The following is a 56,647-nucleotide window of genomic DNA, read 5'->3' as shown; positions in this document are numbered from 1 at the left end:
ATGTCAAGCGTTTTTGCGATATCCGTGGGTCTTTTCCCTTCTATGTACTCGCTGACAACAAAAAGATCATGCTTTCCCGTACAGAGTTTCCTGACATCCGGCACAGAAGCATAGGCGTTCAGGCGTTCCTCTTTTAAGAAGTTAGAGGTGCGAAACAGTACGGGCTCCGGCAGCTCTTCCTCATTTTCCTCAATTACGCCCAGAAGCTTTGAAAGAAGGGCGTATTCCTTCTCCAGATTTTTCAATTTCCAGTCATTCACACGGGTGCTTTCCTCTGTATGTGAATATTTCTTTTGCAGTTCCGGTATTTCCTGAAACCGTTCCCGGCATTTTTCTATAATCGTCATGGTTGTCATAAGTGTTCTCCTTTTTACAGTGCGTTTGGCCCAGCCTGATATCAGTATTATGGAAACGGATGGCGCTTATCAATATATTACAATAAAATTTGTGGGAAAGAAAGCGTAGAAATTTTTAGAATATTGACGGACGATAAAAACTGCATTATAATTCAGGTAAAGAACAAATGTTCGCATTAAAAAGGAGAACACATGGCGATCTGGAATCCATGGCATGGCTGCCGCAAAATAAGTCCCGGCTGCTTAAACTGCTATGTGTATCGGCGTGATGCTGAGTTTGGTAAGGACAGCAGTATTGTGTCAAAGACAGCGGCTTTTGATTTGCCACTCAGGCGAAACCGCCAAAAAGAGTATAAGCTGAAACCGGATAACGAACCGGTCTATACCTGCATGACATCTGATTTTTTCATTGAAGAAGCTGATGTGTGGAGACCGGATATATGGAATATGATAAAAATGAGGCCGGATCTGGACTTTGTTATTATCACGAAGCGGATTCACCGATTCTTGGACTGTATTCCCAATGATTGGGGAGAAGGTTATGATAATGTGACAATAATCTGCACCTGCGAGGATCAGGCCAGAGCGGACAGCCGCCTTCCAATATTCCTGTCTCTTCCGATACAGCATAGACAGGTGATCCACGAGCCTATGCTGGAACCGGTTGATATCCGCAACTATCTGAAAACCGGGCAGATTGAGCAAGTGACCTGTGGCGGCGAATCCGGAGAGAATGCCAGAATCTGTGATTTTGCATGGGTACTGGATTCCTGGAGACAGTGCGTGGAAGCAAATGTTTCATTTCATTTTAAACAGACCGGAGCCAATTTCCGCAAAGGTAACAGAATATACCGTATTGACCGAAAAGACCAGATGGTTCAGGCATCCAAAGCCGGAATTGAATATATAGCCAGCAGAAAATGAATATGTGTGAAGGAGACAGAAGAAAAGATGGATATAAACGTTCGGATTCAGGAAATCATGAAAAAAATGGGAAAACTGTCACAGAAGCATCCTAAATTTTCATGTGGCGAGTTTCCTCCAAAGTGGGGCGAGCCTCTGACGGAGCAAGCTGCTGCTGAATATGAAAAGAGGAATGGAATCTCCCTTCCAGAAGATTACCGGCGGTTTGTTACGTCGATAGCAGCCAGCGGAACGCAGCCTTTTTATGGTCTGTATAGTATTGTAGGAGGGCATAAAAACAGAGAAATCAAAGTGGAAGTGGATAAGAAATTTCCCTTTACTGTCAGGAAACCGCTGAATATCATGAAGCTTTCCGACGAAGAATATGACGCCATCTACGAGACAGGGGAAATGAATGTGGATGCGGGCTATATCCTTCTGTGCCATGAGGGCTGCGGTATGTACAGCATATTGATTGTAAATACGGAGGATAAGGAAACCTATGGAACTGTCTGGTATTATGATCTTGCTAATGATGCGGGAATCTATCCTCTGATCAATCCGGCAGATCATCGCACGATGAGTTTCCTGGACTGGCTTGAATATTATGTAGACAAAACACTTGAACTGGATGATTCTGATTATTTCAGTTATGGGGAACTGGCCGGGATCGTGGAGTAAACACAGCGTTTTATACGGCGTAACACCTTATGTTAGAGGCGATACGCCGTTTTTCTGTATCAGTATGATTATAATGAGCCGTTATATAAAAGGCTGAATCGGTGTCGAACTTTGTCGAATTATTTCGATTGCGAATGGATGCCGACAGCTTTATAATAAAAATAATCCTTATTTTTTTACCAAAATACGAAAGTATTATTTAGTATATGCTCAAGTAATATGGTTCTAATCAAACCTCTTCTGCCGGGGTAAAATGAACATGGAAGAATAAGAGGAGAGGAGCATATTACTTGCGTGCAGATGAGTATATCCCATACCATATGAAGGAATTATGCCAAAAGCATCATATGACGAAATACAGACTGTCCCAACTGACAGGAATGTCACAGACGGCGCTTGCCAATATTATGACAGGAGCCAGTGTGCCGACGGTGCTTACACTGGAAAAGATATGCGATGCTTTGGGGATATCCCTGGCACAGTTCTTTACTGCGGAAGGCGGTTTTCCAGATCTGACGGAAGAACAGAGGGAACTGTTGAAGGAATGGGATAAGCTGGAATTAAAAGAACGGGAAATGCTAATGACTTTTGTAAGAAGTCTTGAGAAATGAGGATGGCTGATTGTGGTCATCCTTTTTTCATACCATTTACGAAGGAGCAGAGCATGAAAGATAAGTCATTTGCAGAGGAACTGCAGGAGATCAGAGATGCAGGTGAAAGGTTTCTGATGCGGAGGGAGGATGAAATCCTTCATTTTCTGGTGAAAACAGATGTCACTGCCGAAGAAGCACTGCGGCAGGAAATCCTGTCAGAACTGCTGGATAAGATCCAGAGAGTAGATCGGTTGATACAGTATCTTGAAAAAGATAGGATACAGATAGGAAGATTGAAGAGGAACCCCAGTGGAAAAATCCTATTCAATGCTGATATTATGCCGCCTATGCAGGAATTTGAGGTATATGTTTATGACAAGGAAATTGGGAGAGCAGTGTGGACCAGAACTTTTGTGAGCATTACTGCAGACAAGGAAATCCCTTATTTAGTGGGATTAGGCCGGCATCTGGAAATTGATGGACTCATAGCAAGGATTCGGAGTTAAAAAGGAACCTGCCGGGAAAGCAGATTCTCTGTTTAGAAAAGATTGTCATCGTCAAAATGTTCCATGATATCTTCCACGCGGCAATGAAGAATATTGCACAGTTTATCAATGGTATTTGTTTCTACATTTTGATTGTGGCGGAGCCGGTTAAGCTGTGAACGGTTGACATTATGTTTTGTGTACAGGTCATATTGTGTGATGCCTTTTTGACGCATGGTTTCCCAAAGTTTGTCGTATTTTATCATGAGTTACCTCGTTTCGAGTGAAATTGCTTTTATCAATTATCACTTGATTTTTTTAACAAGAATAGTGTTCGCATAAGAACACTAAGACGTAAGGAGAGAAAGTAATGGAAAGAAACAGCCAGAAATTCAAACAATTGGTTTATGATCTGATGAACGGTTCTTTAAACCTGAGGGATTATCCTGTGGAAGAGAGCAGATATGTGGAGAACGAGTATGGGGAAGGAAAATTCTGCGAAGAGACATACAGTAAAATTTTTGATTTAAACAGAAAACTGTGTGAACGGCTGGGGATTGGCGATGGAGAAGACGAGGATGTGGAGGACATGATAAATTATCTTTTTGACATTCAGAGACATATGTGCATGAAAATGTATGAGTACGGATGGTTATTTGCAAAAATAGAAGAAGATAAGAAAAATGCAAGCAAATGAAACGGTGAAATTTATACCACAAGTAGAATGACAAAACTAGAATCCTGTGATATCATAATCACAGGACGAAGGAAATAAGGGCAGAGGCCCGGAAAGGAGAACCGTCATGATGAACAGAGTCATTGCATCCGTATATCTGTATAGCCATAGCAGCCTGTCACTCGAACATGAATACGAGGGACTTCGTGTTGTGCGCTCATACAGAGACAGTTACCTGGATTGCAATGGTTTCATGACGTGATACTTCCGCTTTCACATCAAACCGAATTTTTGCATGCCGCTTGTCCTGTTGGGCAGGCGGTTTTTTATGTGCAAAAAGGAGGACAAATACAATGCCGACAATCAATGTGGCAGCAACAGGAGCGAATATCACAAAAATGAGAAAGGATGCCGGTCTGACCGTCAAGGACTTACAGAATATCTTCGGATTCGGAACACCGCAGGCTATTTACAAATGGCAGAATGGAACCACACTCCCAACCGTAGATAATCTGGTCGTACTGGCGGCTGTATTCGGCTGTAAGATAGATGATATTCTGGTAGTTGATAAAGATGTGGTGAGGAAAACAGCGTAAATAATCTGCAGGAGTACAATACTCCTGTATACGGCCCCCTGGTCTAGTCGGACAGGACACCGCCCTTTCAAGGCGGCAGCGCAGGGTTCAAGTCCCGCGGGGGTCACTGTGGCCATAGTTCAGAGGCAGAACGGCGGATTGTGGATCCGCTCACGAGGGTTCGATTCCCTCTGGTCACATATAGGTGGATGTGCCGAGCTGGCCGAAGGCGGCGGACTGTAAATCCGTTACGTAAGAAACAACGCAGGTTCAAATCCTGCTCCACCTACTTTGCTGACATGGCGGAATGGCAGACGCTCTAGGCTCAGAACCTGGTGGAGAGATCCGTGCCGGTTCAAGTCCGGCTGTCAGTACGATGGAGATTTGGCAGAGATGGATGAATGCACCAGTCCTGAAAACCGGAGGCCGGAACCGGTCCGGGGGTTCGAATCCCTCAGTCTCCGTTTATGCTTGTGTGTGCGAACGGTAAGCAGCTACACCGCTAATGTAGTGCCCGGAGAGGTTCCGGGTTAAGGGTTCGAGTCCCTTCGCAAGCGTTTATGCCCCTGTAGCAGAATTGGCATATGCACTGGATTAAGGTTCCAGACGCCCAAAAGCGTGTGTGAGTTCGAATCTCACCAGGGGTATGAAAATATGGCAGTGTGGCGCAATGGTAACGCATCCGGCTGGAATTCGGAAGATCAGAATGGCTGATTTGCAGGTTCGAACCCTGCCGCTGTCGTTTATTGTAAGGCTGGGAAAAGCTAATCCCGGCTTTTTTGCTGTAAAACCTATAACGGCCTCAGCATCTCCATAATTATTTTGAAAAATAAAATAAAGGAGATGCGGAACATGGAAAAAAGCGGATTATCAGATATAAAAAAGGAATACATGAATAATACGAAGGTAAGCCAGGTTATCAGCAGAAATGAAGGGTTGATTGATATAGGGAATTTCGATGTAATCGTTAACCCGCAAAACAGATTAACCACAATCGTCAATTTATTGCATGAAGATCAACATGTAAGGTATACAGGTGACGTCACGCTATATGATATGGCAATTATGGATGCCATCTATACCTTGCACAAATATGGGCATGACAATTTTACGCTGCAGATGGTGATGCGTGTCATGTCCGGGAATGATGAACAGGGTATGCTGGAAGAGCAAAAGGAAAGACTTGCCTACGAAATTGAAAAACTGCGGCATATTGATATATTGATCAACTGCACAGACGAACTCCGGGCGAGGAAAAAAATTGGAAAGAACGCTACAGTCACTTATGAAAGCTACCTGCTTCCGTTGTCAAAGGTGGATGTAAGGCTGGGAAATCAGATTACGGTAGAAGGGTATAAGCTTTTGGAGACACCGGCTTTATATACATACGCTGAATTGCTTGAGCAGATTGTCGATGTTCCGGTGCAGGTATTTAAGACACATAAAAAACTGCCGGATACGAATGAAGCCATTGTCATGAAAAGATACTTAACAAAACGGATCGCCTTAATGAAGAACAAGAAAAACAAGATGGTAAGCAGAAAAATCAGTTACCAGTGGTATGACCAGAAGACCCAGACAGAAAAAGGGTTATACGCTGTATTGGGATATAAGAGTGAAGATTATGCATCAAAATCCAGTTGGTCGAATAAAAAGAAAAAGATTCATGATGCGGTTTGCAAGATATTGGATACTTTGGTAGAAGAAAAATATATTGCCGGATACCATGAAGTGAAGGAGAATCGGTCCATCGTAGGTGTTGAGATTGTATTGTGAGACGCCTAAAAAGTGATGAACAGATGCCTAAAAAGTGATGAACACACGCCTAAAAAGTGATGAACATACGCCTAAAAAGTGATGAACTAACCGGGTCAGAAAAGTGCCTGCAAAGCCAGTAAAATCAAGGGCTTGCGGGCATTTCCGTTTTGGGGTGTAGGTTACTGTAAGTAGTTGTAAGTAACCGTATAGCTGGGCTGCTTGCCAGTGGCCTGGCAGTCGCAGCCGTAGCTCCTAAAAAAGGCTAAGGCAGATGTCGTAATAACATCAATGGCGAGAGCGATTATCGAAAAACACTTAATCCTGCGGTTCCATTGACCGTGGAAACACACACCGGTTCTTGGGTCGATGAAGGCCAAGCCTAGTGGGACGACATAGAATCAGAGGATGGTGTAAACAAGGTGTAATGGGAGGGTGTTGTAAAGTGCAGAAACGAATCTTGATGACGTACTCTCCACGAAAATGGCACAGGGGTCTGTCTGGAACGTCGTCTCCTTATTTGTGATCCGCTAATATCCGCCGGAGAAAGTATCGTGGTCAGCCAGGGGCTTTATCGAAACATCATGCTTCCAGGTAGAAGTCGATTACACTGGAAGGTAAATATCGCTGATACACGGTTCCATTGATCGCGGAGGGCATGCACCAGTTTCGGGATCGATGAAGGCCAAGTCCAACGGAACCGCATAGAACCAGAGGACGCATAAACCAGGTTTAACGGTATGGAGTTGTAAACTGCAGAGGCGAATCACGATGATCCGGTTCCATTGCTCGTGGAGAACTTACACGGATCGGATTTGTTGATATGCCTATTTCCCCAGACCGAATTCGCTGATACGCCCGCTTACACGGGCTAACCATAGCGCCCTAACGGGCGAATCGTCCGCCGTGCTCAGCACGGCTCCCGTCCATTACGAGAACCCTTGTCTCTGTGGGAGGTTATTCTCAGAGAGGATAGTCTTTCTCTGCCATCCGCTCCGGCTCGGGCTGCATTCCCTCGCTATCGGAGCTAGTGTTCTGGCACTTACAGTTTGCAGTTTTGATAAAAAGTAACAGACAGTGCTTTTACTCGCAGTCTTATTGATTTGCAGGATTTTTCGTAAAAACAAATTGGGCTAAAGTACGCCAGAACCTTGCTGTTTCCTGTTTTCAGAGGAAGACACTGTTTCCGAAGGAAGGTACTGGTGCAGTCATACTTACAGTGCCATTAAGTCGTAAAACCTATAATCCCCAAAATCCGATGATAATTATCGTGACAATCATTGGCCTGTCAAGATCTGGCAGTGCCAGACAGAAACGGAGGCGGTATCATTGGACGATAAGGATAAACAGGAGTTTATCGCATGCAACATGGAAAAACGGTTCTCCAGCTTTATCGGGATGTACGGGATCCGGAACAATCCGGCAGTTTACAAAACGCATTACCCTACAGGATTTGCGAAATTGGACGAAACATTGGGCGGAGGATTAACCTCCGGCCTGCACTGTCTCGGAGCAATCTCCAGCCTTGGCAAATCAACCCTGGCACTGCAGATGGCTGAAAACATGGTTTCCGAGAACATCCACTGCATTATATTTTCGCTGGAAATGAAGGCCATGGATCTGGCAGCAAAGGCAGTCAGCCGGCAGACCTATATCGGCACTCAGGGAGATCTGAATCTTGCGAAAACATCGGATACTCTTCGGAACGAAATGGCGGCTGCCCTTTTCTCGGACGAAGAATGGGAAACCATAGAACGTGCGTCAGCCGCAGTGGAACAGAAGAGCCAGTATATCAGCGTTGTAGAGTGTGGATCGGATCCATATAACGTGGACAGGATCGGCAAATATGTGCAGGATTATATCCAGGCGTTTGGGGTGAAACCTGTCGTGGTAGTGGACTATCTGCAGATCCTGGATCCGCCGAGGACACTAAAATCGGCTCCCGATAAGCAGATCGCAGACTATAACCTGAAACGTCTGAAAGTCCTGTCGGATTATTTCAGCCTGCCGGTTATCCTGATCAGCAGCTTCAACCGGGAAAATTATGACGCGGAAGTGACGTTCAAATCGTTTAAGGATTCCGGAAACATTGAGTATTCCTGCGACACGGTCATGGGGCTGCAGCTTACAGGCGTAGGAAAAGAGGGCTTCGACGCAGAAACGGCGAAAGCAAGGTATCCGCGGGAGGTGGAACTGAAGATACTGAAACAGCGTTATGGACCGGTAAATGCGAAAATACCATTCAGGTTCTACACGAAGTTCAATTACTTTGAAGAGGTCAGCCGGAAGTCAGCATCAGTTCCCCCAAATAGCACTCAGCCAGCCGGAAAGCGGAGGGTGTATTAAACTGCAGGAGCTGACTTTGGGCAGGCGTTTATAGGACTTTACATTGTACATTGGAACCACTGGCTTACAGCCGTTACATTTTAACCAGCGGTTCAATGACATTCCAAGCTCCATATGGTATGATAATGGACACGAACCAGTGGTGCTGTCAATCAACTTCCGGTTGAATGACAAGGCATGGGATGGAGCGTATAATAAGCGCATGAGGAAAACGAAGGGAGGAGACGCTCATGAAATACACATCATCGGAGGCTAATAAACTGCTCCGGCGGCTGAATGAAGAGAGGGATGCAGTTCTGGCGAAAGAGCAGAAATGCAGCACGTTCCTTGCGGCAATGGGAGAAGACCCGGAATCGTTAAGACCGCAGTATGACTATGCGGCTGTGCAGAATACGCTTGAAATGCTGAACCGGAAAATCCGCACCGTAAAGCACGCAATCAGCCAATTCAATCTGACGCAGACCGTGCCGGGATTTGATATGACCGTTGACCAGATGCTGGTCTATATTCCCCAGCTGACGGCAAGGAAGAAGAAACTGGCGGTTATGAAGGGCAGGCTGCCGAAGCAGCGCAAGATCGAAGACCGGTTCGGACATACCGGCGTTATTGATTATGTATACACGAATTACGACATCAAAGCCGTGGAAGCGGATTACCATACAGTGGCTGATGAACTGGCGAAGGCACAGGCGGCGCTGGACACCCTGAATAATACAGTGCTTATGGAAATTGATGCATAACAGACTTACCGGGGACTTTGGAAGATGCGATAATAGTGAACCTCCTGTTGAGATAAAACCAGTTTATCGTTACCATTACGGTTTCTCGTTATTTGCAGTTATTGACATGGTTTATGGTTTCACTTTCTGGACTGGGTACCGCAAGTGCCATAGCATTGGAAAAAGTGCCGAAAACTTACCTGTGGAAACACAGGGCGGCGGAAGTACGGTTCCATGCCGCATTTTTGAGGAGATAGATGGAAGCAGCAAATTATATGAAACTGAGGCGGTGGTCTCTTTGGCAGTGCTGTTATGTGATCGTTGACGTGCCGGAATATCTGGCGGATAGTCTGTTTATACAGGAGCAGGTCAGAGTCAGCTTTGGAAAAGAATACAGCAGGAAGGGTTCTCCGTATGTGCTGATCTTCTGCCGGGTCAGGAAAAAGGATGAGGACCGGTTCCTCCGGGCGCTTGACAGACTGGAACAGAAGATGCTTCTGATGGGATATACGGATTATAGTGAATTCTGCAGCCGATTATTTGCGGAATTTGGAGAGATAAAGGCCGGAGAGAGGCAGCCGGCAGCAGCGAAAGCGGAATCGTAAGGAAAAAGTCATAGCATTTACGGAGCGGAAGGGTTATACTGTCTGCAGAGTGTTACGGGATGGAGGATGAATATCAGGAGGAGAACCAATGGAGCCAGTATATTTGTCAATCCAGCAGGAAGCAACCGGAAAAAGGATGCGGCAGCTGATCCGGGAGAAGGGATATTCCGTGCGGGATATCCAGGAGGCAATGGGATTTGAAAGCCCGCAGGCGGTCTACAAATGGCTGTCCGGGAAATGCCTTCCGAACCTGGACAATTTCCTGATCCTCAGCAGAATCTTACATACCAGCATGGAAGATATCCTCGTCGTTGACGGGGATATTGCTGTTTTCAGGAATGAGGTGAGGCAAATGAAATCTGTGTGGAACCGGGAGGATTTTTATTGGGCGAGGATCGATGGAAAGCTGCCCGGGATGATCCGGATGCTGTGCAAAGACTTGAAATACTGCAGACAACGGATCACCAGGGGCTACTCAGACCGGGATGTACGGAATATTCAAAAATGGTTTATGGATGTGGTGCCGGATATGTTGCAGCAGTTTAGGGATACGAGCCGCAGCAGTCCCGGCATACTTGGAGAAAATTATACAAATGAACAGGGAATTCTAGCAAACGACACCTGCCATGAAGAGTGGAACCGGATCCTGACCGAGATGCTCCGGCTATTTCGGGAGGCAGACGAACATACCTGCCAGAAGAAGAATCCCTATGGGGAAGAACATTCTGCCATGTGGAGTGAATTTTCTGAGCGGTTCGGCTTGATCGGAGAAAAACTCCGGACGGAGGAAGAAAAGAAGGATCCCCGCTGGATAAGGGCCCATTTTCCAAGTGAAATTCCGGAATATCAGGAACTTGACCGACTGTATTGGGAAGAAGAGAAAAAACTGGAAACATACCGGGATGAATGTAAAGATAAGGCGTTTGAGATGTTCTCCAAGTGGTTTTGGCATCTGTGGGATTAAATTTCAGCGTTTGTAAATGGCTGTTATAACATGCGAAGGAGAAAATGAAGATCATGGACAGATATGCAGAGAAAAGAAAACAAAGGACAGCAGTATTTGAGGACACAATGGCGTGGATACGGACAGACCGGAAACTGGCAGAAGCAGTAGCGGACAGCCAGGCCGGCACAATCCTTTACCGGGCGGATGAAATGCTGCCGTTATCGGTGTCGAAAACCCGTGCTATGAAAGTGACGGTAACTACAGAGAGATCCTTCGAGGCGGCCATGCGGCTAAAGAGAGAACATCCGCAGAGAAAAATGACCGTGCTGAATTTTGCGTCTGCAACAAATCCCGGCGGCGGAGTGGCAAGGGGAAGCAACGCACAGGAAGAGTCCCTGTGCCGCTGCTCTACGCTGTATCCATGCCTGGATACGCCGTTTCTGTGGAGTGAATACTATGGTTTCCACCGCGGCAGGCATGATGCAAGGTATACGGACGCCTGTATCTATACGCCGGGCATTCTGATTGTAAAAACAGATACGGATATGCCGGAACGAATGCCGGATACGGACTGGTGCAGGGTGGATATCATCTCCTGTGCGGCGCCAAACCTGCGGGAAAACCCGTATAATGCCATGAATCCGGGTGCTGGGGAAGCGGTAAAGGTTTCACCACATGAATTAAAGACGCTGCATCAAAAACGGGCGCGGAAGATTCTGAGCGTGGCTGCGGCGAATGGCACGGATTCCCTGGTTCTGGGCGCTTTCGGCTGCGGAGCTTTCCAGAATCCGCCGGAAACAGTAGCAAAAGCCTATCAAGAAGTCCTGACGGAATATGAGGGATGCTTTGATGAAGTGGTGTTTGCGGTTTACTGCACGCCGGGACATATGGAGAATTACAGGATTTTCCATGATGTAATCGGAAAGCGGTAGACATCGAAAAAACAGCCTCCCAACCAGAAAAGGAAGGGAGGTTGTCCGGGTTCCGGTTGCCGTTTACTGGAACAGGTCATCGTACATGGCAAGCGCAATGCCGATTTTTGTCCGGCGGAGGCTGTATTCCTCGATCCGGTTGAAGAACGGCTTCCCAGTTCTTTTCTCATAAACCATCTTGGACTTCCAGCAGATGTCCGTAAAACGGTCCGTCAGATCAACAAGATCCAGAAGGATCAGGGCGGTATCCGCTGCCGGAATGTCAGGACCGGAGATAAGGGCCTGCCAGCTGTCATGTATGCGGAACGACATATGCTCCAGCTGATAATGCAGAAACGGATCGATGGCCTTTAAGAGTTCCAGATTCCTGGGGTCGTAATAGTTCTGTTTCATACGTATCCTCCTCACAACGTAAAAAACACAGGCTTGAACCGGAATAGCTCCATGCCTGTGTTATGTTTTTGCTACGCTGTAATTATGGGGATGGATACCGTCTGTAAAAGACGGGAGATCATTATGCTGGTCTACAGAAAAAAGAGCAGACATACGGCAAGGATGCTGTCATGCTTGCTGAAATTGACGATGGGTTATTGACAAGGCGGAACCGTATTGATATACTGAAAACTGTAACAGAAAACCATGTTTTGAAAGGAGGACAACCATGACATATTTTTATTTCGCAGCAATGAACAGAATAGCAGCAGGTAACAGTGAGAGGATTGTCCTCACGGAAATTTACAGATAAATCCGGCAGTATTAATGGAATTCGTCTGCCATAAATTCTGATCCGTTTGTTGATTTGGACAGTCCTGCATCTCTGAAAAGAGGTGTTTTTTTGCGCCCATTTTTGCAGAAAGCACCACAGAGGAAGGGATTTAATGTATGAAAATAGTAAACGGAATCTATACATCTGCAAAAATTTTCACAGATAACATAGAGGAATATGCACTGGCACAGTTACAGATGCTGTGCGATCAGGAAGCATTTCAGAACAGTAAAATCAGGATCATGCCGGATGTGCATCCGGGAAAGGTCGGCACGATTGGGTTTACGGCAACCGTTGGAAAGCGGATACTTCCCAATGTGGTAGGGATTGATATCGGATGCGGGATAACCCTTGCCCGGATCCGGCAGAAAAAGACAGAGTTCCAGCAGTTGGATAAAGTGATCCGGGATTTTGTTCCATCGGGGTATTCCATCAGACAGAAACCGCATCGGTTCGCGGGAAGATTTGACTTTACGGAGCTGACCTGCGAATATGCCGTCAACCATCAAAAAGCGGCCTGCAGCATCGGGACTCTGGGCGGCGGGAATCATTTTATTGAAGCGGACGAAGATGAGGACGGAAATTTATATGTGGCAATCCACTCCGGCAGCCGGCATCTGGGGAAGGAAGTCACAGAGTATTATCTTCGTGAAGGGCAGGAGTATTTAAAGGCAAAGGGAATCCAGATACCCTATGAAATGGTGTATCTGGAGAAGGAGCTGATGGAGGCATATCTTTATGATATTTCTCTTGTTCAGGAATTTGCCGCTTTGAACCGGGAAGCGATTTTAGACGAACTGGCAAACGGGATGAAATGGAAAGTAGAGGATATAATCTCCTCAAGCCATAACTACATTGACCAGTCCGGCCCGGAGAGAATTTTACGGAAGGGAGCCGTATCGGCGCAGGCCGGAGAGCCTGTTGTGATCCCAGTTAACATGCGGGATGGAATCCTTCTTTGCGAAGGAAAGGGAAATGAAGATTGGAACTGCTCCGCGCCCCATGGAGCGGGACGTGTATTAAAAAGGCAGGATGTGAAGGAAAATTATACGGTGTCCAGATTCAAACAGGAGATGAAAGGGATTTACTGCTCCTGCATCGGAACTGCCACACTGGATGAAGCACCGTTTGCTTACCGCGGACTGGAAGAAATCCAGGCGGCAATCGGGGACACGGTGACGATTAAAAAGAGGCTAAAGCCCGTTTACTGTTATAAGGATGGCGGCAGTAAGACTGGAAAACCGGCTGTCAAACGGGAAGGGGGAAGGAGAAGATGATTTTACAGATCAGCTCCGGACAGGGACCGGCGGAATGCGAGCTGGCGGTTATGCAACTGTATGATGCCCTGAAACGGGAGTATCCGGATATTACGATGCTTTCCAGGCATCAGTCAAGACAGGGCAGCGGCTGTACTTCTGTTTTATTCTCCGCAGAAAGTGATTTATCCGGCTTTGAGGGGAGTATCCTATGGATATGCAGGAGCCCGTTCCGGCCGAACCATAAGCGCAAGAACTGGTTTGTTGATGTGAGCGTCATTCCTGAGACGAAGAGCATCAGCAGAGAACAGGATATCCGCTTTGAACGATTCCACTGCGGAGGAAATGGGGGTCAGAATGTAAACAAGGTAGAGACCGGAGTGAGGCTGATTCATATCCCGACCGGAATCACCGTGACATCGACCTCAGAAAGAAGCCAGTCCGCAAACCGGCGGGATGCGATGAACAAGCTAAATGCGATTTTGAATCAGAAAGAGATGGAGGAAAAGCAGAAACAGGAAAAGGCAGCATGGTAGGAGCATACCCGCATTGTGCGTGGAAATCCAGTACGGGTATATGAAGGCATGGAGTTTAGAAGGAAAGCTTAAGGAACTATTATATTACGGAAATTCAAGGGAAAATTAGATTGACAGTCCAAGTAAAATCCCGTATACTGGAAGTACAAATAAATACTTTATAGGAAAACACCACTAGGGTGCAGTTTCTGCTTAAGGCTTATATGCCAGCAGAGGCTGTGCCCTTTTGTGCGTTTATGGAGCCTGAAAGGAGGATTCAAAGATGCTGAGACTGGCAGGATTTAAGTCGGATGCAGTGCAGGAAGTGATCACAGAACAGATGATATGGGGATTCAGGGAGATGTTCGGGATTAACAGCGGAGGGAAACCAGAGGAAGAAAAAGTGAAGGATTTTCTTCGTGGAGCGCTGCATATCAATACAGACGATGGCATATCAGAACTTAGTTTGCAGGGAATCACCGGGCGGCTGGAGAACATGTATAAGAACCTGACAGACAGAGAGCAGGAATACACGTTTGACGAGTTTGGAGAGTTTCTGATGGATGAGTGTCTTCTGTATTTCGGAGAGCGGATCAACGAGTCAGACTGGAAAGAATGCGGCACACCGGAACAACGCCAGGATATCTATGAAATGTGTCTGGCCTATGCGGATGACGCGGATCCGGAAGAAGACGATGGATATGATGCTGCGAAGGAAGCGGAAGATTTATGTCGGGCGATTTTTTACCTTCCAGAGCTGGCATATGGTAAAGGCCACGAAGACGTGCTGTTTTGGGATGGTGACTTTTTGTGGTATTGTGGCTGGAACGCTATGACCGGGGCACTCCGTATGCATGGATATGTACGATGCGCACAGTTGACGGAGAGTATGTAAATGAGCAGACGGATATCGAAGAAAAAGACAGGAATAAGGATACGCTCTCTGCTGGTGGAAAATGGTCTCAGTGTGGCTGAAATTCAGAATAAAATGGAGTTAGATTCTCCGCAGGCGGTCTACAAATGGCTGAACGGCACGAACCTGCCAACGGTTGATAACCTCCATAAATTAAGCCATATCCTGGGAGTCCCCATCGAGGAAATTCTGATAGCAGAAGACCAGGAAAATAACAGGGATGGATCAAAAGTGGAAAGGAAGAAACTAAAATGACGGAAGATAAAAAGCTGGAAGGCACTTTGTTCCAACTGGCGACTGCGATGAGGGAAAAACGGGCAAGAATCTATCCGTTCGGCAGGGATATTTACAAAAGCAAGATGGAGATCGCATGTGAAGCGGATCATGAATACATGAAAATGGACCTGACTGCAGAACAGAGGACTCTCATCGATGATATGTTGGAAAAACGCATGGATGCGGCCGGGTGCGAGCTTACGCTTACTTATATGTCCGGACTATTGGATGGAATCGTGTTTTTGCGTGATTCCGGATTCCTGGATATGTATATGATGGATGATACCTTGGACGGCAGTGACGTTGGTGAACGTGATAATGCGCGTTATCTGGTCGCTCTGCTTCCGAAAATGGACGGCTGCATTGCTGTCCGGGTGCAGAGCGTGGGTACGTTATCTGAGCAGCTACGGAACCTGCAGCATTACGGGGCGGAACTGAATGTGATTAGTCGGCCGGAGGATTATGGAGGGTATGGACCATACCGTTTTGCAGCATCTATGGAAGATTTTCAGAAACAGATAGAACATTACATGAATCGGGGTGAGACAGATGAAGAAGACAGCAGTGTTGAAGGAAAAATGGGAGAAGTACCAGAAGTTGCGCAGATACAGAAAGAGATTTAAAAAGACGGCTCCACCAACGGATTTGAGCGCCGTACTTGAGAGTGATGAGACAGAGAAAGAAGAGGCCAGACGGATGGCAGGGGTGAATTTTGATTTCTCCGAAAAGGAGTGGAAACGGATTGTGCATTGGCAGCGAACCCATAAATGCGGGTACCGATTAAAGAACGGCTGCCAGTACTTTGGCTGCGCAGGCGGCGGTTATACATACAGTTTTACGCCGACGGGACTTGGCACGATCTATGAAATACGGTGCGCCTGTGGTAAGAAAATGGAGTTTGCTGATTTTTAAAGAATTTGAAGAAATCCCATAAGCTTTAGCCTGTGAGTGGGATCTGTTATGCGAATTGAAACAACAATGCGGAAGGAGAATAACATATGGGAATACACGTGAATCTGGACATTGTCCCCCAAAGAATTTCACAAGAGCAGTGGCATGAGGTATATCAGGAGTCTCTAAAGCTGGTTGACGCTTTTCCATTTCTGGATGTCATTACGCGGTCAAGGAATGGTTATGAATATCGGTGCGGAACCCGGAGCAAAAGCAGGAGAGGTGTTTTCGGATACGAGTGCTATGCATGGTACAGCATTGGGGATATGGAGACCGGCAGCAATACGGAAGATTTCGAAATGTATGATGACCTCCAGGTGTATAAGGAGAGATTGGAAGAGGATAATGGGATTGATGTCCTGCTGGAGCGGGCAGACATGGAGGAAGGACGGTATCCGTCATGCGTGCGGAATGTCTTTGGCGGGAAAACGCAGGGAGAACGCAGCCATATCCCATTACTGGCGATTGCCTGTCTTTTAGAATCCAGGCTGCCGGAAGGAACTGCGGCGGTATCGGGAACCATTAATCTGGCCCAGTGCCGCCAGGCGGTGGATTGGGCGAACCAGTTTCTGGATGAACCGGTTACGCTCCCGGTGATATGCCGAAAGGAAGCATTGTATGAACGTCTTGCTGCAGCAGGACTTACTGGAGAAGAACTGGTGCAACAGATGCTGTGCTTAACCTTGGATGCCAAGGGGAGGCAGCTTGGGAGCTTCTTTCAGGAAAAACAGCCGGATGGCTGGTATGCGTATTTCCGCACAAGATTGAAGGCATACGGTTATGAGACAAGGGGATTTGAAACTATATTGAAAGAATACCTGGAAATGGGCGGAGATTTCTCAGATTTATGCCGGATGCTTGTGACAGACCCGGACGGCAAGCAGATTTCCGCCGAGGAATTCTTAAGGGCTATCATCCGGATAAAACTCCATGTGAAGGAGAAGCAGACCTATGATTTTACCCGCACGGATCAGCAGCATGCAGAAAAGGCGGAGGTTGATAGCATTGGGATGATGATGCAGCGAGTGTTTGGGGAGTTGTTCGGGCTGGGGAATCATAATGTAGATGCTTATATCCCACTGGAGCAGATACGAGCCGTTTGTAAGAAAGTGTTTGGTGAAAACTGCAACGTGGATGAAGTGATCAGCCGGGTGCTGGACGAGCAGGCAAAAGAGGATCAGAAGGAAAGCGTACAGTCTGTGCTTTACGACGGCAAATTGGAAGAGATGGCTCAGGCGCGGGAACGGGAGAAGAAAGAACAGGCAGAACAATATGATGTAGTGGATAAAGAGAATCTGGACAAGTGGAGCGCAGGCTACCGTGTAGAACCGCAGCTGGAAAAATGGCTGCTCTCTATCTGCGGACAGTTGCATGAGTTCTCGAAAAAGCATTTCGAGGATTTCAGAAGGCTGGACCGCCAGGAACGGGAGAACTTTTTTATCAGGAGACATGAACATTATATTTTACTGATGGATACCGTATGGGATCAGATCTGGGATGGAATCATGGATGATGAATACATAGAACGGATCCATGCGCTGTGGTGGGTAGACACGGGTACACAAAACGGGAATGACGTCTGCAACATGATGTACCGGTATCCGGAAATGTATCAATACTATTGGGAAGCCACACGCGGCTGATCTTAAGTGTATTAAGAATGAGCTCTGCGCAGGAAGAATGGGGCGGGCCGGAACAACTCCGGCCCTGTATGCCCAAAATATCAGACAGAAATGGAGGAAAACAGAATGCGGAATGAACTCTACCAGACGGCCGGGGAGGTGAATATCCCGGAAAAGAAAAAAGCGGAATTCAATGAGAATATTTTAAAATTGCTTTACATGGGCGGAATCCGGAAAATGGAGGAAATGGAGCTTGATGGGAAAAAGGTTACGGTCGTAAGCAAGCCCGTACCGGATGAAAACGGAATTGTCCGGTTTGATTATTCCATTTTTGAGAATTATAAACGGGAAATCAACACTTATGACATGAACACCTGTAAGCTGGATGCGCCGGACAGAGGATACCAGGAATTTGGAATCATCATGAATGCCGTGATGGTCATGCAGGAGGCATTCTCGGAGGGCAGCTGCTATTATATGGATGAAGGAAAACCGGGTGGAGTGGGTGTCTATGCCAGTTTTATCCATTCTTTAACCGGACTGAAATTGAGATTCCCCGGTAGAAGCAGAATATGGGATATGCGCCTGTTTCTCCATAATTCTGAAGAATACAAAGATGTAACAGGCAAGGATATCTTGGATGTTTACTCATGGGATTACTGTGACTTTTCATCGGAACAATTTATGGCGTTCCTCCATCTTGGACGGAACCTTTCAGCGCCTGATGAGCCTTTTGAAGGCGGGAAAGCAGACTTTGCAGAAGCGTCAAAACATGCGGTTGCCTATCAGATTCAGGAGAAAATTACGCAGCTTGTGGAGAAGGGAGAAAGCGAAACCCTCAAGCGATATTTAAAGAGACTGCTGGATTTGGAACGGAAAGACAGAGCGGCACTTGCAGCGGAAGATACTGTATACGGGGAGATTGCGGAGGCATCCCTGTATCTGCTCCCGCCCATGATTGTAAATGCATTTGCCATGGCGACAGGGCAGAAATTCTGGGAAACATGGGATTCCATGGAAATAAAAGGGTATTCCGATATCATGACCGAAGAAAAGCATAAAACCGATCCGGGAGAAGAAAAGGATTCCATACCCTTTTACGAAATCATCCAGAGAGAGGCTGAGGACGAATTTATTGAGTATTGGGGCGGCCAGGAATTGAAACTTTCCGATGAGATGAAGGAACGCTTCAAGGATTGGGCAGAACGCTTTCCGAAGATTATTCCCGATAAAAACTTTGATATGGAGCAATTGCTGGCAGAGATTTTTGCCGAACTGGAAGAATACGGGAACTGCCGTCTGGCGGACAAGCAGTTTGTTCTGGACTGTATGGTGCATAAAGAAGACGAAAATTACCAGAAGGCGTTGTTGTTACTCAAAGAAATCGTAGAGGAAGATATGGAATATTTCCCGGAGCTTACGCGCAGGCAGGCGATCCGGTGGATCATGAGAGAATGCAGGGACGAATTCGATTATACCGAAATAGCAGCATTCCAATCACTGATCATGAACCATAAACACAGATTAGAGATTCTTGGATTCTAAGGAGGGACACCATGGGAACATTTGGAAGCTACAGAGGCAGCATGAAGATTGCGGAAGAGAAAAAGGAAATATTTAGCAGGCAGGTGGCAAAAATCCTGAATTACGGCGGGATGATGCAGTTTGAGCGGATCAGCATGTACGGCCATGAGATGGGACTATTAAAGCCAGTCGAGCTGTATCCGGGAGGCAAGGTCCGTTTCCATTACAATTATTTTGAGGACGATGCGTGGGAAACAGCCGGCTTCGATGCGGAAACAGCGTATTTCTGGTCAGAAAAAATTGGCGGTGATGAGTTTTGCGATGTGGTTACGGCAGTCCATGTCCTGTATGAATTATATGATGAAAATTCCGGATTTGCGGAAGTGGATGGAGATTTTATCAATAGCCGGTTCTATGCAGGCTGGCTGAACCATCTGCTGGGAACGGACTTTTCCGTGAAAAAGAGGTTCCGGTTATGGAGAAACTTTGAGGCGTATGCGCTGCCGCGTGTTGGGGATTACAGCGATCCGTCTTCCAGAATCCTGATGGACATGATACCGCAGGGACTCCGGTATGTGGCATGTGGCGTGGAATTTGCCGACCTGATGAACATCATGGAAGGCACAAAAATGCTGACAGAGGATGAGGTTGTTCCCGGAACCTATCCGGCGGATGTATACGGATGCAAGAAAGCTGTGGAAGCTTTCTTAAAGAGGGATTCTGGCAGCGAAAATGTCCAGAAAATATGGGAACTGATTCGGAAAAGTAAAGCAGAACGGGAACATGTAAAGGATAAAGGACTTGCGGATATTGCGAAATTCAGTCTGTTCCTTCCGGCCAGAGCGATTGTATACCTGACAACAGAAATGAAACAGATGAGTTTCTGGAAGACATGGAAGGAACTGCATGACAGCGTTTATCATGATGAGGTCATGAAAAAGTACGCGTCCGATGAACTGGAGGCAGAGCGCCGGGAAATGATTGAAGCACCGGTTCCACCGGTCAGAACCAGTGATTTTCTCCGCCAGGACGGCTCATTTACCTTTTACGATACGCCGGAGGAATTAAAAGGAAAGCCGAATTATTATATCTCCGATGATGACCGTCTGTATTGGTGGGACGGCTCCGATGAAGTCATTATTTCAGAGAAAACAGATCAGTGGCTGAAGGAGCTGGCACAACGGCATAAAGACATCATGGAGCATATGGATGAGACCGAGGCCGAACCGGATTTCATGAAGGAATTTTTATTCCTGATTGCGGATATCGACCAGTTTTACAAGCGTATCTTCCCCTTTCAGACTATGTTTTACGAATTCCTTCAAAATGGCAGTAAGAAAGAGTACAGAGTGGCAGTGGAACTGTTAAAGGAGCTTGCCGATGAAAACAGGGAAGATGGGAAAATCATTGAAAAAGCGAGATACAGCTGGGATATTACCAGCCGAAACGTAACCCACAACGTGGGCCGGCTGAGGTTGAAACGGTATTTTGCCGTTATGGCAAACAAGGAACTGCGGAAGAAATATTTTGAATTTTAACCAGAGGAAAAAACAGGGAGAGGATCGGATGGTACAGAAAGCGGAGCGCATGTACAGGTGGTATCTGGCAGGTGATCACGGAACACTCATGTTACATGGTATGACGCTTTCCGGGAAACGGAAGCAGGCAAGGGTGTTATATGTTGGACTTGGGAGGAAGGATACCATCCTCGTACATACGAAAAAGACAGTCTATGGATGCAGCCTTATGGATGCCCGCTTCTCCAAATTTGACCAGACGGGAGAAAGGGCAGTGCCAGGATTAAGCATTTATGGACTGATGCCGGGACGTACCATTAATCTTCCGCCGGGATTCCATTTTTAAGACAGTAGGGAACGAGAGGAGGACGAATGGATGGCAGCATACACTGCGAAGGATATCAGGAACTTAAAGAAAATGATCCGGTTTGTTGAAAACCACAATGCCAGCATAGAGGAAGAAGAACTGAAAAAAGAGCTCTTTGAGCTTGATTTCGGCGTTTTAGCAGAAGAAGAGGATATGCTCTATGCGCTGTTTACGCCATTTCCGAAATTCTGTGAAGAATGGCGTTCTGAGGAAAGCGAGAAGAATGCGAAAATGGGCGCGATTAAAGATTCTTATAGGGGACAGGACATCGATGAACTTGAAAAGGAAAGGGTAAGAGCCATAAACCGGATTAAGGAGAATCATGGCGATCCGGCCGCACAGTTTGAGATCATTGAACAGATATATGAACAGCTCGATGAAGCTGCCACTGTAATATCGAGAAACAGGATTGTACGAGGCGAAATGAAGGCATATATGCGCCTCTGTTTCCTTGACCGGCTTTTGAAGGATAATGTTCCTTTTATGAAGATCCTGCAATATCTGGACCGGAATGATATGGATGATATCCGCGATACTTATCGGGCTGCGTTGCGGTTAAAGGAAGATCTGACACTGACAGACGAGGAAACAGCATTGATCGAAAGGGTAAAAGCAGAATGGGAGGAAAAAACCGTATTTGACTGGGAAGGGAATGTGATAATGGGCAAAGTCATGAAAAAGTTTGCTGAGTATGATAACGATAACGAAACGGAGTAGATAGTATGGCAGTATATATTACAGGTGATACCCACGGCGATTTCTCCCGGCTTGGCATCTTTGCAAGAACGATGGGAATCCGGAAAGAAAAAGGGAGAGAACGGGATATCTGCATTGTCCTGGGGGATGCGGGACTGAATTATTTTGGTGATATCCGGGATGTAAAAACAAAGAACGAAGTATCCAGACTACCGTTTGACCTATTCTGCATTCACGGGAACCATGAGATGCGGCCGGAAACGGTGGGAGGCTATGAACAGGCGAAGTGGCATGGAGGAATCGTATACAGGCAGAAGGAATTCCCGCACCTGCTCGTTGCACGCGACGGCGAGATATATGATTTTGCCGGAAAAAAGACGCTGGTGATCGGCGGCGCATATTCGGTGGATAAGGATTACCGGCTGGCGCATGGATACCGGTGGTTTCCGGATGAGCAGCCCTCGACGGAAATTAAACAGCGTGTAGAAGGGAAATTGAATGAGATTGGCTGGGAAACGGACATTGTCCTGAGCCATACCTGCCCCCTCAAATACCAGCCGACAGAAACGTTCATTCATGGCTTGGATCAGTCCAAAGTGGACAGCACAACGGAAATTTGGCTCGATGGGATCGAGGACAGGCTTAAGTATCAGAAATGGTACTGCGGTCACTATCATGTGGATAAACGGATCGACAAGGTCGAATTCCTGTTCCAGAGCATACGATTGTTTGGGTAATACAGGGTTCCCGGCAGCGCAGAATACGAATGGAGTGAAAAAATCATGAAAATCAAAAAAGGAATGGAGCCAGTTTACAAAGGATTTTCCGGACAGTGCATGGAAAATCCATACGGAAAGGATATTTTGGATTTCACAAATGATTGGGCGGATCAGATGGAAACGGATATGGAGAATGGAATTTGTTTCAATGATTCCGCCAGAAAAACAAAGAAAGCTGCGGATAAAGCCGGAATCCCGGTGCATTTACAGGAATGTGCCTTTGCGGTTCTGGATCTGGTATGGGAGTATGGGGCGGAATTATGGCGGTGGGAAAACTCGCAATCCCAAAGACAGAAAGCAGGAGTCATTCTGGCAGGAGGACGGAGATGAAAACATTAAAATACTGGTATATCATCGAGCATGGAGAATATATGGCTGCGCACGGAATTGTTGGCGGCCATGAGCGGCTTCCTGATGGGATGAAGATTCATACATCGCAGATTGAAAATGTGAGTATACAGGAAGACGGAACGGTTCTTATAAAGACAAGAAACTCAGAATACCACTGCAGTCTACGGGATGCCCTTTATCATGAGTTTGACGAGAGAGGGAGAAAACTACTCCCGGAATTTGACATATTGAGAGATACCTATGAGAGAAAGCTGGAAGTGCCGGGCCAGGGAGATGGGGCATTGTTCGTATTTGATTCAGAAGCAGAATATTTTTTTGTCGGCGCTGCGTTCCGGGTTGGGGAGCGGCGAAAGAAATTCCGCAGGGCACCGGTACATCTGGGCATGTTCCAGGATTCCGTCCCCATGGACTGGTTTGACCAGATGAGTGGGAAGCATATCCGCTATGCGTATTTCCCATATCCGGGCCGGATTGAATTTTACGATTGGACAGCGATAAAAACCTACATCCGGAATGTGGGGCAGAAAAAAATCAAAGTAGTGATTTCAGGCAAAGAATATTTTATGGAACCAGGAAGGCAGATTTCCATTTTTCCAACATGGAATAAAAACGAACAAGGAGGAGAAAGCGATGACGGAGAAGTTAAATGAGAGATACGCGGAGGCCGCATTTCAGTTGGTTTATCATACGGAATTACAGAGACAGTTAAAAGAAGTGTTTCAGAGTTATCTGGACGGAGGATGGCTGGATGAAGCATCCGCGCTTGCAACGGAGTATTACCGCAGGACAGGCTCCGCCGAAGAGACAGCAAAGGTATTCGGCCTGACAGAAGACAGTATATGGATATGGGTCACAAAACAGGAAAAAGATGCGGGAATGATCGAATCCATGGAGATGGGAACAAAGCAGGCCATGGAAGCTGCGAGAGAGTATGCTGCGTGTTTTGTCCGGCTGGCACTGATGAATATGGGGTGCACGGAAATGCTGGAAAAGCTGGAGCAAACCGATCAAGCAGCGTTTGATGAGTATGTAAAAGCTCCATTTGTCCAGCCGCATTATATACCTTATGTACCTGATGGGGAGGCGGAAAGTGGAAAAGCTATATGATTATCGGACAGATCCCGGATTGGTGCTAAAGGCACAGGAACATTTAGACTGTATTACAGACAGACAGCTAATTCAGTTATCAGAGTACCTGTATCAGATCGAGCAGGAAGAGAGGGAAAAGGATATGGACTATATAAAAAATATGATACTTCCAGTATTGCAGAAATTTGCCGAGCGCGAAGAAGGAACGTTAAAGATCATAGACAGCGATATAAACGATATTTTTTCTGTTGTTATTGATCTGCCGTATAGTTTTGTGCTGGATTCAGGAAATATGGATGTAAGGCTTGCTATGATGATGGCTAATTACATATCGTTCAAAGCATCTGAGAATCAGGTGGAAATCGACTTGTCGTATAATTGTTGATGCATTAGGAGGGCGCGATTAGAAATATGGGTGCATATGCAGGAATCATTGGTCGTTTGATTATTGAGGAAAACAGAAAAGAAGAATTTACCAGAAGGGTTGCAGATGTTTTTAAAGCCGGAGGAATGGCAAAAACCGAACATGTCAGCATTGACGGAGGAAAAAGGGGGATTTTTCTCCTTGTTCCACCGGAGTCAGAGTATGTACAAGACGGTTTTACAGTAGATTATAATTACCTGGAAGATGACTGGTGGCAGCCGATTTCGTTTGATGCGAAAGAAATATATTTTTTAAGTGAAAAGATTGGAGGCGGTCAGTTTGCATGGACATATATCGCTGCTTTAATGCTTGCAGAACAATATGCAGATGGTGAATGCCTTACACGGTCAGATGACGTGCGTGTTCCATTAAGCGAAAGTATTGGATGGCTGAATTATTTGTTTCATGAAAATTATACTGTTGCAATCAGGAATGATGCTGGACGAATCATGCAGCTGTTAAAAAAATGCAGTTACAATTCGGAAGAAGCAGAGAAAATAGGGTGGGATGATATTCGTCAGTATATGGAAGATGGGAATCTTCTGAATGATGAACCGTTAGCTCCATTGTCTTCCAGCGAGTATCTTGAAGTGGAAGAGGATGATTTGATTTACTGTTGGAATGCTGATCGCAAACTCAAATTTTCGGATAAAATGAAAGACACCTTTACTGAATGGAAAGCGCAATATAATGCGATACTGGAAAGTGATGATTTTGAAACGATGTCCGGGAAGGAATTCTGCCGCAAAATGATGGCGGATGCGGAAAGGATCGACAATGATTTTGGAAGGATCATGGTTTGGCGGGATATGTTCTATGATTATCTGATGCATGCGGAAAACAGGAGATACCAGGCATCCTGGGAATTGCTTCGGAGATTGGCACACGAGTATGCTAAGGACAGTAAAGTCATAGAGTTGCAAAAGTGGATGGAAGCAAAACCATGGGAATTTATTAAAACTGAATTCAAGAGAAATGATAGCCGTATGTTGATTAAAAGATACCTTTCTACTTTGTATAATATAGGACTAAGAAAAGAAGTGTTTGGATTTTAAAAAAGCAAAAATGATCACAGACACAGCAAGATCAAAAGCAACCCTATCAATACAGTTATTATTTTTGACCGCAGTAATGTGGGCTGGCGGCAGATGTATTCAAAACCGCCAGCTCATGAAATAAATGTAAGCAGGAAGGATTATTTTATCGTTTTCGATTTGGGCAAGAATCTTTCCTTATATTCTTTTTTAATAGCACGAAAACTTGTTACTCCAATGGAATATCCGGATTCTTTAATATCCATTATAGCTCTGCTTTCCGGATAATCGTAGAGGTGTTCCATATGGTAAATAATGATTTCACGCACATTTTGAGGGATTGTATTCCAGTTTTTTGCAGGGCGCCCACGCTGCCCAGATGGTTCCGTGACCTTCATTTGGATAAGTTTTCTGCGTTCATTGCCAAGCTCGAACGCTTTAAGAAAGGCAGTGATCTTTGCGTAATCGCTATTGCTGGAACGTGAGTCTCCACTCTCTGGAACTTGATCGTGATAATTGATGTCAGCAATAATTAACTGGATTCTTGCACGGTGATAAGCATCTAAAGTGTTCCTTATCTTACGGTGAGTATGACCGATAATAAGGAGGTTCCGAATAATAAGTTGATCTCCGGCCTTCAAGGGATGATTTATTAGTTGTAGGATGTTGGTACAATTTTCACGGGCATATTGGTCAGGACCGAGCAGTCTTTCACGGGCTATCTTTTTCTCTTTTGCATAACTTAGTTGCTCTTTCATTGGTAAAGTATATTTTGTTTCTTTGATGTACATATATAAAGCCACTTTGTTACTCCTTTGTATGTTTTACATAATTTTACCTCAAAATAAACATTAAAGATATATGTAAAAAACGAATTTGTCAAAAAGTGAATTTTTTATAAATAAATCAATATATAAGTTAAGATAAAATAAATGAAAAATGCTTTGCTTTGTATTTTTAACGTGCAGGATTTTCCTAAAAAAGTTTTTTCCCTTACCATTGTTTTAGCGTTCAAGAAAGCGAGGAAAACGAATGAGGCAGAAAAGTGATAAAAGCAAATATAATGAAAACAGGTGTGTCGATAAAGGTAAGGATTATAAACCATGGATTAAGACAAACGAAGCGAAGAGTACTGCAACCGCTGCAATGATTCCGATTCCAGATGGACGGAGTGTAAGCACCTTATCCGGCGGGGAGCGCAATTTCTTTTACATTATGTACTTTAGGGATGACGTAAAGGAAATAGAAGAGCAGAGAGCTCTCGATATGAATATAATCGGAGATATCTGCAAAGATAACGGCTTTAAAAAACCATCTCGTACAATAACGACAGATTTCCTAATAACATTCACTGACCGGCATAAAGTTGCATACAGCCTTAAGTATTCGAGAGATATTTTGAAGGAGACTTCAGGAGAATATAAACTGTCTTCAAGGGCTTATCAGCGCCTGCTTGAACGCCAGGTTATGGAGATGGAATACTGGAAACGTTTGGATGTTGGTTTTAAATTGGTCTTCGGAAATGAATTAGATAAGAACTATGCAGAGAATATACAGACTGTGATGCGTTTTTGGAAACTCGATGATATTGATACAACAAATGCAGAAGACGTACTGAAGTATCTTGTCGCACATAAATTGTATCCTCTGGATTTAGAACATAAAATTGTCCATTTCGCGGCCGTTGCAAGAGAAAGAGAAAAAGAGATTTGGGAGGTGTTTCGAAATGTATAAAGAAAAGACAATGCCAGAAGTAAGTTCTGAAATGCAAAATAAAAGTACAGATATTGTTTATGATCTGGCTCAAAATGACAATGATGATATGCCTTCAATGCTTGAAAAGACGAACTCTGTTAGAGATCCGGAAGAATTGCAGTACAACATTAATATGAATCATATTGTACGCATTGATGAGGTTTTGTATCGAGTCATTGATATACGCCAGGAAAGCATCACAATTATAAATATAGAAGCCTCAAAGTTAGATATCTATTTGCTTCCTATAAATTTTTTGTTTCTTCTCTTAGAAAACGGAAAAGCAATGGTAGTGGATGAATATCAAGAAAGAGCACAGCCCATGGAGCTTCTTTCGGATTTAGACAAGGAAAAGATGTCTATCAAGCAGCAGGCGCTTGAACGATGTATTATCAGCATATACCCTTATTTTGAGGAACTGCAAAATGGTGGTTGCCGGCAGCAGGTTGAGAATTTGATGAAAGAATTGAGCATTAGTAAAACAACTGCTTACAGATTGATCAGAAGATATCTCCAATCAGGAAGGGAAATGGAGTCACTTATTGATCAAAGAAAAGGCTGGCAGAATAGAGAAAAATCTGAAAATTCATGTGTTTGCGGCGCTTATTTTAAAGACGGAAGCAAAAGTAAAGTACAAAACACACCAGAATTATATACCATATATGACGTATACCTTCAAATATACAAAAAACAGGCTATGTATGGAATGACTATAAAGGGCTGTTATATCCGTATGTTATCGGAACAGTTTTCAATCATTGATAATTCAGATGGTGTTACAAAAAGGCTTGTAGATAAAACAGAAAGACCATCTTATGAGCGTTTTAAATATTATGTCTTAAAACAGCTTGGAAAAGAAAAGCTGGATATGTTAAGGATGGGTGCCAGAGAATTTAAAAATAATAATCGTCTTCTTCCTGGTAACACAAAACAGGGCAGCTATCCTGGAAAAATGATTGAAATTGATGAAGTTGAAATGGATCTGGCTTTAGTATCAGCTTCTGATATGTTCCAAAATGTTGGCCGGGCTATCATGTATTGTGCTGTAGATGTATTCTCACACTGTATTGTTGCGCTGAATGTAGCGTTTGAAAACAATTCATATGAAGGCTTTACCGGATTAATGGAAACACTGTTGTATGATCATAATGTACAGACAGAAAGTTATGGAGTACATATTCCTGCTGAAACATTTCCTTCCAGATTTTTGCCAGCAGCTGTTAGGTGTGATCATGGGTCAGAATACGTCAGCAAAGAATTTGAACGCGCAATGCGTGAACTCAATATAGAAATCAGTTTAGTTCCTCCGGGCATGGGCAGTATGAAACCGCTTGTAGAACAGAGCTTTCATCAATTCCAAGAAAAATTAAGAACTGGTGTAATCGGTAACGGAGTAATTTTAAAACGGGTTGATTCCAAACATTATGACCAATCTGTATTAACCATATATGATATCAGAAAGATTGCATATCTTTATGTTGAGTATCATAATACAAGGCTAATGGAAAACTACCCTTATACAAAAGATATGGTAGAAAATGGAATTCAGCCGTCGCCTGCTTCGATTTGGAATTATGGTATGAGGAATTACACGAAACCTCGTACTATTACGGAGATGAACGTAGACAAGTATCGTTACGCTCTTTTGTGTGGAGATAGAAGGTTTACGATTGGTTTTCGTGGAATCCGGTTTAAAAATCTATATTATTATAAACGCATTGAATGGCTCGACGAGTTAATGTATAACACAGGCAAAAAACAGGAAGAAATCCAAGGAATACGGTATGATCCAAGAAGCATTAACTCAATATATTACATGAGAAATGGTATGTTGGAGACAATTCCTTTAAGCGAATTCAGGGGTGAAAATGATTCATTCAAAGGAATGAGTTGGAAAGAGTTGGATGAGTGGCAGAAGAAGAAAACTGCGATGGTAGATCAATATCGTGAAAGCGATTTAAACAAGCAGATTGAATTGCACGATGAAATGAGGGCTGTTGTAGAAGATGCTAAAGCAGCACAGGGAGTAGGAAAACACAAGAAAAAAGGGATTAGAGATGCGAGAAGACAGGAGCGCAGCCGTGTTAAATCAGAAGATATGCTTTCAATAAATGCTGAATACGAGACAGAACAGATAGTATCTGGACAGAATTGTATAGGGGAAGCAGATTATGATGAATTGGGCACAGAATCTTCCACAGATGCCATTAACAGGAAAGAAACTCGACTGATTGGAACTGAGAAAACAGAGCAGGAAATAGTCGTTACAGATGCAGATAGTATGGAAGATTTCAGTGATCTGTTCCCCGATAAATGGAAGAGAGGTAAGCAAACATGAAATACTTAACGTCAGTAGAATTGGATTATATGGAAATTGGAGATGTTGGGAATCTCTATGACGACGTTAATAAGTCCTTATCGGATATTATCCCAGCGCGATATACACATTGGGGTATTTATGACGGAAATCCTGATATTTGTGCACTTCCTAAACCATATGGTTTTCAGGCAATGTGCGCTGTGAACACCAAGTTAATTGAATATGACGCAGATAAGATCAAAACAATGCCATTATGGGAGCAGCGTTTAGAGTTACTTAAAATCAAACAGCTGCGTTTCCCAATGGAATGGCATGACGATCTTGATAATTCTGTTGCGAGTGCGTTATTGTCATCTTATTCTTCACGCAAATTGGCAATCAATGAGTTTATGGATGACTTTGAGATGAAACAGGATATTAAATCGGCAACAAAATCAGGAATTTCGGGAAGTGTACAGGGATTAAGTGTTATTGGACCATCCGGTGTAGGAAAGTCCTGCGGCATCGAATTGATTACGGCAAAATATCCACGGGCAATATTCCATCAATTTCCAAGGCTGGGATACAGCTATGTTCAAATACCAATTATTTTAGTAACTGCTTCAGCGAATAGCAATATGGGTGCTTTATATCTAAGTATAGCAAGTCAAATTGACGATATCCTTGGAACGGGAGATATGCACCTGAAAAGGATCAGGACACTTAATCTTGGAAGAATGGTTGAAGTTATCAAAGCCTATATTAATCGATATCACGTCGGTATGATCATTATCGACGAGGCTCAATTAATCGATTATGCAACAAATAAGCAGGCTTCCTTTGAAACAATGCTGACTATCACAGCTTCTACGGGGGTGGCATTAGGAATCGTTGGGACAGAGGAAACCATGAATAAATGGGGAGAATTGCTTCGGATCCACCGCAGATTTGGAACGCGCATAAAAGCAGACAGTTATTGTTCAGATAAAAATTATTTGAGAAATATCATTAAGAGAATCTGGAAATACCAATGGGTCACTCCTAAAATGGAATTGACCGTTGGCATAATAGATACATTGGTTGAGGAATCCTTGGGCAGCATAGATATGCTGACGAGTATTTTCATGATGATGCAATATGAAATTATGAATGGCAAAGCTGACCATGCTGATGTAACTTTTGTAAAGCAGGTTAGCAACAAGTATTTTAAAAAGATGAAGGAACTTTTAAATGAGTCCATCACTGAAAATGAAATCAATTTTAAAGCAGCCAGAGAGGAAATAGCTAAATTTGTACATGACACTTCAAGAAAAGAACAGGAGCTGGAGAGAAGGAAGGCGCTGGAACAAATTATTGCAGAAAAGGAACAGTATGATCGGGATCAGTGTCTCAGAGATGTCTTAAATGCAATTCTTAATTGCTATGATTATACCGAAAACGTAATTAAGCAGGCATTTGTAAAGGCAGAGAAAGACGAAAAATTTGGAAAACTGAGTATTAAAGGAAAAACCAGAGCTGTACTGTCTATATTAGAGAAACGGGGTACAAAAAAAGAAAATGAATATACAAAAGCTAAAAAAACGGACAAGCCAAAAACCAAACAACAAGATAACACGTCATTATTAAAAGAGCGACTGGCATCAGCCATAGAAAAAGAAGAGGTTCCAGCATAGGCAGGAGAATATACATATGATTATACCGATTTTATTTTCACCTTATCAGGATGAACTGATATACAGTTGGTTGCTTAGACTTGCATTTGCAAATGGATATAGGAACATCCTCCAGTTCTATTGCAACTACTTTGCACTGCAGCCATTTACTCCGAAAAGGACCAATATACCATTACGAATGGACTATGTTATGAATTTGCAATTGGTTACGGAACGTTTTTGCGAAATGCAGGTATTTCCGGATATACGCAAAATCATGAAAAACATGACTCCGTATTATTCAAACTTATTGTTTTACCGTTATGGTGCTCAAGCAGAAAAAGCATTTTCAATTTTGTATCAGGCAGATTGGATTTGTGCAAAACCACAACACGATTTTAAGAATTTAAGATTTTGCCCTGACTGTATGAAGGAAAAAATGTATTTTCGAACATGGCATCAGCTTCCGGGAACCAAAATATGCAGTGTGCATAAAAAAATACTCTACAAAACAAAGTCCCATAAAGATACCGAAATATCAACATTGATAAAAAACAGTTGTCCAGTAAGTGACGAAATAAGAAGTGCTGATTTTGAAGTGAGTAATTTTACGAAAAGCATGTATGATAATCCGCTGTTCATTAGCTATGACGGAGTTCTTGAGATAATCCGGGAGAAAATGGAAAATCAAGGATACACATTGGAGCGGCCTTACGGAGGGCTTATTGAAGACATGAGGCAGCATGGTTATGTGGATCTTTTGAGCAATTGCGAAAACCCAGATAAAAGTATAAAAGGGAGCTTGAAGGGCAATTCCGTTATGCTGACAGATAAATTAATGCTTCTGACATTTTTGTTTCGTGACTATCAAACGTTCCGTAGATATGCTGATAAATGGAATGGAGAATTAGAACCGTACATAAAGAAGATCGTGGCTGGTAAATTTGAATTAATGTCAAATTTTGAACCGATTATAAAATTAAAGTGCAGGGCATGCGGATATGAATTCCATATACATCCATATGATTTAGCTTTAGGCGGCGATTGTCCTATATGCAGCCAGAAGCGAACAAAAGAGGAAAATATAAATAGGCGGCTTGCATTGATTGGCGATGGAGAATATGAATTAGTTGGGCAAATGAGCAGAACGGATGGAAAAGCAATAGTCTTACATAAGGTTTGCGGTAAAAACAGAAATATATCTGTAAAGGAAATTATTTGGAGGGAACGGGAGTGCGGTTGCAAATATGAAGCTGATATAAATCAGATTTGTAAACAGATCAGCACTGCATCAAAGGACTTCAGGTTTGTAGAATATTACGGGAAGAGACAGTTTAAAGGTTTGACAGGACGGCACGTCTTACTGCAGCACAAAGCTTGTGGAAAGATGTTTACGGTCGATATCAATTCTTTCCTGATTTCTCCATTTTGTAGGCTTTGTGAGCCGCCCAAGCACTCAAAAGAGACATTTGTGAAAATGCTTTGGGAAGCTGCTGGGGATGAATACGAGTTGGTATCAGAATATAAGAGTCTAAGAGATCATGTAACTATACTACATAAAAAATGCGGCACATTAACTGAACTATCGGGAAATTCGTTACTTGCGGGACAACGTTGCATGTTATGCATGCCAAGGATAAACAGAAGCGATGCAGAACGTATCTTGGAGGAATGTACTGGCGGAGAATATAGTATTATTGATAAAGGCGGCCGACGAGGCTGGTTTATCGTAAAAAATTCTGCCGGAGATACCATGGAGATGGATAGCAGGATGCTCCTTCAGGAGCTTAGCAGACCAATACCGGGGAAGTTTATAAAAATCCGCTATCAAAAACCTGAACTTCCGAAAAGAACACTTCAGCGTGTATATGAATATGTCAGGAATGGATGTAATCAAAGCAGCGAAGGAACCTGGGTGTACAGTGGTTCGTTTGATGGAATTAGAGAACAAGGTATATGGTCTGCGTTACGAAAACTTGTTAAAATGCAATATCTTATCCGCTTAGATACAAGAGTATTTGTTTTAAATAAAAAAAGGCTGCCGAAGGAGGAGCACGATGATTATACCAGTATGCAGGGCACCATATAGAGATGAGTTGCTCTATAATTACATATTATGGTTGGCAAGAGAAAATTTGTGTATTTCAAAAGAATCCGCTGTCGGGACATTTGTAGACCAATATCTCTTTCCACAAAAGAAACGGTCTGAAACAGTAGAAAAAAAATACTCTGAGCGCATCTCCACAATACCTGGGCTCGACGAAATTGGGAAACGGTACAGTAATATGCAATTTTTTCCAAAAACAATGGATATTATAAAACATATGACATCATTTTGTGTTTTAAATATTGCACGCTCATATGGATATCAGGTACAAATATCCCAATTTCTTCTTCGCGAAAGAGATAATGGTATTCTTCAGATACCATATATTCAGGATGATGTGGGATCATTGAAAGTTTGTCCAGAATGTTTAGAGGAAGACAAACGGAACTATGGCGAGGCATATTATCATTTGAGCCACCATCTTCCAGGAGTAAAAATCTGTCCCAGACATCATGTCACATTAATGACCATTGAGAAAGACAAAAATGAATACCTGGATAATAAGGATGTATTGAATAATGTGCAGAAAGTCTCCTTATTAGGAGAATTCGATGCCGAATTGCAGTATGCAAATTTTTTATATGAATTATACCAAAATCCACCCGTCACAGATCTTTATGAAATTAAGAAAGTTTTGATGGACAGATGTTTGGAGATGGGCTACCCGAAGGATTTTCCTTATGGGCAGCTGGAGGATGATATTAGAAAAACCGGATATGATAAGATGTTTTCTGGGAAACCAACTGAACGAATAAGAAAAATTTATGCACAAGATAAAGTACTTGCAGAAGATTTGTTTGTATTTATCGTATTTCTGTTTAGGGAATATAATACATTCTTGTCGTATTTAGATCAAAGAAAGATTGTGGAAGATTTCTTGCAGATTATTGATGGGAAGTTTCAGTTATGTTCTCCGTTCGACAGTATAGTATTGCTGAAATGCCTACACTGCGGAAATATGTTTCATATTCATCCTTATGCGATTAAAATTGGATGTGGATGCCCGGAATGTGACAAGGTAATTTTGCCAGAGGATTATATTAACAAGCAGTTATCCAATATCGGGGATGGAATGTACGAACTTATGGAACCGTTCAAAGGGTATGGTGTTAAACACAGGATTCTTCATAAAACATGCGGCAAAGAAGTTAATATGAACATATCTGAAAAAATATGGTTGGAAAAGACTTGCTCATGTGAATTTGGTCTCAGTTTTGATGAGGTACAAAGGAAAGTTGATCCATCCGGTAAGCAGTACCGTTTGATTCATTATGTAAGAGGAAGAAACGGCAATCAAGATGTGACCCTGGAACATGCTCAATGCAGAGGCCGCTTTACTATTGGACTGAGATCTTTTATTGAAAAACCATTTTGTCGAAAATGCTATGAAAACAGTCCATATAGAAAAGCGTTTGCAAAACAAGTATATGACTTAGTTGGAAATGAATATAAAATTGTGAAGCCATATGTGAATGAGAAAACGGCAGTGCAATTAGAGCATACAAAATGTGGAACAATCACTGAAACACTTCCTGATAATTTCCTTCTTGGGAAACGTTGTGAACTTTGTACTCCGATCATAAAAAAAGAAGATATGAAAAATATCATTTTGGAAAATACGGGAGGTAACTATAAGGTTGTCAATATTTTAAAGAACAGCATTATTGTTCGAGATATGGACGGGTTCCTGACAGAAAATACAACCCACTACTTTATGCAGGAATTGATGCGTCCAACGCCGTCGGTATACTTCAAAGTAAGAACGGGAATCCCTCAACTCCCGGAAAGATTGCTTGGTAAAGTATATTTAATGATAAAGGAATGGTGCAAAGATCATCGGCTATGGATTATGGCCGATCATATAAAAGAAGATGAATATGAGGATGTTAAACTTAAGATTTGGACATTGATAAAAAATGGTTATATTTACAGAATAACGGAAGGTGTTTTCAGTGTTTACAATAATGTATCTTTTGAAGATTATATTGAGGAACGATACTTAAAACAGAACGATAATATAACTGGGCTTTATGCTTACGAATCCGCTGCTTGGCACTATGCTGGGATTGGTGAACAGCCAAAAGAAGAATATATTTTTTATAATGATGAATCATCACCGGATGCAAGGAAAATAAAAACATTAGGGAAATGTTTTCGAGTAAGAAAGTCACCGGTTCCAATAACCAGAGCGAATCAGAATATTTTGATTGCTTTAAACTTGTTATTGCATTTAAGCAAACATCCCGAAGATATCGATGCCGTAAAGATATATTTTTCTGACCATAACGTTACGCTGGAAGACATGAGATATTACATCGGACTGTATCCAAACAGGGTAAAGAAAGTACTTAGAGAATTGTTTTAATATAAATTTCAGTTAGCGTATCACATTCAACCGCTGATGGTTGTGTGTTGATACGCTTTTTTGCAACATCATGCAAGATTTTATCTACAGCAAATAAGAAAACAATAATAGAAATACAGATGGTACTGTTACGGATATAATATCTCTGTTTTATATATAATGTGTTTTTGTAGAATATAGGCAGAATAATAAAAATGAGTGTTTTATGTGTAATTAACATAGTTGGACTTTAAGGTTTATACTGTCTTATATCTAATTTCTATTTTATATATAGAAATTAAGATCGTTATTAAGGATATAATTCATATTGATTTAGAAAATAAGGATATCATCATTTTGGATGTAATGTATAATGGAAACGCCAGTTTTAAAATTCCTATTTCATGTGTTAATTTATCTCAACATAAACAGAATTTCCAGGCCAATTCTGGAGAGGTTTGATATCTGCGCTGAGGCAGCGCCCGTATCCTTTTACGAATTAAACCAGGAAAATGCGGCCAATGAAGACTCTGCATCCATACGAAGCCGGGTGGAAATGGCGAGAAAGATACAGAAAAAACGTTTTGAAGGAAAAAAGATACGGTTTAACAGCCGCATGGGCCAGAGCGAGATTAAACAGTTCTGCAAACTGGGCAGAGAGGAGCAGGCCTTTGCACGCCAGGTATATGAGTCCAGAGGGATCAGTGCCAGAGGTTACCACAAGGTCTTAAAGGTAGCCAGGACCATTGCTGACCTGGCGGGAGAGGAGAATATTCAGCGGGAGCATCTGGCAGAGGCTTTCGGATACAGAACATTGGAGGAAAAGCTATGGGGTTGAGGGGAGAAAAAGGGGCTGGTCATTTGAGAGAGAAGGTATACCTCCACTGGCTTTGCAGCGCCCCTTTTCTGGGAGCAGTATCCATACGAAAGATCGGAGAGGCAGCAGGGAATTTTCAGAATGCATATTATATAGAAGGAACAGAATTAAAAGACAGAGGGATTTTCCGTTCAGAGCAGAAAGCCAAGGAATATGACGGGTGGAAGGGGGAATTTTCAAGGACAGAGGAGGTGTACGAAGGACTGCAAGAGCAGGGGACCCGGTTTTTGACCCCATTGGATGGGGAATATCCCAAAAGACTGCTGCATATGTATGACTATCCTATGGGGCTTTATGTTAAGGGGGAACTTCCGGCAGAGGATCATCCTACAGCGGCTATCATTGGCGCCAGAAACTGCACTGCTTACGGTCAGCAAGCCGCTAAATACATAGGGAGGGAGCTGGCAGAGAGCGGTGTGCAGATCATAAGCGGCCTTGCCCTGGGAATCGATGGAGCAGGACACGCAGGAGCTCTGGAGGGCGGAGGGAAGACCTTTGGCGTTCTGGGCTGTGGTGTCAATATTTGCTATCCGCGGACAAACTATACGCTGTATGACCGTATGCTGTCCCAGGGAGGCCTGCTGTCAGAATACCCGCCCGGTACAGCACCTATACCCCAGAATTTTCCAGTACGAAACCGTATCATAAGTGGCCTTTCTGATGTGATCCTGGTGATCGAGGCCAAAAAGAAAAGCGGTTCCCTTATTACAGTGGAGATGGGCCTGGAACAGGGAAAGGAGATCTTTGCAATGCCAGGACGGATAAGTGATGCCTTGAGCGAGGGTTGTAACAGCCTGATACAGGCAGGGGCGAATATTTTAACCTGCCCATCCGATGTTCTGAATTATCTGGGGATTTTTCACAAAAAAGGGGAAAATCCTTGTGAAAAAGCTGAAAAGGGACTTGCAAAGATTGAAAAAATGGTGTATAGTGTGCTGGATTCCGAACCCCGCCATCTGGAGGAGATCGCATCCAGATCAGGTCTTTCTGTCAGTCAGTCTATGAATGCCCTTATGGAGCTGGAGCTGGGAGGCTATGCAGTGCGGACTGCGGGTTTATACTATATCCGTGGGATCAGATAAACGGAAACCAAAACACAGATCAAGCTGTGATAGAAGAATATTGCAACGGGAATAAGGAGTTTATAATGGCGAATCATCTGGTTATAGTGGAGTCACCTGCAAAGGTGAAGACCATTAAGAAATTTTTGGGGGCGAATTACGAGGTGGATGCATCGGGAGGGCATGTGAGAGATCTTCCGAAGAGTCAGCTTGGCTTTGATGCAGAGCACGATTATGAGCCAAAATACATTACAATCAGAGGAAAAGGAGATATCCTGGCAAAGCTCCGCAAGGAGGTAAAGAAGGCAGATAAGATCTATCTGGCAACGGACCCTGACCGCGAGGGAGAGGCCATATCCTGGCATCTTATGAAGGCATTAAAGCTGGATGAGGTAAAGGGAAAGGATGTATACCGTATAAGCTTTAACGAGATCACAAAAAATGCAGTAAAAGCGTCATTAAAGTCGCCGAGAGCCCTTGACATGAACCTGGTGAATGCCCAGCAGACCAGAAGAATGCTGGACCGCATGGTCGGATACCGCATCAGCCCGCTTTTATGGGCAAAGGTAAAGAGAGGCTTAAGCGCAGGCAGAGTGCAGTCGGTAGCCTTGCGTATGATCTGTGACAGGGAGGATGAGATCAATGCATTTATCCCGGAGGAATATTGGAATCTGGAGGCATTTTTCCAGCTAAAGGGCAGCAGGAAGCCTCTTGTTGCGAAATACTATGGACCGAGGGATGCAAAAAACGGAAAATCCACCATACACAGCAGGGAAGAGCTGGACGCAGTGTTAAAGGAGCTGGAAGACTGTTCCTACGAGGTGGAGGAGGTAAAACGCGGAGAGCGTGTAAAAAAGGCACCTATCCCATTTACCACCAGCACACTTCAGCAGGAGGCATCAAAGGTACTGAACTTTTCCACTCAGAAGACCATGCGCCTGGCCCAGCAGCTCTATGAGGGCGTGGAAGTCAAGGGACATGGCACGATCGGCCTGATCACCTATCTGCGTACGGATTCCACACGTATTGCGGAGGAGGCAGATGCAGCAGCCAGAAGCTTTGTGAAGGAGCATTATGGGGAGGATTACGTTGCTGCTGGTGAGACAGCAAAGAAGAGCAGCGGAAAGATACAGGATGCCCATGAGGCGATCCGTCCTACAGATATCAGCCTTACACCGGTTATTGTGAAGGAATCCCTCCAGCGTGACTTGTTCCGTCTATATCAGCTGATCTGGAAGCGTTTTACAGCAAGCCGTATGGCGCCGGCTGTTTATGAGACCACTTCCGTGAAGATCGGAGCAGGAAACCAGATGTTTACCACCTCTGCCTCCCGCCTGACCTTTGAAGGCTTTATGTCTGTTTATGTGGAGTCAGACGATGAAGATGAGAAGAACCAGGCTTTGGGAAATATTGAAAAGGGCACATTGCTTACGCTGGATAAGCTGGAGCCCAGTCAGCATTTTACCCAGCCTCCGGCACATTTTACAGAGGCCTCTCTCGTAAAAGCAATGGAAGAACAGGGAATCGGACGCCCAAGCACCTATGCCCCTACCATTACCACTATCATTGCGAGAAGGTACGTGGTAAAGGAGAACAAAAATCTGTATGTGACAGAGCTGGGCGAGGTAGTCAACCGCATTATGAAAACCTCTTTCCCCAGTATCGTGGATTTAAGCTTTACCGCCAATATGGAGTCCCTTCTTGACCGGGTGGAGGATGGCACCGTTGCATGGAAGACAGTCATCCGAAATTTCTATCCGGATCTGGACGAGGCAGTGAAGATTGCAGAGAAAGAGCTGGAGTCCGTCAAGATCGAGGATGAGGTGACAGAGGAGGTCTGCGATCTCTGCGGCCGCAACATGGTGATCAAATACGGCCCTCACGGGAAGTTTCTGGCATGTCCCGGCTTCCCCGAATGCAAGAATACAAAGCCCTATCTGGAAAAGATCGGTGTACCCTGCCCGAAATGCGGCAAGGAACTGGTGCGTAAGAAGACAAAGAAGGGCCGTTTATACTTTGGATGTGAAAATAATCCTGAGTGCGATTTCCTTTCCTGGCAGAAGCCTTCCATACAGAAATGCCCGTCCTGCGGCTCATATATGGTAGAGAAGGGGAACAAGCTTCTCTGCGCGAATGAGTCCTGTGGCTACCGCATGGACAAAAAGGAAGACTAAAGTATCAAAATATTAAAATAATCGAAAACTTCAAAAAACTATTGTTATTGCTCAAGAATTGTGCTAAAATTCAATTATTAGTGAAGCATTTTTCGGGTATACCATCTGGATAAGGAGGTTTTTGATTATGAGCGTTCAATTGTTGGACAAAACAAGAAAAATAAACAAGCTATTGCATAACAACAATTCTCATAAAGTGGTATTTAACGACATCTGCAAAGTCTTGAGCGAGATCCTGCTGTCAAACATTCTTGTTATCAGTAAAAAGGGCAAGGTGCTGGGAGTAAGCATTTGGCCAGGAGTTGATGAGATCGAGGAGCTGATCGAAGACCAGGTGGGCGGCTATGTGGATAAGATGCTGAATGAGCGCCTGCTGAGCGTACTGTCAACAAAGGAAAATGTAAATCTGGCAACCCTGGGCTTTGCGGAGGAGAATGTAAAGAAGTATCAGGCAATCATCACTCCTATTGATATTGCGGGAGAGCGCCTTGGTACTCTGTTCATCTACAAGTCAGACAGCCAGTACGACATTGATGACATTATCTTAAGCGAATACGGAACCACAGTAGTAGGTCTTGAGATGATGCGTTCCGTCAATGAGGAGAACGCAGAGGAGACGAGAAAGGTCCAGATCGTGAAGTCAGCGATCAGCACATTGTCCTTCTCCGAGCTGGAGGCCATTATCCATATTTTTGAGGAGCTGGATGGAAATGAAGGGATCCTGGTGGCAAGCAAGATTGCTGACCGTGTAGGCATCACCCGTTCCGTTATTGTCAATGCGTTGCGAAAGTTTGAGAGCGCCGGTGTCATTGAGTCACGGTCCTCCGGTATGAAAGGCACCTACATCAAGGTGCTGAATGATGTGGTATTTGATGAGCTGAAGACGATCAAAGCGTCCAACAGCAATCTGAAATAAATATTATTAAGAAATTCATCAGCCAGTCTGCAAAAAATACTTGCATACTGGCTGCTTTTATGATATATTTGAAAGGCTGACAAAAAACACGTCTGTGGATTCTACGGAATGGTGCCTGTGACTGGTTCCAGGTCTTCCGGGAAGTACGAGAAACGGGCGGAAGCGGCCGGAGAACCAGCTTAAGCGGTTCCGGCGAAAAAACCAAATGGAGGAAAAGAACATGAGCGTTATTTCAATGAAGCAGTTACTGGAAGCTGGTGTGCACTTCGGCCACCAGACAAGAAGATGGAACCCTAAGATGGCTCCTTACATCTATACCGAGAGAAACGGTATCTACATCATCGACTTACAGAAGTCTGTAGGCAAGGTGGACGAGGCTTACAAGGCAGTATCCGATATCGCTGCAGAGGGTGGCACCATCCTGTTTGTAGGAACTAAGAAGCAGGCTCAGGAAGCAATCAAGACAGAGGCAGAGCGCTGCGGTATGTACTATGTGAATGAGAGATGGCTGGGCGGCATGCTGACCAACTTTAAGACCATCCAGAGCCGTGTTGCAAGACTGAAAGAGATCGAGACCATGTCCCAGGACGGCACCTTCGATGTTCTTCCTAAGAAGGAAGTGATCCAGTTAAAGAAGGAATGGGAGAAGTTAGAGAAGAACCTGGGCGGCATCAAGGAGATGAAGAAGCTGCCGGATGCTATCTTCGTAGTAGATCCTAAGAAGGAGCACATCTGCATCCAGGAAGCTCACAATCTGGGCATCACCCTGATCGGTATCGTTGATACCAACTGTGATCCGGAGGAGCTGGATTATGTTATCCCTGGCAACGATGATGCTATCAGAGCCGTTAAGCTGATCGTTTCCAAGATGGCTGACGCTGTGATCGAGGCAAAGCAGGGCGAAGTATTAGAGGGTGCAATGGAGCTTGAGATTCCTGTTGATACCTTTGAGGCAGAGGCAGAATAAATTAAACGCTTATATTTGGAGGGAAAAATCATGGCAGCAGTAACCGCAGCAATGGTAAAAGAATTAAGAGAAATGACTGGCGCCGGCATGATGGACTGCAAGAAGGCACTTGCAGCTACTGACGGCGATATGGACAAGGCTGTTGAGTTCTTAAGAGAGAAGGGACTTGCAGGCGCAGCAAAGAAGGCTGGCCGTATTGCAGCCGAGGGTATTGTAGCTACCACACTGACAGAGGATGGCAAGAAGGCAGTTGTTGTTGAGGTTAACGCAGAGACAGACTTCGTTGCTAAGAACGAGAAGTTCCAGTCCTTTGTAGCTGATGTAGCAGCACAGGCTCTGACAACAACCGCAGCTGATATGGACGGTTTCATGGCTGAGAAGTGGGCAAAGGATGAGACCCTTACTGTTAAGGAAGCCCTTGCATCTCAGATCTCCATCATCGGCGAGAACATGAATATCCGCCGTTACGAGCAGGTAGAGGAGGCAAATGGCTTTGTTGCTTCTTACATCCATGCAGGCGGCAAGATCGGCGTTCTGGTTGACGTTGAGACTGACGTTGTAAACGATGCAGTAAAAGAGATGGCTAAGAACGTAGCAATGCAGGCAGCTGCATTAAAGCCGATGTTCACCAACAGAGACGAAGTAAGCGCAGACTTCATCGAGCATGAGAAGGCAATCCTGATGGCTCAGATCCAGAATGATCCAAAGGAAGCTTCCAAGCCAGAGAAGGTAATCCAGGGCATGATCCAGGGCCGTATCAACAAGGAGCTCAAGGAGTTCTGTCTGCTTGATCAGGTTTATGTAAAGGCAGAGGACGGCAAGCAGTCCGTAGCTCAGTACGTAGCACAGGTTGCTAAGGCAAACAGCGCCAACATCAAGATCAAGAAGTTCGTTCGTTTCGAGACCGGCGAGGGCTTGGAGAAAAAGAATGAGGACTTTGCGGCTGAGGTGGCAAAGCAGATGGCTGGAAAATAATTGTTATCATCCCATTGAAAACAGGCCAAAAATCCGAATAAAAAAGGGAAAACAGTAGAAGAACCGTTTAGGACTAAGAATCCTTTACGGTTCTTTTTTTATTACCAATTGTCAATGATTTTGTGCTGAATCCGTTCCTGAACAGGTATGGATTCAGTGCCAGCTCCATCGCTTTTTTTAAAAATTGAAAAAATTGGGAATCTTAATTAAGAGAATTTTTATTTCCTCCTCTTAACTACTCAGATGCAGGCTCAGTTTTTGGGCGCTTTTTAGGGATAATGGGACTGCTTTTGAACGGATCTCGACATTCCGAATTTCATAGGGGCTGTTGCACAACTAAGGTTGACTTAGTTGTGTGGCAACCCCTTCTTTCTGCCCCCAAAACAGGAAACGGGTCCCAAAGGACCCGCATCCGTGGTATAATTAAGTATGACAAGTACAAAAAAATACCATAAGAATTATACCGAATTTCAAGATACTTATCAACTGGTTCTTCCATTAAATTTGGAAGGATTGATTCCTGAAGATGAATCGGTTCGCCTGCTAAGCCACATATTGGAGGGATTAGACTATCACAGTCTTTATCAGGCGTACTCCCGTGAAGGGAGAAATCCTGCAGTCGAACCCAGCCTCATGTTTAAGCTCCTGGTATACGCTTACTCGCAGGGGATCTATTCCAGCAGAAAGATCGAGCAGGCCTGCCGCCGTGATATCAACTTCATGTGGCTTTTAGCCGGCTGCAAGGCTCCAGACCTCTGTACGATAGCCCGATTCCGCACTCACTTTCTGAAAGAAGCCTGCGAGGATCTCTTTGGACAACTGGCCCGAATCCTGTTGGGATCCGGAGAAGCCAGCGGCAAGAACCTGTTCGTGGACGGGACAAAGATCGAATCCAGAGCCAACAAATATACCTTTGTCTGGAGGAAGGCAGTGGGGAAGCATGAAGCCAGGATGCAGGACCAGGTGAGTGGACGCATGACTGAGATCAATGAGGAGCATATCGAAAGCCTTGCGTTCTCACCGGAAACAGCGGCACAGTGTCTGGAGGAAAAGATGCAGTCACAGGGGATCGTCCCGGTACACGGGCGCGGGAAGCGAAAGAGCCGGATCCAAAAAGACCAGGAATACCTGAGGGATTGTCTGGAACGCCAGAAACGCTATGATACCCATAAGAAAAACCTTAAGGGGCGGAACAGTTATTCTAAGACCGATCCGGATGCCACCTTCATGCATATGAAAGATGACCACATGAGGAATGCCCAGCTCAAACCGGGCTATAACATCCAGATCGGGGTAGACAGCGAATACATCATGGGAGCAGGCGTGTTCCCTGACCGGAATGACATGAATACTCTGATCCCATTCGTGAGCCATATGGAAGAGACGCTGCGCCATAAATACGGGAGTGTCACTGCGGATGCCGGATATGAGAACGAGGAGAATTATCTCTGGCTGGAAAAGGAAGGGAAGACAGCGTATATCAAGCCATTGACCTATGAGAAATGGAAGAAACGCAGTTTCAGGAAAGAGATCGGCCGCCGAGAGAACATGACATATCTGGAAGAGGCAGACTGCTATGTCTGTGACTATGGCCGTATCCTGTGGAACGTAGGGAGGAAGAAAAAGACGAGCGTGACGGGATATGAGTCCTGCCAGGACATCTATCGCTGCGAGGACTGCACCGGCTGTCCCCATTTTGGGGGCAGATGCACCAGATCCCGAAAAGGGAAGCAGCTGTATGTGTCGAAAGTGCTGATCGCAAAGCGGGAAGTGTCCCTGAAGAACATTATGAGCAGGGAAGGGATCCGTTACCGGATGAACCGATCGATCCAGGTAGAGGGAGCATTTGGGGTGCTGAAGCATGACTACGGGTTCGACCGATTTCTGACCTGCGGGAAAATCAATGTAAGAATCAAGTTTCTTCTGCTGTGTATGGGCTACAACATCAACAAACTGCACGCCAAGATTCAGGGGGACCGGCTGAAAAGCCATCTCCATGAACCGAAAACAGCATAAGAAGACAACAGAAAAACAGATCGTTTATTAAAGTACGCCAAATCCCGGCCGAGATATCCACAAATGATATCTGAGCCGGGATTTCTGAGTTAAAAACGAAGGAGCGTTGCTCCTGACCCGAAATCATTCAGATTTCAGGTCATTGTGCAACACTCCCTGGGGTGGTGAAATGCGAGAAACAAAAATAGCCGGTTTTGCGGAAAAATTGGTAAAAATCTGGTACGACTGATATTTATACTCATGTGACAGATGAAAAATATCAGGAGGGGATTGGAAAGTTTGGACGGGCGATGGAGCCTGCCGGACAAGAAGATACAGCGGAAAATGTTGGGATGATGCAGATATTGCAGTGATTTGCATATATTTAAATCAGGAAAGGGTAAAAAATACAGACAGAGGATGAGGAATCTGAAAAATGCATAAACTGATTGAAAAAGGGTGTATGAGGTGATAAGATATTTATAGAAACAAGAGAAAGACTTTGTTGTAGAGGAGGTGACAGAATGGCTACGTCAAGTATAACTGATAATATCGTGATTCGTGATCCCAAACAAGTGGAGGCATTTGCAGATGCGGTTGAGAAAGCAGCCCAGAATCCGCTTGGACGCAGAACAACATCTGTCCGTATGGTGAGAGATAAATCTGAGTTTATACAGTTAATGGAAAAAAGGAGACAGCTGCATGGATAGAATGCCATCAGTGGAACAATTTGTTTGTGTTAATATAAACTATTTTTTACAAAGGCATAATGCCGAGTGAAAAGATTTTAGATTTTCCAGTGGATTGTAACTTCCTCACTGGTAGCGTCAATTTGTGATATGAGAATATCAACCACCTTGCGCTTATCGTCAAAGCTCACGGACTCCCAATCATCCAGATAGCCCGTAATGCTGTCAATCTGTGAAGCGGAAACGGAATTAGCGGTGAGGTCGGCCACCAGCTTTAGCTGCTTTTGACGTTCCGCGTCCAGTTCCTCAATCCGGTTATTTGCGTATTGCAGGAGCAGCGGGTTTGCCCCGGACAAAGTGTCCAGAAGTTTCTCGATCTCGCTCTCTGTCTTTGCAAGGGCAACACGGGCGGCGGTCAGCTTCGGATTATAGCTTTGTTCCTGTCCGCCTTTCAGCGTGTGGAATTTCTGCATCTTCTTAACCATCTCGCCGTACACAAACGCCTCCATGTTTTGCGTTGTCAGCGTACCGGCCCCCTCACAGCTCCCATTTTCCGCCCGCTGTTTGCACCGCAGGTAGGTAACGCCATTTTGGGCTCTCAGAGCAGCCAGCGCATAGCCGCAGCGCCCGCACTTGATTTTCCCGGCCAGCCATGTATTATGGCATTTGCGGCCATTCTGGAAAGAGGTGTTCTGTGACAGCTTGCGCTGAACAGTCAGCCAGAGCTGGGAAGAAATGCGGCCCTGGTGCGGGGCGATCACAAGAATTGGCTCCTCACCCTCGCGCCCTTGATAGAGATAGCAGCTGTTGTCCCCTGTGAACATTTCCGGGGGACTTTCAATTTTTACGCCCTGGGCCTTGAAGTATTCGTAGATGTCCATATCAGCCTGGACATAAACGGGGTTTCTCAGTAGTTTGGAGATAAAGGCCCGCTGGAGTGCCTTGTCATAGACCTTGATGGAGTGTTTGACAAAGTACCGTGTTATATCGCCATAGGAATTGCTCGGCTCCGCATACATTTGAAACATGAGCTCGGCAAAATCCATTTCCGCATTTTCCACCAGCTTCTTTGTCTTGATCCCGTCCATGACGATGGGCTCGGTATCAAAGCCGTATGGTGTCCGGCCACGCATATAGTAGCCTTTGGCACACCGGGAATAGAAAGCGTCCTGCACACGCATCTGGATGCTCTCACGTTCAAGCTGGGCAAAGACAATGCAGATATTGAGCATCGCCCGGCCCATCGGGGTGGAAGTATCAAATTTTTCCGTACAGGAAACAAACTCCACATCGTATTGCTTGAACAGCTCCATGAGCTTTGCAAAGTCCACAATGGAGCGGCTGATCCGATCCAGCTTATAGACAATCACCCGCTTAATCAGGCCCAGCCGGATGTCCTGCAAGAGCCGCTGGAAGTCGGGGCGCTCAATGTTCTTGCCGGAATACCCTTTGTCTTTGTATTCCTTTGCCTCACCGCCTTTTAACTCATATCGGCAAAATTCAAATTGACTTTCAATGCTGATACTGTCCTTTTTGTCAATCGACTGCCGCCCGTAAATTGCATCAATTCTATTATCCATAATTAGCTCCCTTTCTGTCCGTTGGGAGCCAACCTACAAGTATATTGTACCTCTGCCGCCCCCTTACAACAAGGATGACTCCGGTCTACCCCCGCTGCCCGGCATACTTGCGGAACACGTCAAACAGCCGCCGCTCGATCTCGCGGTTGTGCTTTTCCAGCTCCTGCGGGGAAAAAACGGGGGTGAGATTTTTGACGGTGATCGTCCGATCTCCGAGAACAGCCGTTTTGATTTCACTTTCATATTTGACCTGCGCCTGCATAAAATCCCTCCCATACAATCAAAGAATGTTTTGAAGCATAACAAAAGCCAGCACCACGAAAGTGCTGGCCTTTGGCTGGATATGTACCTCTGGACACTTTGTCCAGAAGTCAGTAAGGGCTTTCCTCATAGTGCTGCTGGGCCTCTTCCAGACTGCGGATGTCGAAAACCTCATAGAGTTCCGCCACCACGCGCCGGATGTCGTTGGGAGAAAACCCGCAGTTCTCCATAGCGTAGATGACATAGCCACGGCAGGCATTGTTGCTCCACGGCTGGGACAGCATAGCAGCCAACATAGGATCATAGTCCATTCTGGTATCCCTCACTTTCATAAATGGCGGGGAGCGCCGCGCTCATTTTCTTGCCCCGTCATAAGACAGCCATACTCGGCAGCGGCGCTCCCCCACAAAGGGGGCGGCGGCCTGCGGCCCCTGCGCCTCCTTTGCGGAGAAAACCTCCTCTCACATACCACCAGAAAAAGAGGGGTGAATGGAGATGATAACTTAGAAATTTTCCTGCAAATATTTTTTCATGCGGTCAATCCCGCATTTCACGGAGCAGCGGACGGCGCTCTTGTCCACTCCCTCCTCGCGGGCGATCTGACGGTAACTCTTTCCCAGGATCAAATGAGCGTCCACGCGGCGACCCTGGATTTCCGGCAAGGAGTTGAGGGCGTTCCACAGCCGGAAGAACAGCTCCTTGCGATCCATAAGTTCCTGGGGGCTGGGCTCGTGCAGGCAGGCGGAGTATTCGATCCCATCGTCACAATCCAGGGAATAATAAGCCTTGTTGTAGCGCACCCGTTCCGCATGGGCGGCCTCGCGCCGCTTACTGGCCATGAGTTCCTCGGCTACCTCGTCAGGCACCTCCACCAGCTCGTCCGTTAAGTACCAATAATAAAAATCTTTCAGATTGATCGTTGTCATAGCTTGTCCTCCATTTTGTTTCGGTTGATGGGTTGAGCGGAAACAAAATGGGGAGCTGGCGGGGAGCGGCACCCTGGGGAGCCGCCCCGCACCTCTGGACAAAGTGTCCAGAGGTCGGACAAACAAAATGCGCCTGCGTGACACAAGGCCACGCAAGCGCATGAAATGACAAATTCATTTATGTACTGCCAAATTTCGCATCCACCGCCGGACTGATCCTGTTGGGCGTATGGACTTTTTTTGACAGGTTAGGGGGATGGAAATGAAAAAAAGACACGGCGATACCTCCCGGACACCGCCGTATCCTTAAAAAAGGGCGACTTTAACACACCCCCCGTATTCTCATTTTTCAAAAAGAAAACGGCGGCCTTGTTTTTACAAAACCGCCGCTGGTAATGTAGAATAAGCGCACAAAATCGACCTGCCCGGCAACGGTTTTTTTCTTTTCCCCGTCGGGCGGGGCAGGCTGTTATCGTTTGTTATAAAGCAAAACAGAGCCGATAACATCCGAGGTTTTACCTCAGCGTTATCGGCTCTGCGTCTTAGCGTCTGGCTCTTTGATAACTGAAATATTTTGTTGTCGTACACTAATTAGCGTTTCCTGCTTACATTTCGGACAATACAGTGGGAACCGTTCAAGCACCGTGTCGTATCGAATACGCAGTCGTGTTTTACTGCCGCACACGGGACACATAATCCATTGAGTTTCACCCATGCCGAACCCTCAAAACAAATCAATACTTGAAAAGATTTTCTTGGATACAAACATAGAGAAAAGCCAAAGTGCGCCCCCGATCACCCAGAGCACGATATACATTACACCGGGAACGGCAGAGAACGATTGGGTAACTGTTACCGGTACTACGACAGAATTAGCCACGCTCATAAGTACAGGGCCAGCAACAACCAGCAGCATCGCAAACAGTTTTGTTTTTTCATACCCAAAGCGGTATTGAATGGGAAGGAATATACCCATGCAAATAACCTGAATCCAAAAAACAATGACAGCAGAGCGCACGAAATCAACAGCAGCCAACTGGGGAATCACTTGCATTTCGATACGGAATACCACACAGCAATAAAGATAAATCAAAAAGTAGAGCAGATACTTTTCCTCTACGAGTTTCCCTCTGTTATAAGGAGTGGCACAAAGCAGCGCCGTTGCTTTAGGATACATATTTTCCTTTTCGGAAACCGCAAGATTGAACGCGACAGAAGAAATAAAGACAGCCCCCGGAAGTGCAAACACTTCAAGCATTTGAGGTTGTTTCCAGACCAAGAGCACCGGCAGGCCCACCCCAATGAGAATAACCGCAGCCACATAGTTCTTTGCAATAATGCAATCCTTCTTCAACAGTTGTAAAATCATACGGGTTTACCCTCCTTCATGTGGGAAAGCATGATGTCCTCGACCGTCACTCGTTCAAATACAGCGTCCGGGAATATCCTCCTGGCTTCTTCCACTTGGTTGGTAACTCCCGTAAAACCGTATTTTGTTTGCTCCACTTTCAAGAACAGCTTTTTGGCTTCGGAGGGCAACAGGCCCTTTCCTTTTACGAGCCGATGGGTTTCCAACAGCATATCTTTATCTTCTTCAAACAGAATTTTGCCGTTGTCGATCATCACCAGCATATCCGCAGCTTTATCCAAATCGGAAGTGTTGTGTGTGGAGTAGAATACGGCCTTTCCGCCCTGATCCATAAATTCTTTCAAAATTTCAATGAATTGTTTTCTCACCAGAGGGTCAAGGCCACTTGTGGGTTCGTCCATAATCAGCAGCTCTGCATGGTGGGACAGCGCCAATGCCAATGAGAATTTCATTTTCATACCACGAGAGAGAGAAGAAATGGTCTGATCGGGCCTAAGAGAAAAAGCATCTAAGTAATGCGTATATGCCCCGTTGTCCCAATGGGAGTAGGAAGAAGCAATCAAGTTCTTCATCTGGGTCAAGGTTAATTCATCATAGAAAAATCCTTCGTCAAAGACGACTCCAATAGAATTTTTGAAAGATTTTTCTGCTTTCGATATGTCTTTACCCTTAAATTTTATGGTGCCAGCGTCATGGGAGATTAGGCGAAGAATGGAGCGTATGCAAGTAGTTTTTCCAGCGCCGTTTGCACCGATAAAACCTGTGATACAATCTTCATAAATCGAAAAGGACACCCCATTCAACTGAAAACCGGGATATGTCTTTTTTAGACCTTCCACCTCTAAAAGCGGTTGCATATTAGACCTCCTCATACAAAATATCCATCATCATGTTCAGTTCTTCTTTTGTGATTTTAAGTGATTTTGCTGTTTGAATCATATCCTGCATCTTCTGTTCAACAAGTCTGCGTTTAGAATCCCGCAACAATTCAAGATTGCTCGTTGATATGAATGTTCCTATACCAACTTGGCTGGTTACAAATCCCTCCTGCTCCAGTTCTTCATAAACCCGCCGTATTGTCAGAACACTTACAGACAGGTCATTCGCAAAGGTGCGGATGGATGGAAGGGGATCACCTTCCACCAGTTCCTCTTTCAAAATAGCATCTTTAATCTGATCCTTGATTTGCTGGTATAGGGGCGTATCAGAAGTATTTGAGATAACGATCTTCACAGGACTATCACCTCCTGTTCCGGTGTGCTGTTCCACAATACACACTATACACTATCATCACAATAAAGTCAAGGTTGTTCACTTTGAGAAATCTAATATACATGAAATAAAAAACTACATAATATAAAACTGTGTTTCGTTCTCATATTCAAACCCGAAATGTAGAATAATATAGGGTGATATGAGAATGTACCAATACGACAAACATCTTGATTTTCACGCCCTGGGCCGTGAGATCAAACGCAAACGGGAGGAAAAGGGCTGGACGCAGGAATACCTGGCCCAGCTTGTGGATCGCACCCCGCGCTCCATCATGTATATGGAGAACCGGGGCCAGAAACCAAGCCTCAATGTTTTTTACCAGCTTGTCACCCTGCTGGAAATTTCCGTGGATCAATTCTTTTTCCCGGACAAGCTCAACGGAGAGAGCACCTGCCGGAAACAGATAGATGTCATGCTCAATTCAATGGACGAAAAAGAGCTAACCGTAATGAAATACACAGCAGAGGGACTGCAAAAAGCCCGTGAAACGGGGGATGCGTAAGAGAAGCACGCGCCTCCGTTTTTTCATGCCATGTTGCGGGGGTGCGCGTTTTGGCAAGCAATTCGGGTGTGGCCACACTCCGAAATTTTCACAGGCCGCAGGCCCGTGAAAATGCTTGTTGGGGAGCTCCCCAAACCCGCTGAACTTCTGGACACTTTGTCCAGAAGTCCCGGCGCAAGCGCCTGTTGTCGGCGGCCCGGAGCTAACGCTCCTGGGCCTTATTTTTTTGCTCGTCCGCGTGGCCGAGCAGGTGATCGATATTCGCCTTGACTGCCACGGCCTGCCGCATATCCGCCTGGGCCTTGCGGTATTCCGCATAGAGGGCCTTTTTCTTTTCGGAGAGCTCCCGGTGCTGCTTTTTCAGCGTGTCCATTTTGGGGAGCTTTGCCCCGCCCAAAAGCTCACTCATAGCTGCCTTTGCCGCCCGGTAGTCTGCCAGCTCCGCCTCGTGCTGGGCCAGATATTTTCTGCTATACCGGGCAGCCTTGTAGCCGTCAAACACGGGCCGCGTCTTTGCGTACTGCACCACCGCGCCCATGAGCTCGGAGGTTTTGGCAAGGGCGGCCTCCGTGTCCCGCAGCTCCCCGGCCAGCTTGTGAGCCAGATCCACCGCCGCCTCCGTGCTGGATGCCAGCGCCGCATAGTCCATAAGATCGTGTTCCCGGAGATACAGGAGCGCGGCGGCCATCTGCTTTATGTTATAGACTTTGGCCCACCGCTCATAGGCCGGGCCCTTGCCCTGGGCCATGCGCTCTTGAATGTCGATGATCAGATTGACGCGCCGGGCCGGGGCCGGGCTGTCCTGGGGAAGCTCCGGGATGGGCCGCTCCCCGGCAATCGCCGCCCGGATGTCATCGGGATCGAAACCGGGGCCCAGGGTGGATGCCCGCAGGCGGGTGTACTTATCCTGCCCAGGGGCCAGGAACGAGATCGTGCCGCCCCGTCCATGCTTCACTTGAAAGCCGGACTCCTCCATGAGCCGCAGGAACGCCGGGAAGTCGGCGGGCTTTTTCCCCAGGGCCTCCACGATCCCCAGCCGTACCCGCTGCTGGGCTGAGGGGGGCTTTTCCCCGATCCATTGTCCATAGTGAAGAAAGCGGCCCTTACTGTGCTGCTTCGGATTTTGAATGACAGACAGCTCGTGCTCAATGCACACCCGGTCAGAGAGCCGCCGCACCGCAAAGCTGGAGCCGATGAAGTTATGGAATTTCCGGGAACAGTCCTGGGCGGTGGAGTTGTAATAAATGTGATTGTGAATGTGGCCCTTGTCAATGTGGGTACAGACAAAGAACTGATACTTGCCCTTTGTCCAGCGCATGGCCGTTTCATAGCCGATTTTGTTTGCCACCTCCGGCGTGACCTCGCCGGGCGGGAACGCCTGCCGGATCTGAAAGAACAGGGCCCCGCGCTCCACGGCCCGGCCCGTTTCCGCCTGGTACTGGCTTTTCAGCAGCAGGAACTCAGCGGGGGCGGATGCAGGATCACAGAGATAGGCAGACACAGCCCCCAGCTTTTTCGGATTGAGCCCATAGGCAAACCGCTCCTCCATTGTCTGGATGGCCGTTTTCCCAGCCGCTACCTTGTAGGGCCGGATGTAGGTTGTAGCGATAGCCGCACCTCCTTTCCCAGCAGAAAAAACGGGCGGCGGTCTGTTCCACCCGCCGCCCGGAACCTCTGGACAAAGTGTCCAGAAGTATCAGCTTGCCATAAAGTCCATCGCCGCATACTTTACCCCATGCAGGCGCTCCACCAGCCAGCCGCCCAGGGCTGGGAGCCCAAAGGGGGAAACCAGGAACGCCAGCACAAACATGGCGATGCAGCCTACTGTCTGCCCGGCCAGCAGGCAGAGGATCGCCAGCAGGGACAGGCCCACACACGCCACAACGCACACAGCACCAGCCACGCAGGACAGGAACGAGAGCACCGCCACGGCGAGGATCAGGGCCAGAATAAAGGGAGCCGCAATAATTTTTAAGATCGTCCGCATGGTTCATACCTCCTACAAAAGTTTGATATTTGCCTCTATATGTATATTATAACTCTGCGGGAGGGGGCCAACAAGGATGCCTCGGCTATCCCCACCTCTGGACAAAGTGTCCAGAAGTCGAGATAGCCGGGGAACGGCGCAGGGCCGCTCCCCGGCAGGTCAGAGCCGCACAATGGCGGAAAGCTTTTCCAGAAGATCGGACAGGGGCCGCCACAGCTTTTCATAGTCCCGCTGCAACGTCTTGATCTCCTCCGGGTAAATACCGCCGTAGGTGTTCGCCTGGATCGCCACCTGGTTTAAGTTGTTGGAGCACCGACGCTGGAGCGACACAAGCTCCTGGACGGGTGACAGGTCAACATGGAGCACATAGCCATTGAGGGCCATTTTCCGCATATAGGCCCCCATATTGCGGATACCCGCCTCGGCCATGCGCTCCTGGATCAGCGCCAGCTCCTCCTCGGACACCATCACATGAAGATGGATGGGGCGGCGGCGTTTCTTTGTCACCGCTCCTCCCGATCCAGGCTCCGGCTGGTGCGGGGCGGCTCCTTTACCTTGTCCAGCGCCTTGTCACGCTCCGGGGGCAGCGCGGGGATCGGCGTACCAAACACCCCGCAAAGCCGCTTCACTTCCAGATCAGCAAAATCCTGTTCATGCTTCTTGTCCATAATCGTCCTCCTATCTGTCGCCCCGGTCAGGGGCTTTCTTTTTGGGTGCGTCCGGGGCCCGCTGCTCCTGGGCTTCCCGTTGGGCTGCTTTCAGTTGTTCGGCAATCGGGCGGGGCCTGCCGCCCCTTTCCCGGCGCAGCTCGGAAATAACTGGGGCGGGACGGAGCTCATAGTCCGCCGCTTGCTTTTCTGTCAGCGGTTTGGTGTAGGTCAGATGGCCCCAGGCCAGGAACGCGCCGCCCTCTACCGGGACGCGCTGATCGTAGTTGACAATTTCATCCGGGGCATTGTGGGGCGGTTTAGGGAATGTCCCGATGTCCACCAGGCGCTGGGTGGAATAATACTTGTAAAGGCCGGGAGCCTCGACCTGTACGACCTTGACCTTGTAAAGCCGCTGGTAGTCCTGCACCCGGTCTGCAAAGTCCTTTTCCATAGCGTTCAGATCGTTGCCATAGTGCCCCCATTCATATTGCCGTTGGCCCTTTTCGTCATCGTAGCAGGCCCACGTTACATAGGGGGATGGGGCCGTGGGATGATGCCCCAGGGCAAAGCCCCGGCCATTTTCCAGCATAACAGCTTTCAGAATGGAATAGCCTTGATTTTTGTCCATTGTACCTCCTTTCCTGGATCGGGCAACTTCTGGACAAAGCGTCCAGAAGTCCCGCGCTAAAATGTTGACAGCATCCGGGCCAAACAGGGGCAGGCCGTAGAAACATACGGCCTGCCCCAAAAGCGGCCCCCAAAAGCCTTGTAAATGTAGGTTGTCATAAGGATTGTTGAAGAAATACTGAAAAATAAAGACTTATAGACAGTTACGGGTAAGGCTTGTAGTAAAATTAATATGGAATTGTAGATAGGCACATCTGATATTGAAAACGGGTGTGCTTTTCTATTGCTGTAAAACAGCATACTAATTCATTTCTGCTTGATTACTATATACTTATCAGAGCAGGATTTGTCAAGAACCTGTTGCGGAGCAATGCCTGCACTCTTGATAAAGCATGAACTGATAAGTATACTTCTGTCAGCAGAAAAAGAAGTAGTCTGAAAGGCAGAACAGGCAGACACCGTACGGAGTGCAAGGTGTCTGTCTGTCCTAGCCTTGCAGGAGTGGCATTAGCCACGACTGCTTTGCCCCTAGTATCTAACAGGGGGGCACAAATACAATAGGAAACAGTAATCTATATTCCCGAAACCCTGATGTTCTAAGGCTTTAACCAACATGGAAGTATATGTGATAAATTTGCAAAATGTCACATAACATTCATAATGCACCTTGAGGTTGCGAAAAAGAACTGAAAAGTTGATAGTGTTTGTAAATCAAGCTTGTTATAATTATTTAACAAGAGAGGAAGTGAACTAAATGAAACTATCAGAAAAAATACAGATACTACGTAAACGAGATGGATATTCGCAAGAGGAATTAGCGGAAATCTGCAATGTTAGCAGACAATCAATATCTAAATGGGAAGCCGATATTGCACTTCCAGAAACTGAAAAATTAATTATTTTAAGCAATACATTCAAAGTTACTGTTGATGTTTTACTGAAAGATTCTCTTTCAGTTGAGGGGATTAAGGAAGTGTCTTCCTGTGGGAATAATGCAATCAAAAAGAAAAAATCGGCTTTATTTGAGGGTGCGTTAATTAAAGAGAGCATTGAGGATGAGAATATATTAGATTATATTTATGTACACAAAGTTGAGTTATGGAATACTGGTGGAAAACCGAAATATTGGACAGTTATATTTTTTACTTCCGCTCAACCTGATTTCCCTGAATTAGTTTCAAAAGTAATGATTTCAGACGAAAATCGTGGAGGAAATTGGTTTGTTGATTTTAAACAGGAAAATATTAAATTCATTGTATTTAGAAACAAAATACTAAAATATGAAATTGGAAATGCTAAAGAGAAATCAATTGTTTGTGATGAGTGTCGCAAATTAGGAATCCCAGATGAACAAATGCACTGGCAAGAATGATATAGAATTACTAATTGGAGGTTCTAATGAAGAATAAGGTGTATATAGGCTATATTATTGATAAAAGCCAAAAGGATAAAACTATATTTAACAACTTGACGATAACAAACAAAAAAAGTATCTGGTTAGGCTTGATTATGATTTATGAAATTCAAGTAAGTGAAGACAAAATAAATACCGTAATTAATTGTTTGCAAAAAAATATGGTAGACCATATTGGATTTGTAAAACAGGAGTTTTATTTTCACTTTTATTGTGAGAATGAGTTGATTGTTGTTTATAGAAATAAAATATTTCATGCAACTGCTGATAAATCAACATGGGAAGCAGCTTATAATTATGGGAAAAGTTTGGGAATAAAGGAAAAGCAGTTAGATTTTTTAACACCCAGCGAAAACAAAGAACGCTATTTCTCATAAAATAACACGTATTCTGTCAATAACGATTTTAAGAGATTTGGTGAAAATCCTATAAGGTCAATACAGGAAGCAATACTGCATAGCGGTAAAGAAAAAAACCGTTATCCGAAGTATCGTTTTTATGTGCAATAAAATACTTAGACGACGGTTAATAAGCCGTCGTCAGACTGTAGACAAAGTCCCGAGCGAGAGCTCGGACTTTTCTACATTTATCGC

At 45.3% G+C, this 56,647-nt stretch carries 60 protein-coding genes, 8 tRNA genes and 2 pseudogenes (1 of these 70 cut by a window edge); 53 read left to right on the top strand and 17 right to left on the bottom strand.

What is annotated here, in order from left to right:
- A protein-coding gene (locus LIZ87_RS14395; RefSeq protein ID WP_227148037.1) for a hypothetical protein crosses the window boundary here: on the bottom strand, positions 1-356 show its 5' portion. 73 nt of this gene lie to the left of the window's left edge; the window shows 356 of its 429 coding nt (coding positions 1-356); the start codon lies at positions 354-356; its stop codon lies off the left edge, out of view.
- Between the two features lie 192 nt (positions 357-548).
- Here LIZ87_RS14395 and LIZ87_RS14390 point away from each other — a divergent pair, with 192 nt between their 5' ends.
- The 4 genes and pseudogenes from LIZ87_RS14390 to LIZ87_RS14375 all read left to right on the top strand — a co-directional run bounded on the left by LIZ87_RS14390 (position 549) and on the right by LIZ87_RS14375 (position 3,039).
- Positions 549-1,280 (top strand): DUF5131 family protein, encoded by a 732-nt coding sequence (locus LIZ87_RS14390; protein WP_227148035.1) that lies wholly within the window; start codon positions 549-551, stop codon positions 1,278-1,280.
- A 27-nt stretch (positions 1,281-1,307) separates the two neighbouring features.
- Positions 1,308-1,940, top strand: coding sequence for an SMI1/KNR4 family protein (locus LIZ87_RS14385; protein WP_319638592.1), 633 nt, complete (start codon positions 1,308-1,310; stop codon positions 1,938-1,940).
- A 320-nt stretch (positions 1,941-2,260) separates the two neighbouring features.
- Positions 2,261-2,422 (top strand): annotated as a pseudogene (locus LIZ87_RS23090) (helix-turn-helix domain-containing protein); the annotation flags it as partial.
- A gap of 182 nt (positions 2,423-2,604) precedes the next feature.
- Positions 2,605-3,039: a hypothetical protein gene (locus LIZ87_RS14375; RefSeq protein ID WP_227148031.1), complete on the top strand. Its 435-nt coding sequence runs from the start codon at positions 2,605-2,607 to the stop codon at positions 3,037-3,039.
- Between the two features lie 32 nt (positions 3,040-3,071).
- On the opposite strand, the gene LIZ87_RS14370 is transcribed toward LIZ87_RS14375, so the two are convergent.
- Positions 3,072-3,284, bottom strand: coding sequence for a helix-turn-helix domain-containing protein (locus LIZ87_RS14370; RefSeq protein ID WP_227148029.1), 213 nt, complete (start codon positions 3,282-3,284; stop codon positions 3,072-3,074).
- Between the two features lie 104 nt (positions 3,285-3,388).
- Here LIZ87_RS14370 and LIZ87_RS14365 point away from each other — a divergent pair, with 104 nt between their 5' ends.
- The 16 genes from LIZ87_RS14365 (at position 3,389) to LIZ87_RS14290 (ending at position 11,572) form a co-directional block, all read left to right on the top strand.
- Entirely contained in the window at positions 3,389-3,715 is a 327-nt protein-coding gene (locus LIZ87_RS14365) for a hypothetical protein (RefSeq protein WP_227148027.1), read from the top strand.
- Between the two features lie 332 nt (positions 3,716-4,047).
- On the top strand, positions 4,048-4,290 hold the full coding sequence (locus LIZ87_RS14360) for a helix-turn-helix domain-containing protein (RefSeq protein ID WP_227148025.1): 243 nt from the start codon (positions 4,048-4,050) through the stop codon (positions 4,288-4,290).
- A 32-nt stretch (positions 4,291-4,322) separates the two neighbouring features.
- Positions 4,323-4,396 (top strand) — tRNA-Glu (locus LIZ87_RS14355).
- 2 nt (positions 4,397-4,398) lie between these two features.
- Positions 4,399-4,469: transfer RNA gene (locus LIZ87_RS14350), tRNA-His, on the top strand.
- Positions 4,470-4,472: 3 nt separating this feature from the next.
- Positions 4,473-4,558, top strand: a tRNA-Tyr gene (locus LIZ87_RS14345).
- A gap of 4 nt (positions 4,559-4,562) precedes the next feature.
- Positions 4,563-4,643: transfer RNA gene (locus LIZ87_RS14340), tRNA-Leu, on the top strand.
- Between the two features lie 4 nt (positions 4,644-4,647).
- Positions 4,648-4,733: transfer RNA gene (locus LIZ87_RS14335), tRNA-Ser, on the top strand.
- A gap of 5 nt (positions 4,734-4,738) precedes the next feature.
- Positions 4,739-4,826 (top strand) — tRNA-Ser (locus tag LIZ87_RS14330).
- 5 nt (positions 4,827-4,831) lie between these two features.
- A tRNA-Leu gene (locus LIZ87_RS14325) sits at positions 4,832-4,916 on the top strand.
- A gap of 9 nt (positions 4,917-4,925) precedes the next feature.
- Positions 4,926-5,011, top strand: a tRNA-Ser gene (locus LIZ87_RS14320).
- 110 nt (positions 5,012-5,121) lie between these two features.
- Positions 5,122-6,045 carry a hypothetical protein gene (locus LIZ87_RS14315; RefSeq protein ID WP_227148023.1) on the top strand — a complete coding sequence of 308 codons (924 nt, stop codon included), beginning with the start codon at positions 5,122-5,124 and terminating at the stop codon, positions 6,043-6,045.
- A gap of 1,308 nt (positions 6,046-7,353) precedes the next feature.
- Entirely contained in the window at positions 7,354-8,370 is a 1,017-nt protein-coding gene (locus LIZ87_RS14310) for a DnaB-like helicase C-terminal domain-containing protein (RefSeq protein WP_227148021.1), read from the top strand.
- 230 nt (positions 8,371-8,600) lie between these two features.
- Positions 8,601-9,110 (top strand): hypothetical protein, encoded by a 510-nt coding sequence (locus LIZ87_RS14305; protein ID WP_227148019.1) that lies wholly within the window; start codon positions 8,601-8,603, stop codon positions 9,108-9,110.
- Positions 9,111-9,364: 254 nt separating this feature from the next.
- The gene (locus LIZ87_RS14300; protein WP_227148017.1) at positions 9,365-9,694 is read left to right on the top strand and encodes a hypothetical protein; all 330 of its coding nucleotides are present in this window, start codon (positions 9,365-9,367) and stop codon (positions 9,692-9,694) included.
- Between the two features lie 88 nt (positions 9,695-9,782).
- On the top strand, positions 9,783-10,658 hold the full coding sequence (locus LIZ87_RS14295) for a helix-turn-helix domain-containing protein (protein WP_227148015.1): 876 nt from the start codon (positions 9,783-9,785) through the stop codon (positions 10,656-10,658).
- A 53-nt stretch (positions 10,659-10,711) separates the two neighbouring features.
- The gene (locus LIZ87_RS14290; protein WP_227148013.1) at positions 10,712-11,572 is read left to right on the top strand and encodes a TIGR02452 family protein; all 861 of its coding nucleotides are present in this window, start codon (positions 10,712-10,714) and stop codon (positions 11,570-11,572) included.
- Between the two features lie 63 nt (positions 11,573-11,635).
- Here LIZ87_RS14290 and LIZ87_RS14285 read toward each other — a convergent pair whose 3' ends face one another.
- Complete coding sequence (locus tag LIZ87_RS14285) at positions 11,636-11,965, bottom strand: hypothetical protein (RefSeq protein ID WP_227148011.1); 330 nt, start codon at positions 11,963-11,965, stop codon at positions 11,636-11,638.
- A gap of 489 nt (positions 11,966-12,454) precedes the next feature.
- On the opposite strand from LIZ87_RS14285, the gene LIZ87_RS14280 reads away from it, so the two are divergent.
- From LIZ87_RS14280 to LIZ87_RS14200, 17 genes and pseudogenes are all read left to right on the top strand, one after another.
- Positions 12,455-13,615, top strand: a complete 1,161-nt coding sequence (locus LIZ87_RS14280) for an RtcB family protein (protein ID WP_227148009.1) — start codon at positions 12,455-12,457, stop codon at positions 13,613-13,615.
- Positions 13,612-14,202: pseudogene (prfH, locus tag LIZ87_RS14275) on the top strand (peptide chain release factor H). Before LIZ87_RS14280 ends, prfH begins: the two are co-directional and overlap by 4 nt.
- Before the next feature lie 190 nt (positions 14,203-14,392).
- Positions 14,393-15,004 (top strand): hypothetical protein, encoded by a 612-nt coding sequence (locus LIZ87_RS14270; protein WP_227148007.1) that lies wholly within the window; start codon positions 14,393-14,395, stop codon positions 15,002-15,004.
- Positions 15,005-15,277, top strand: coding sequence for a helix-turn-helix transcriptional regulator (locus LIZ87_RS14265; RefSeq protein WP_227148005.1), 273 nt, complete (start codon positions 15,005-15,007; stop codon positions 15,275-15,277). It begins immediately after the preceding gene.
- Positions 15,274-15,921: a DUF6718 family protein gene (locus LIZ87_RS14260; RefSeq protein WP_227148003.1), complete on the top strand. Its 648-nt coding sequence runs from the start codon at positions 15,274-15,276 to the stop codon at positions 15,919-15,921. The genes LIZ87_RS14265 and LIZ87_RS14260 overlap by 4 nt, the downstream gene beginning before the upstream one ends.
- Positions 15,848-16,210, top strand: coding sequence for a hypothetical protein (locus tag LIZ87_RS14255; protein WP_227148001.1), 363 nt, complete (start codon positions 15,848-15,850; stop codon positions 16,208-16,210). Before LIZ87_RS14260 ends, LIZ87_RS14255 begins: the two co-directional genes overlap by 74 nt.
- An 86-nt stretch (positions 16,211-16,296) precedes the next feature.
- Positions 16,297-17,892: a hypothetical protein gene (locus LIZ87_RS14250; RefSeq protein WP_227148000.1), complete on the top strand. Its 1,596-nt coding sequence runs from the start codon at positions 16,297-16,299 to the stop codon at positions 17,890-17,892.
- A gap of 105 nt (positions 17,893-17,997) precedes the next feature.
- Positions 17,998-19,416: a hypothetical protein gene (locus LIZ87_RS14245; protein ID WP_227147998.1), complete on the top strand. Its 1,419-nt coding sequence runs from the start codon at positions 17,998-18,000 to the stop codon at positions 19,414-19,416.
- A gap of 11 nt (positions 19,417-19,427) precedes the next feature.
- Positions 19,428-20,933 carry a hypothetical protein gene (locus LIZ87_RS14240; RefSeq protein ID WP_227147996.1) on the top strand — a complete coding sequence of 502 codons (1,506 nt, stop codon included), beginning with the start codon at positions 19,428-19,430 and terminating at the stop codon, positions 20,931-20,933.
- A 28-nt stretch (positions 20,934-20,961) separates the two neighbouring features.
- Complete coding sequence (locus LIZ87_RS14235) at positions 20,962-21,258, top strand: hypothetical protein (RefSeq protein WP_227147994.1); 297 nt, start codon at positions 20,962-20,964, stop codon at positions 21,256-21,258.
- A gap of 30 nt (positions 21,259-21,288) precedes the next feature.
- Positions 21,289-21,996, top strand: coding sequence for a hypothetical protein (locus LIZ87_RS14230; protein WP_227147992.1), 708 nt, complete (start codon positions 21,289-21,291; stop codon positions 21,994-21,996).
- 5 nt (positions 21,997-22,001) lie between these two features.
- Positions 22,002-22,712: a metallophosphoesterase gene (locus tag LIZ87_RS14225; protein ID WP_227147990.1), complete on the top strand. Its 711-nt coding sequence runs from the start codon at positions 22,002-22,004 to the stop codon at positions 22,710-22,712.
- 45 nt (positions 22,713-22,757) lie between these two features.
- Positions 22,758-23,084, top strand: a complete 327-nt coding sequence (locus LIZ87_RS14220) for a hypothetical protein (protein WP_227147988.1) — start codon at positions 22,758-22,760, stop codon at positions 23,082-23,084.
- Complete coding sequence (locus LIZ87_RS14215; protein WP_227147986.1) at positions 23,081-23,755, top strand: hypothetical protein; 675 nt, start codon at positions 23,081-23,083, stop codon at positions 23,753-23,755. Before LIZ87_RS14220 ends, LIZ87_RS14215 begins: the two co-directional genes overlap by 4 nt.
- On the top strand, positions 23,736-24,212 hold the full coding sequence (locus tag LIZ87_RS14210) for a hypothetical protein (RefSeq protein ID WP_227147983.1): 477 nt from the start codon (positions 23,736-23,738) through the stop codon (positions 24,210-24,212). Before LIZ87_RS14215 ends, LIZ87_RS14210 begins: the two co-directional genes overlap by 20 nt.
- Positions 24,196-24,579 carry a hypothetical protein gene (locus LIZ87_RS14205; protein WP_227147981.1) on the top strand — a complete coding sequence of 128 codons (384 nt, stop codon included), beginning with the start codon at positions 24,196-24,198 and terminating at the stop codon, positions 24,577-24,579. Before LIZ87_RS14210 ends, LIZ87_RS14205 begins: the two co-directional genes overlap by 17 nt.
- Positions 24,580-24,605: 26 nt before the next feature.
- Positions 24,606-25,673 (top strand): hypothetical protein, encoded by a 1,068-nt coding sequence (locus LIZ87_RS14200; RefSeq protein WP_227147979.1) that lies wholly within the window; start codon positions 24,606-24,608, stop codon positions 25,671-25,673.
- A gap of 140 nt (positions 25,674-25,813) precedes the next feature.
- Here LIZ87_RS14200 and LIZ87_RS14195 read toward each other — a convergent pair whose 3' ends face one another.
- Entirely contained in the window at positions 25,814-26,443 is a 630-nt protein-coding gene (locus LIZ87_RS14195; protein WP_227147977.1) for a hypothetical protein, read from the bottom strand.
- 241 nt (positions 26,444-26,684) lie between these two features.
- Between LIZ87_RS14195 and LIZ87_RS14190 the strand changes: the two genes are divergently transcribed.
- From LIZ87_RS14190 to LIZ87_RS14130, 13 genes are all read left to right on the top strand, one after another.
- Positions 26,685-27,386, top strand: coding sequence for a TnsA endonuclease N-terminal domain-containing protein (locus LIZ87_RS14190; RefSeq protein ID WP_227147975.1), 702 nt, complete (start codon positions 26,685-26,687; stop codon positions 27,384-27,386).
- Positions 27,379-29,745 carry an integrase catalytic domain-containing protein gene (locus tag LIZ87_RS14185; protein ID WP_227147973.1) on the top strand — a complete coding sequence of 789 codons (2,367 nt, stop codon included), beginning with the start codon at positions 27,379-27,381 and terminating at the stop codon, positions 29,743-29,745. Before LIZ87_RS14190 ends, LIZ87_RS14185 begins: the two co-directional genes overlap by 8 nt.
- The gene (locus tag LIZ87_RS14180; protein WP_227147971.1) at positions 29,742-31,379 is read left to right on the top strand and encodes an ATP-binding protein; all 1,638 of its coding nucleotides are present in this window, start codon (positions 29,742-29,744) and stop codon (positions 31,377-31,379) included. Before LIZ87_RS14185 ends, LIZ87_RS14180 begins: the two co-directional genes overlap by 4 nt.
- 16 nt (positions 31,380-31,395) lie before the next feature.
- Positions 31,396-33,447, top strand: coding sequence for a TniQ family protein (locus tag LIZ87_RS14175; RefSeq protein ID WP_227147969.1), 2,052 nt, complete (start codon positions 31,396-31,398; stop codon positions 33,445-33,447).
- On the top strand, positions 33,416-35,830 hold the full coding sequence (locus tag LIZ87_RS14170) for a TniQ family protein (protein WP_227147967.1): 2,415 nt from the start codon (positions 33,416-33,418) through the stop codon (positions 35,828-35,830). The genes LIZ87_RS14175 and LIZ87_RS14170 overlap by 32 nt, the downstream gene beginning before the upstream one ends.
- A 385-nt stretch (positions 35,831-36,215) precedes the next feature.
- The gene (locus tag LIZ87_RS14165; RefSeq protein WP_227147965.1) at positions 36,216-36,647 is read left to right on the top strand and encodes a hypothetical protein; all 432 of its coding nucleotides are present in this window, start codon (positions 36,216-36,218) and stop codon (positions 36,645-36,647) included.
- Complete coding sequence (gene dprA / locus LIZ87_RS14160) at positions 36,638-37,768, top strand: DNA-processing protein DprA (protein WP_178314673.1); 1,131 nt, start codon at positions 36,638-36,640, stop codon at positions 37,766-37,768. Before LIZ87_RS14165 ends, dprA begins: the two co-directional genes overlap by 10 nt.
- A gap of 65 nt (positions 37,769-37,833) precedes the next feature.
- Positions 37,834-39,921: a type I DNA topoisomerase gene (topA, locus tag LIZ87_RS14155; RefSeq protein ID WP_227147963.1), complete on the top strand. Its 2,088-nt coding sequence runs from the start codon at positions 37,834-37,836 to the stop codon at positions 39,919-39,921.
- Between the two features lie 127 nt (positions 39,922-40,048).
- Positions 40,049-40,837 carry a GTP-sensing pleiotropic transcriptional regulator CodY gene (codY, locus tag LIZ87_RS14150; protein ID WP_227147961.1) on the top strand — a complete coding sequence of 263 codons (789 nt, stop codon included), beginning with the start codon at positions 40,049-40,051 and terminating at the stop codon, positions 40,835-40,837.
- A 220-nt stretch (positions 40,838-41,057) separates the two neighbouring features.
- The gene (rpsB, locus tag LIZ87_RS14145) at positions 41,058-41,804 is read left to right on the top strand and encodes a 30S ribosomal protein S2 (protein ID WP_178316371.1); all 747 of its coding nucleotides are present in this window, start codon (positions 41,058-41,060) and stop codon (positions 41,802-41,804) included.
- Between the two features lie 30 nt (positions 41,805-41,834).
- Positions 41,835-42,779 carry a translation elongation factor Ts gene (gene tsf, locus LIZ87_RS14140; RefSeq protein ID WP_178316370.1) on the top strand — a complete coding sequence of 315 codons (945 nt, stop codon included), beginning with the start codon at positions 41,835-41,837 and terminating at the stop codon, positions 42,777-42,779.
- A 429-nt stretch (positions 42,780-43,208) separates the two neighbouring features.
- Positions 43,209-44,795 carry an IS1182 family transposase gene (locus LIZ87_RS14135; RefSeq protein ID WP_227147959.1) on the top strand — a complete coding sequence of 529 codons (1,587 nt, stop codon included), beginning with the start codon at positions 43,209-43,211 and terminating at the stop codon, positions 44,793-44,795.
- 503 nt (positions 44,796-45,298) lie between these two features.
- Positions 45,299-45,484, top strand: a complete 186-nt coding sequence (locus tag LIZ87_RS14130) for a hypothetical protein (protein ID WP_178316368.1) — start codon at positions 45,299-45,301, stop codon at positions 45,482-45,484.
- A gap of 77 nt (positions 45,485-45,561) precedes the next feature.
- Here LIZ87_RS14130 and LIZ87_RS14125 read toward each other — a convergent pair whose 3' ends face one another.
- From LIZ87_RS14125 to LIZ87_RS14090, 8 genes are all read right to left on the bottom strand, one after another.
- The gene (locus LIZ87_RS14125; RefSeq protein WP_227147957.1) at positions 45,562-47,043 is read right to left on the bottom strand and encodes a recombinase family protein; all 1,482 of its coding nucleotides are present in this window, start codon (positions 47,041-47,043) and stop codon (positions 45,562-45,564) included.
- A gap of 85 nt (positions 47,044-47,128) precedes the next feature.
- Positions 47,129-47,305, bottom strand: coding sequence for a hypothetical protein (locus tag LIZ87_RS14120; RefSeq protein WP_198286315.1), 177 nt, complete (start codon positions 47,303-47,305; stop codon positions 47,129-47,131).
- A gap of 109 nt (positions 47,306-47,414) precedes the next feature.
- Positions 47,415-47,615: a hypothetical protein gene (locus tag LIZ87_RS14115; RefSeq protein WP_227148080.1), complete on the bottom strand. Its 201-nt coding sequence runs from the start codon at positions 47,613-47,615 to the stop codon at positions 47,415-47,417.
- 192 nt (positions 47,616-47,807) lie between these two features.
- Positions 47,808-48,230 (bottom strand): sigma factor-like helix-turn-helix DNA-binding protein, encoded by a 423-nt coding sequence (locus LIZ87_RS14110; protein ID WP_215685245.1) that lies wholly within the window; start codon positions 48,228-48,230, stop codon positions 47,808-47,810.
- A gap of 526 nt (positions 48,231-48,756) precedes the next feature.
- Positions 48,757-48,945: a cysteine-rich KTR domain-containing protein gene (locus tag LIZ87_RS14105; protein WP_082402094.1), complete on the bottom strand. Its 189-nt coding sequence runs from the start codon at positions 48,943-48,945 to the stop codon at positions 48,757-48,759.
- A gap of 9 nt (positions 48,946-48,954) precedes the next feature.
- Positions 48,955-49,599, bottom strand: a complete 645-nt coding sequence (locus tag LIZ87_RS14100) for an ABC-2 transporter permease (protein ID WP_227147955.1) — start codon at positions 49,597-49,599, stop codon at positions 48,955-48,957.
- Complete coding sequence (locus tag LIZ87_RS14095; protein WP_227147952.1) at positions 49,596-50,456, bottom strand: ABC transporter ATP-binding protein; 861 nt, start codon at positions 50,454-50,456, stop codon at positions 49,596-49,598. The genes LIZ87_RS14100 and LIZ87_RS14095 overlap by 4 nt, the downstream gene beginning before the upstream one ends.
- 1 nt (position 50,457) lies before the next feature.
- Complete coding sequence (locus tag LIZ87_RS14090; RefSeq protein WP_054323360.1) at positions 50,458-50,832, bottom strand: GntR family transcriptional regulator; 375 nt, start codon at positions 50,830-50,832, stop codon at positions 50,458-50,460.
- Between the two features lie 187 nt (positions 50,833-51,019).
- On the opposite strand from LIZ87_RS14090, the gene LIZ87_RS14085 reads away from it, so the two are divergent.
- A complete protein-coding gene (locus tag LIZ87_RS14085; RefSeq protein WP_227147950.1) occupies positions 51,020-51,376 on the top strand; it encodes a helix-turn-helix transcriptional regulator in 357 nt (118 codons plus the stop codon).
- A gap of 202 nt (positions 51,377-51,578) precedes the next feature.
- On the opposite strand, the gene LIZ87_RS14080 is transcribed toward LIZ87_RS14085, so the two are convergent.
- From LIZ87_RS14080 to LIZ87_RS14060, 5 genes are all read right to left on the bottom strand, one after another.
- Positions 51,579-52,925 carry a relaxase/mobilization nuclease domain-containing protein gene (locus LIZ87_RS14080; protein ID WP_227147948.1) on the bottom strand — a complete coding sequence of 449 codons (1,347 nt, stop codon included), beginning with the start codon at positions 52,923-52,925 and terminating at the stop codon, positions 51,579-51,581.
- A 147-nt stretch (positions 52,926-53,072) separates the two neighbouring features.
- Positions 53,073-53,363, bottom strand: coding sequence for a CD1845 family protein (locus LIZ87_RS14075; protein WP_227147946.1), 291 nt, complete (start codon positions 53,361-53,363; stop codon positions 53,073-53,075).
- A 159-nt stretch (positions 53,364-53,522) separates the two neighbouring features.
- Positions 53,523-53,870, bottom strand: coding sequence for a plasmid mobilization protein (locus tag LIZ87_RS14070; RefSeq protein ID WP_227147944.1), 348 nt, complete (start codon positions 53,868-53,870; stop codon positions 53,523-53,525).
- Positions 53,867-54,031, bottom strand: a complete 165-nt coding sequence (locus LIZ87_RS14065; RefSeq protein ID WP_227147942.1) for a hypothetical protein — start codon at positions 54,029-54,031, stop codon at positions 53,867-53,869. The genes LIZ87_RS14070 and LIZ87_RS14065 overlap by 4 nt, the downstream gene beginning before the upstream one ends.
- 10 nt (positions 54,032-54,041) lie before the next feature.
- Positions 54,042-54,641: a hypothetical protein gene (locus tag LIZ87_RS14060; RefSeq protein ID WP_227147941.1), complete on the bottom strand. Its 600-nt coding sequence runs from the start codon at positions 54,639-54,641 to the stop codon at positions 54,042-54,044.
- A gap of 753 nt (positions 54,642-55,394) precedes the next feature.
- Between LIZ87_RS14060 and LIZ87_RS14055 the strand changes: the two genes are divergently transcribed.
- Complete coding sequence (locus LIZ87_RS14055; protein WP_227147939.1) at positions 55,395-56,012, top strand: helix-turn-helix domain-containing protein; 618 nt, start codon at positions 55,395-55,397, stop codon at positions 56,010-56,012.
- Between the two features lie 26 nt (positions 56,013-56,038).
- Positions 56,039-56,431 (top strand): hypothetical protein, encoded by a 393-nt coding sequence (locus LIZ87_RS14050; RefSeq protein WP_227147937.1) that lies wholly within the window; start codon positions 56,039-56,041, stop codon positions 56,429-56,431.
- Positions 56,432-56,647: the final 216 nt, after the last annotated feature.

Origin of the sequence: Lacrimispora sp. 210928-DFI.3.58, from assembly GCF_020554865.1 — a bacterium.
GTDB lineage: Bacteria > Bacillota > Clostridia > Lachnospirales > Lachnospiraceae > Enterocloster.
Note: the sequence above shows the minus strand (reverse complement) of the source record. Positions and strands in the feature narration are given on the sequence as shown.

Coding starts and splice junctions, on each gene's coding strand:
- LIZ87_RS14390 (WP_227148035.1), top strand. CDS start 549: ATGGCGATCTGGAATCCATGGCATGGCTGCCGCAAAATAAGTCCCGGC.
- LIZ87_RS14385 (WP_319638592.1), top strand. CDS start 1,308: ATGGATATAAACGTTCGGATTCAGGAAATCATGAAAAAAATGGGAAAA.
- LIZ87_RS14375 (WP_227148031.1), top strand. CDS start 2,605: ATGAAAGATAAGTCATTTGCAGAGGAACTGCAGGAGATCAGAGATGCA.
- LIZ87_RS14370 (WP_227148029.1), bottom strand. CDS start 3,284: ATGATAAAATACGACAAACTTTGGGAAACCATGCGTCAAAAAGGCATC.
- LIZ87_RS14365 (WP_227148027.1), top strand. CDS start 3,389: ATGGAAAGAAACAGCCAGAAATTCAAACAATTGGTTTATGATCTGATG.
- LIZ87_RS14360 (WP_227148025.1), top strand. CDS start 4,048: ATGCCGACAATCAATGTGGCAGCAACAGGAGCGAATATCACAAAAATG.
- LIZ87_RS14315 (WP_227148023.1), top strand. CDS start 5,122: ATGGAAAAAAGCGGATTATCAGATATAAAAAAGGAATACATGAATAAT.
- LIZ87_RS14305 (WP_227148019.1), top strand. CDS start 8,601: ATGAAATACACATCATCGGAGGCTAATAAACTGCTCCGGCGGCTGAAT.
- LIZ87_RS14300 (WP_227148017.1), top strand. CDS start 9,365: ATGAAACTGAGGCGGTGGTCTCTTTGGCAGTGCTGTTATGTGATCGTT.
- LIZ87_RS14295 (WP_227148015.1), top strand. CDS start 9,783: ATGGAGCCAGTATATTTGTCAATCCAGCAGGAAGCAACCGGAAAAAGG.
- LIZ87_RS14290 (WP_227148013.1), top strand. CDS start 10,712: ATGGACAGATATGCAGAGAAAAGAAAACAAAGGACAGCAGTATTTGAG.
- LIZ87_RS14285 (WP_227148011.1), bottom strand. CDS start 11,965: ATGAAACAGAACTATTACGACCCCAGGAATCTGGAACTCTTAAAGGCC.
- LIZ87_RS14280 (WP_227148009.1), top strand. CDS start 12,455: ATGAAAATAGTAAACGGAATCTATACATCTGCAAAAATTTTCACAGAT.
- LIZ87_RS14270 (WP_227148007.1), top strand. CDS start 14,393: ATGCTGAGACTGGCAGGATTTAAGTCGGATGCAGTGCAGGAAGTGATC.
- LIZ87_RS14265 (WP_227148005.1), top strand. CDS start 15,005: ATGAGCAGACGGATATCGAAGAAAAAGACAGGAATAAGGATACGCTCT.
- LIZ87_RS14260 (WP_227148003.1), top strand. CDS start 15,274: ATGACGGAAGATAAAAAGCTGGAAGGCACTTTGTTCCAACTGGCGACT.
- LIZ87_RS14255 (WP_227148001.1), top strand. CDS start 15,848: ATGAAGAAGACAGCAGTGTTGAAGGAAAAATGGGAGAAGTACCAGAAG.
- LIZ87_RS14250 (WP_227148000.1), top strand. CDS start 16,297: ATGGGAATACACGTGAATCTGGACATTGTCCCCCAAAGAATTTCACAA.
- LIZ87_RS14245 (WP_227147998.1), top strand. CDS start 17,998: ATGCGGAATGAACTCTACCAGACGGCCGGGGAGGTGAATATCCCGGAA.
- LIZ87_RS14240 (WP_227147996.1), top strand. CDS start 19,428: ATGGGAACATTTGGAAGCTACAGAGGCAGCATGAAGATTGCGGAAGAG.
- LIZ87_RS14235 (WP_227147994.1), top strand. CDS start 20,962: ATGGTACAGAAAGCGGAGCGCATGTACAGGTGGTATCTGGCAGGTGAT.
- LIZ87_RS14230 (WP_227147992.1), top strand. CDS start 21,289: ATGGCAGCATACACTGCGAAGGATATCAGGAACTTAAAGAAAATGATC.
- LIZ87_RS14225 (WP_227147990.1), top strand. CDS start 22,002: ATGGCAGTATATATTACAGGTGATACCCACGGCGATTTCTCCCGGCTT.
- LIZ87_RS14220 (WP_227147988.1), top strand. CDS start 22,758: ATGAAAATCAAAAAAGGAATGGAGCCAGTTTACAAAGGATTTTCCGGA.
- LIZ87_RS14215 (WP_227147986.1), top strand. CDS start 23,081: ATGAAAACATTAAAATACTGGTATATCATCGAGCATGGAGAATATATG.
- LIZ87_RS14210 (WP_227147983.1), top strand. CDS start 23,736: ATGACGGAGAAGTTAAATGAGAGATACGCGGAGGCCGCATTTCAGTTG.
- LIZ87_RS14200 (WP_227147979.1), top strand. CDS start 24,606: ATGGGTGCATATGCAGGAATCATTGGTCGTTTGATTATTGAGGAAAAC.
- LIZ87_RS14195 (WP_227147977.1), bottom strand. CDS start 26,443: ATGTACATCAAAGAAACAAAATATACTTTACCAATGAAAGAGCAACTA.
- LIZ87_RS14190 (WP_227147975.1), top strand. CDS start 26,685: ATGAGGCAGAAAAGTGATAAAAGCAAATATAATGAAAACAGGTGTGTC.
- LIZ87_RS14185 (WP_227147973.1), top strand. CDS start 27,379: ATGTATAAAGAAAAGACAATGCCAGAAGTAAGTTCTGAAATGCAAAAT.
- LIZ87_RS14180 (WP_227147971.1), top strand. CDS start 29,742: ATGAAATACTTAACGTCAGTAGAATTGGATTATATGGAAATTGGAGAT.
- LIZ87_RS14175 (WP_227147969.1), top strand. CDS start 31,396: ATGATTATACCGATTTTATTTTCACCTTATCAGGATGAACTGATATAC.
- LIZ87_RS14170 (WP_227147967.1), top strand. CDS start 33,416: ATGATTATACCAGTATGCAGGGCACCATATAGAGATGAGTTGCTCTAT.
- dprA (WP_178314673.1), top strand. CDS start 36,638: ATGGGGTTGAGGGGAGAAAAAGGGGCTGGTCATTTGAGAGAGAAGGTA.
- topA (WP_227147963.1), top strand. CDS start 37,834: ATGGCGAATCATCTGGTTATAGTGGAGTCACCTGCAAAGGTGAAGACC.
- codY (WP_227147961.1), top strand. CDS start 40,049: ATGAGCGTTCAATTGTTGGACAAAACAAGAAAAATAAACAAGCTATTG.
- rpsB (WP_178316371.1), top strand. CDS start 41,058: ATGAGCGTTATTTCAATGAAGCAGTTACTGGAAGCTGGTGTGCACTTC.
- tsf (WP_178316370.1), top strand. CDS start 41,835: ATGGCAGCAGTAACCGCAGCAATGGTAAAAGAATTAAGAGAAATGACT.
- LIZ87_RS14135 (WP_227147959.1), top strand. CDS start 43,209: ATGACAAGTACAAAAAAATACCATAAGAATTATACCGAATTTCAAGAT.
- LIZ87_RS14130 (WP_178316368.1), top strand. CDS start 45,299: ATGGCTACGTCAAGTATAACTGATAATATCGTGATTCGTGATCCCAAA.
- LIZ87_RS14125 (WP_227147957.1), bottom strand. CDS start 47,043: ATGGATAATAGAATTGATGCAATTTACGGGCGGCAGTCGATTGACAAA.
- LIZ87_RS14120 (WP_198286315.1), bottom strand. CDS start 47,305: ATGCAGGCGCAGGTCAAATATGAAAGTGAAATCAAAACGGCTGTTCTC.
- LIZ87_RS14115 (WP_227148080.1), bottom strand. CDS start 47,615: ATGGACTATGATCCTATGTTGGCTGCTATGCTGTCCCAGCCGTGGAGC.
- LIZ87_RS14110 (WP_215685245.1), bottom strand. CDS start 48,230: ATGACAACGATCAATCTGAAAGATTTTTATTATTGGTACTTAACGGAC.
- LIZ87_RS14105 (WP_082402094.1), bottom strand. CDS start 48,945: ATGGGTGAAACTCAATGGATTATGTGTCCCGTGTGCGGCAGTAAAACA.
- LIZ87_RS14100 (WP_227147955.1), bottom strand. CDS start 49,599: ATGATTTTACAACTGTTGAAGAAGGATTGCATTATTGCAAAGAACTAT.
- LIZ87_RS14095 (WP_227147952.1), bottom strand. CDS start 50,456: ATGCAACCGCTTTTAGAGGTGGAAGGTCTAAAAAAGACATATCCCGGT.
- LIZ87_RS14085 (WP_227147950.1), top strand. CDS start 51,020: ATGTACCAATACGACAAACATCTTGATTTTCACGCCCTGGGCCGTGAG.
- LIZ87_RS14080 (WP_227147948.1), bottom strand. CDS start 52,925: ATGGAGGAGCGGTTTGCCTATGGGCTCAATCCGAAAAAGCTGGGGGCT.
- LIZ87_RS14075 (WP_227147946.1), bottom strand. CDS start 53,363: ATGCGGACGATCTTAAAAATTATTGCGGCTCCCTTTATTCTGGCCCTG.
- LIZ87_RS14065 (WP_227147942.1), bottom strand. CDS start 54,031: ATGGACAAGAAGCATGAACAGGATTTTGCTGATCTGGAAGTGAAGCGG.
- LIZ87_RS14060 (WP_227147941.1), bottom strand. CDS start 54,641: ATGGACAAAAATCAAGGCTATTCCATTCTGAAAGCTGTTATGCTGGAA.
- LIZ87_RS14055 (WP_227147939.1), top strand. CDS start 55,395: ATGAAACTATCAGAAAAAATACAGATACTACGTAAACGAGATGGATAT.
- LIZ87_RS14050 (WP_227147937.1), top strand. CDS start 56,039: ATGAAGAATAAGGTGTATATAGGCTATATTATTGATAAAAGCCAAAAG.